Raw genomic sequence first — 57,671 nt, 5'->3', positions numbered from 1 at the left:
TGTCAGCACTAGTGAAGTCTGGATCACCAGGATTCCAATCATTAACATGAGTAGGGTAGCGGTGAATGCCATCTTGCAAACCGCTCGTCCCTGCACCCCCAGGCTGGTTTTCGGTATTATCAAAGCCAATATAACCTAGAAAGTTTTCAGGGCTATCAACACCGCCTTTAATCCAATAATCACCATCTTTAAACTTTAAATAGTGATTATTAACGTATTCTAAGCGGCCCCATTTTAAAAAACCAGGTGCATTTCTATCTAGGGCAGCTACATTAAATGAGCCCGAAGCGCCACTTAAACTTTCTGCACTACCGGCATTATCGCTTAAATCAACTGCAACATTATCGCCCTTTCTTAAAGATGCATTATAGCTCCATGCACCTTCTTGATCAGGAGAAAATCGTACGCGCCACACATTGCCACTACCATCCCCGTTGCCATTACCGTCGAAGAAACCTGGTACAGTATATTTTTGCCCACTTGGTCCGGTAAATACTACCTGTAAGCGATAATCTAAAAATGGATTAGGGCTAGTATCAGTTTCGCTGGCAGTAGGGCCATCAAAACTTACGGTTACCGGATGCCATTTAGTCAAAGTACCTGTTACTTCTCCAGCATTAGCGATGTTCGCACACAAGCCCAGTGAACAAGCAATAATAGCTCGTCGTATATATTTCATAGGCATAGGAATTCCTATTACTTGTTGCTTTGTTTTCATTACAAATAACCTTTAATCATTGATAGTGTGGGAGTATTTACTAGGATTTGTTAACACTAATTTAATTACTCCTGTCGCACCTACAACACACCATTTGTCGTTGTTCGTCGCTTATTTTTCCAGTACTCTGCGTTGCTGCTTGACCTTTTGGAATAACCAAATATCACTCACAGCGCCTAAAATACAAAAAAAACACACCAGCAGATGCTATTAAATTAGTGTTAACAGGCCCTAGGTAAGTGATGTTTTTAATAAACCAGAATATTTTTAATATTTGTTTTTTAATTTACTAAAGCAAGGCTGCTAAGATAGTTGATAGAAAAATTGCAATCCCAGAACAAAATCACAAATATTCAGAGGTCGAGATAAAGTTTTCGTTAAAATTTCTAGTTAACAATAAGAAGGCACACTTAAAAATGAATAATACGATAATAATTTATTTTCTCTATTCTCATTTTATCTGATTCGGCTTATTGAAAATTAATTTCGTATTTCACTTTTATTAACTTTAGATTAATGAAACACTTTTAAATTATCAAAGATATTACAAATACAATTTAAAGCGCTAACAGTAACTTTATTACCAATTATATTCTTGTAACAAAAATAGTGTCGCTCAACATCTTTTTATTAAGCGCTTTAAATAAAGTTGTGATCATAGAAAAGCCATTTTTATTTTTATAGCAAAAGAAAAGTGTAAGTATCTAGGATTAATGCAAAACATTAAAAATAACATGAATAAATGATTGAACGGCATTTAAGAAAGCAGAATTTCAGTAAAAAAGTTTTATCAGCCTACAGCATTCAAATTTGAATCGATTATTCCATAAAGGTTTTAAAATAATATTTCGAAGCCGATTTCCAAAAATAGTAAAATTCCGAATAGTGACATTAGACTTAAAGGTAGAGAAGGTACTAACCAAATACACAAGAAGGCCACTTTTTTAAATCGAGAGTACGATGTTATACTCAATGCATGAACACTCTTGTAACCAAGAAAGCATATTATTGGCAAAAACCAGAAAACAACAGCTGTTGATCTCGCGGCACCATCCATCCCGACGCTATTAATACTAGCTAGCGCAAGAATGGCCATAAATTGAGCCCCAATTGGAGATAGTATCCATCCCCACGAGATCTCATCTTGTCGCTCGGGATCATTGTTCATTATGCTTCGCCTCAATATTCACTTATAACAAAGAATAGATAAGATTTTGGCTGCCAGTCATTTTTCCTCGCTATTAGGCTCACCCATTAAAATCTGAGCCTTCTAAATAAACCCCAAATACTTTGCTGCCTAGCGTTATCATTTATATCTTGACATTTAGCCACACAACTAATACAGTAATTTCTGTAAAAACAGAAATTACTGAAAAATACAGATATGCAACTAACACCATTAATGCAACGCTACGTCCTACATTGGGGCGAAATGGGTACTCGTTGGGGAGTCAATCGAACAGTCGCTCAGATACATGCACTATTGTATTTAGCGCCCGAGCCGCTGACAGCTGAAACTATCGCCAATACCTTGAATGTCGCACGTTCCAACGTAAGTACGAGTATACGTGAATTGCAAAGTTGGAGCTTGATACGAACCGAACACATCCTGGGTGACAGGCGAGATCATTTTACCGTGCAAGGCGACACTTGGGATATGCTACTGACCATTGTTGAGGAACGCAAAAAGCGCGAAATTGAGCCGACACTAACTCTACTCAGGCAGTGTGTATTAGAGATGGAAGAGGGTAGCGATGCAACCCCGGGCGAAGTTAAAGAGAAAATAAGTACCATGCTCGCCTTTGTCACCAACCTTTCGGACTGGTTCGATCAAGTAAAACAGCTACCTAAAGGTAAATTAGCTAAATTGATGAAAATGGGCGCGACAATCGCTAAGTTGATTCCACAAAAGAAAAAGAAAGACTAAAAATTTTAACTCTAAATTTCTGTATTAACAGAAATATCTGAAATTAAAGGAATAATACGATGATAGGTAAGCTAAATCGAGTCGATAAAGACGTAGCAAGTGGGCAGACAACTCAGGATCTACCCGCGCATAAACTCCCCAACAAAATACAACCGCTACATTACGCAGACTTGCTAGGAAAAGGTGCCTGGCTGCGCCTTCATCCAGCTATTCGCCGACGTTTTTCTCAAGACCAAAACGCCACTTACTATGGCAATATGAAGAAGGTCTACCTATCTTCTATAGGGAAAATACTAGCACAGCTATGCCGTTTACTTGGAACCCCTCTGGCCCTCTATAGCGCTAACAACGTTCCAACAGTAGTTAACGTTTTTCATAATCCTAAACTCGGTGGCTATACTTGGGAACGACTATACAAATTTCCCAATAAGGTTAATCGGGTGACTTCCACCAAGTGCCTGACAAACGACCCAGGCCTAATAGAAGTACTGGGCCGAGGCGTTGGTATGACTCTCAAAACAACGGAAGATAAGGGCCGTATATATTTTAGTAGCGTAGGATTTTTCTGGCGTATCCTAAATAGGCATATCCCATTACCACATGTATTTTCCGCTGTAGTCTGCCAAACAGCTTTGGACGATAAACACTTTACTTTCGAGCTTAATATTACACACCCAATTTTCGGCGTTATTGCCTATCAGTATGGAGAATTTTCAGAACAGGAATAGCGTCATAATAATCAAATGTATTGAAGTTAAATCATTCTCAATTTAACGTGTTTGCTTGTGATCATCATTGTCGACTTTTGCCTCCCGCAATCGGTCACGATACTTAGCACGTGCTAGCGCTTGCATATCCTCAACAGTGTCACGCTCATCGACTATTTCACGGCCCAGTATAGTTTCAATTGCGTCTTCAAGAGTAACGACACCGGCGGCCTGCCCGAATTCGTCTTCCACTAAGAATAGATGCGCTCTTTGTTTAATAAATAAATCTAATAACTTTTGCACAGGCAATTTTTCTGAGACACGAAAAACAGGTTTGGCTAAATCACCAATTGGCATATCACCCTTACCATCGCGCTCGGCCTCAAATAATTCGGCGAGGATGACTTTACCTTTAATATTATCTCTGTCACCTCCGAAGATGGGTATGCGAGTAAATTGCCTTGTTTTTGGCTCATTCAAAGCTTCAGTAATCGTCGTGGATTCGCTCAGCATATGCACCACTGTGCGCGGCGTGAAGATTTTCTCAGTGTTAACATCATGCAAACTCAGTAGATTAGAAAGGTACTCATTTTCTTGCGAGAATAATATTCCATCTCTATGACCGATAGATGCCAATGCAATAATTTCATCACGAGTAATTTCATCTCCCCTGTTTTTACTAAATAGCTTGGTTAATCGTGTCGAAATCCAAACTAGCGGATACACAAGTTTAACTAACCAAGAGATGATATAACCAGATGGAATCGCAAGTTGTCGCCAGAAAGTGGCACCTAAGGTTTTGGGTATAATTTCAGAAAAATAGAGAATGGCTAATGTGAGCAACACGGCAATAAACGTTTCCCACTCCTTACCAAAAACTTGTAATGCTTGCGAACCAACTCCTGCAGCACCCATTGTGTGAGCAAAAGTATTCAAGATAAGGATACTAGAAAGAGATTCATCCAGGCATTCTTTGACTTTGGCTAGTTTTGCCCCAAGCATAGGCCTATTCGCCTGAATTCTCTCCACATAACTAGGTGTAACCGAGAGCAATACCGCTTCGAGAATTGAACAAAGAAATGAGATGCCAATAGCTATCGTCAAATAGAGTAGCAAAAGTGTCATTTGTATTAACCTTAAATACCTGTCTGTAGCACTTTAGCATTTTCAATTTGGTAATTCTTGTGCTTTCTTTAGGTCAATTTGGGTCTGTAATGCAATGTAATACTCCCGCCGGGTTTTAACCAGTAGGATCAGATTTCCGAGATTGAGCATGTTATTTACACCAATCTGACGATGGATCTCACCCTATGATTAGCGATGTACTAACATCTTTAAACGGCGACACTTATGTCTGCACGCATACCTATATCGGCCGACCTTATTGTGAGCCTCTGGATTTTTACAATCATGCAGTAGCACACTACTTCTTGGGCAGCTTGTTCTCCTGCGAGTCGCCAACATCACGTAATCAATGGCAGTTTATTGCTGCCCAATGCAATGACTACAGTGACTGGCACCAGCAAAACCCAAATTTAGAGGCAGATATTTTCATCGCCGACCAGCTTGTTCAAGGCAAGCTTTCTATTTTCAAATTACAGCACCCTAAGACTCTCAGCCCAGAATACAACGAGTTGTTCAGTGTGGAGAGCAGCAGTAGCCGCTGGTATCACTTTCGTGACCCTACGGCCTTATTAGTTAAAACTAATAGTGTTACATGTCAGTTTGCAACAACACGACAAGCGCTTAAGTTACTTGATAAGTTATGCCTATCGACTAGGCAAATAGAAGCGATTACCAGTGAGTTTTTCTTGTATGATAACGATTGCAATGAGATAGACGCCATCTTAACAGCATTGGTTGATCAGAGGATTATCATCCTTACAGATAATCATATGAGAACTCTGCACTCAGCCAAGAGCCATTCACCTATTATTGATATTCCTACGGCGATAGAAACTAGTGAGCAAGAGAAGACGCTATAGGCTGACTCAATGGTAAATACTTCGAAAATACAAAAACCACATAGAAATTTGGTAATTACTTTATTACATGCTCTTTTTTCACGTGTATATGAGAATAACGCTTTTTTGTACATGATTTTAAATACCGCAAGAGATCAAAGGATTTATCCGATGTTGCTCACATCAGGCAGTAACTACTACTGCTTATTTGAGGAAACGAAAAAGGATACAGCGCTATACCTTGTTAGAATAAAACCTACGGACCCATTTTTTCTATGGTGCTGCGATCTAGGTTTGACTCAAGACTGGATGGTTTTTTTTACATCGATAGAAAAAAGCCTAAAATATTTAGGCTTGTATTTTAAAAATAGCTTACTTACCGATGATCCACATAATTGGAAAAGAAACGTTCACTATTACGATGCTCGTGTTCTACCTGCCTACTTACAAACCTGCAATTTCCATGAAAGAAAAACTATATTTAAAGTCATAATAAAATTCTGGGTTCCACAACAAGATAGCATCAACTCTTTTAATATTACCCAGTTTAATGCTGACGGGAGCACTGAGAGTCTACTTGTTGATAAAAAAATATCAAAAAAATTTCCTCTTTAAGATCTTTTTGACCAAGTATCAATACCAGCGTAACAATACAATTAATCACAGACAGAATCCGGCATGAATAAAAAAATTGCAGGTCAAATAAACAGCTATCTACCCTTTTCAAAGTCTCCTATTTGGAAGATGAAAAGACCGTGTTTTAACGACGATAACATAGATTCATGGACACACGCACATATCAGCCATGGAGAAATTGCTCGTCATTATGCTGAGATAGCAATCGCATTTTGGCGAGACTTAAAAAGCAAAAATTTATATACAAAGCAAGCGTTGTATATTATCGATTTATATCCTGGTACAGGCAGATTTACCTATCACTTTCTATTTAATTTTTTTAAACAGTTCGATGCCATCCGCGAGCCGAGTGACCAAGTATGTTATGTGATGACTGATGCAACAGGTGAGAATATTGACAGCTGGCGGCGTCATGAAAAATTTTCAAGCTATATAAAGCAAGGGCGTTTAGATTTTGCAAACTATGATGTAGAAAAAGACCATATACTAGAATTAACGGAAAAAAATATTAGTTTGGAATACGGAAGCTTGACACTCCCACCGATTATCATTGCTAATGATTTTTTAAATATGTTACCTCAAGATTTATTCTATCTTGAGAAAGAAGAAATATATGAAGGTTGGCTATCACTACAACCGAAGGAAAACTATCATCTTTCAGACGCTGAAAACCCTTTCACAAGGCTTACCCTCAGCTACCAAAAGCGATTATTTCAGGAACCGAATAAGTGGTCAAAAAAATGGACCGAACTCGTTCAACATTACGCTAAAACACTACCTGCTTGCAGTATTTTATTCCCAAGTTATGCACTTAATGTCTTCGATTCACTTAAAAAGCTACATGGTGAAGAGATGCTATTGCTCAGCGCTGATCGAGGTTCAAGTCAGTTGCAAGCTTTCAACTTACCCCAAAAGCCACATATCAAAGCGAACGGACGTTTTTCTCAGCCAGTTAATTATCACGCAATGAGTCAAGTTATTCGTATGAGTAATGGTAAAGCATGGCAAAGTCAATGTCAGGAAGGTTTGTCGACAATAGCAGCAATTTATAGTGCTTCGGAGCACTGGCCGCAAACACAAATAACGGCACAGTCGATCTTAGCCCACTTTAACTCCAATGATATTTATCAATTGACTGCTTCTTTAGAAGAGATTGCAGGTAGCCTTACACGAGAACAAATGCTTACATATCTACGATTAAGTCATTGGAATACAAGCATATTTTATGTGTTTTTACCCTATATACAGTTACTGGGTTTATCTAAAGCTGAACACGATAATTGGGAGAAGGCTTTAAATCAGTTGTGGCTAAATCATTTACCTGTCGGCGAACAATATAATTTAGCTTACGACCTTGGTCTTCTAGCTACCAAAATGCACCGCTGGCAGTATGCAATCTCACTCTTACAAGAATCTACTCGCTACCACAACACACATAGCCCGAGCCACTACAACCTCGGGCTTGCCCACTGGCAACTTGGTCAATACCAGCAAGCAGAAAGTGAGTTACGTAAAGCCTTGGCTTATCGCAAAGAGGAACACCGCTTATCTAAGAGCCGAAATATCCCATGGGACAAACAAAACCTCAATATTGAGGAGCAACTAATCAACTTGATGGCGTGGAAGAATCACTGTAACGCTTTGTTAAAATCCGACACATTAATACTTAATACGTTAAGTCATCGTAGATCCAACAAAATATATATAACATTATTGGGCCAACATCATGCTGAGGCCCTCTATGCACAGCAACGGGATACAGTGCTGGCAGAACAGGTGGGTATTGAAGTACTCACGAAACTTAGTCAAGCACGCCAATGGATTGAAGATGTGTATAACAGTCAAAAATTACCTCTGGCTATAATCGATCCCCAATATGGTTTAGTTGGCCTAATAGTACTTGAAAAACCGTTAAAGCCTACCTATAGACAAGAAGTTGAATTACATTCAACAAAAAACCCTACAAATACTGCGCGTTTTTATTACTGGGTTGGATCCCAGTATCAAAATAAGGGATATGCCACGCAAGCCCTAGAAATATTGCATCAGTTTGCTGCTAAGCAGGACATCACTCATCTATTTAGTACCATTGACATAAATAATCATGCCTCTCAACGAGTAGCAAAAAAGTTGGGTTATAAAAAACTTGATTTTGAATTTAAAAGACCTTGGCTAAACAACCAAAACTTGACGTATTACCAAAAAGTTTTATCTACGAATTATGTTGATAGTGAGGCAGAACGTTATCGTACTCTCAGTGTTTATCTGAAGGACTTCTCCATAGATTTAGAGCTAAAGCCTAGAATCGACTCTATAGCTAAAGTGGAGCTAACAGACTCAGAAACTCTAAAAACAAATGTGATAGCTATAAAGGACGCCAGTATTGAGAAAAACAAAAAATAGCAATATGAGAGGCCATATCAGCTTCTACTTTATGTAAGCTTTATTAGTAGTAAAAAATTTAATTATTTATAGAAAAACAAAAATGTATTCACAAGTGTAATAAGCGTTTAGATCAATATAGGCTCATTACCACTATAAAGTCCCCCTTACTTACCAGCGAAACCAAGAGATTCAATGGTTTAGCAGCATATCACGGTACCCAAGCAAAGCCCTTTCTATCTTACCCAGACTTATTGTAATTCGTGTATAGCATAATTTGTGCCGCTTATTTCATAATAATTAATTAGTAAAATTCGCAAGAAAGGCGAAATATATTATCCTATTATTTGTATAGGGTATTAGTACTCAACAAACTTTGAAACAAATAAGTCAGTCAACCTTTCAACGATACTCCAATCTTTATGGAAAACGCATTTACTGAAAAAGTACTTATTGTCGAGGACAGCAAGTCTTTTTCTTCAATATTAAAAAGCCTAATTGTACAAGCACATGGTTTTGAATGTGACATTGCTGAAAGTATGGCGTGTACAAAAGAGATTCTGAAGGATAAATCACAGGAATATTTTGTCGCCATTGTCGACTATCATCTACCGGATGCACCAAATGGGGAAGCCATTGACCAGGTCATTAACTACAATATTCCCTCAATTATTTTTACAGGTTCATCTGACAACAGCTTAAGCCAAACCTTATGGCAAAAGGGCATCGCTGATTATGCACATAAGAACGGTGTTCACAATCTTGAACATGTGGTATGGATGATTAAGCGGATTTATGTCAACCGCAACTCAGAGATATTGGTTATCGATAATAATAAAGAATCATGCGATACCATAGTTTCTCTTTTAAAGAGGCAAAACTTCATCACCCATTGCGTCGATACCGCAAAAAGTGCTTTAGATATTCTTAAGAAAAATGAAAATATTCATCTGGCTATTATAGATGACAACCTAGACGATATGAGTGGCTTGGAGTTGGCAGCTACCGTGAGAGAAGCATGCCCACGGGCCATCATGGAAATAATTGGTATTTCAGATAAAGAAGGCAGAGAATTTTCCGCAAAATTTATTAAATCCGGTGCTAGTGATTTTGTCTCCAAGCCCCTCATTCCTGAGGAGTTCTTATGCCGAGTTAATACTGGTATTGAACGTATCGATGCATATTTTGAACTCGACAAACTGAACAAAGTAAAAAACCAATTCTTAGGAGCAGCGTCGCATGATATTCGCGGCCCCCTTGGCTCAATAAAAACTGCAGCAGAATTCCTATTAAAGCGCTCGCCTTCACCTGAACGTTCTGAAAAACTGTTAAATATGATTCTCAGTAGCAGTAGCGATCTCTTAGAATTATTGGAAACCTTGTTAGATATCACCGTTATTGAAAGCGGCGTCCCTCAACTCAACATACAATGTGTCGATCCAGCCAAAATACTCACTGAGCGACTTGAGCTATATCAAGCGGAAGCTAGCTCAAAAAACATTACTGTTGAGCGAGATATAAGTGACTGTCCAGAAGCAGATCTAGATCCTCTAAAAATAAAACAAGTATTTGATAATATCATTACCAATGCTATTAAGTATTCTCAACAAAACAGCACTATCTTTCTCAAGTTGAGTGATGAGAAAGATTTTTTCAGAGTATCGATGCAAGATGCAGGTCCTGGAATCTCAGAACAAGAACAAAAACAGCTCTTTAAAGCTTTTTCTGTATTAAGTACAAAAGCTACAGGAGGAGAGAAAAAAACCGGCTTAGGCTTAGCCATTACCAAAAGCATTGTGGATGCTCACGATGGCAAAATTTATTATGTCCATAATTCTAAACAGCATTCTACATTTTTTGTTGAAATGCCTTATAAACTTAAAACATAAACATCAAAGGGCTTTTAGGTAAAATAATTATAACACTGCTAGATGCACACAGAACTAGCGCGCCATCCACACGTCGCGACACCACAGCCAAAAATCGTCCCATTTATTTTCCAACATTCCATTAGATGACCAAAACGACACTTTGCCATCTTCGGCAATACATGCATAACCACCGTCATATTCAGCGATAGGAATGTATTCCCGCGGCATTCCCATACTCCATGCTTGAGCAGCCACTTCGGGTAAGTGAGTGTGTGACCTAGGGTCTGCGGCGGTCACAGGTTCAATTGAGCCGTAAATAATATCACTGGCTTCTAACAAAAATACCCTCAATGCGTGGGGTAGGGAGATTAATATTTCTTCTTCAATAAGTACAAGATCATCTTCCGTCGGCAGCTCAAGGGCAACACTGACGTCTTCACTTAACTCACGTAGCTCTTCTAGTATCTCTTCCACAATGATTAATCTCGAAAATTATTAAATTGAAACGGCTGACCAAGCCCAGCTTCTTTTACCAGACTCATAACGGCTTGCAGGTCGTCGCGCTTTTTGCCTGTAACACGGATTTTTTCACCTTGAATTGCTGTTTGTACTTTAAGCTTACTATCTTTGACGAGCTTGATAATTTTTTTAGATAAAGGCTGATCAATACCCTGCTTAAAAGTAACAGTGATGCTAAATGTCTTACCTGAGTGAATGGGGTCGGATGTTTCAAGACAGTTGGCATCCACGTTGCGTTTGACTAGCTTACTGCGCAAAATATCAAGCATCTGCTCAAGCTGAAAATCAGCTTCTGCCGATAGGGTTGTTTCATCTTTCGTCCATTTGAAGCTAGCATCTACACCACGAAAATCGTAGCGAGTGTCTAGCTCTCTTGAGGAGTTCTCAACAGCATTGCGCACTTCTTCATTATTTATTTCAGACACGATATCAAATGAGGGCATGACGTCACCTTGTATATTGATCAAATTTCGAGGTGCATTTTAGTCAATCATTTGACGCTGTCAAAGAATCTGAACCTATTCACACATGGCCGTACTCATTCGTTAACAAAATGACACAAAAAAAACAGATACGCCATTAAAAAATGGTCTATGCTGATATATCTGTATAAGCCTTAATAAGGTAAGGGTATTGATTCATATTTGATTTATACATATAAAAAACTCGTCAATATAGTGGAAAATAATTCATGATGAATCTAAGGTCTAGCTGGATGTGAACTAATTGGTTAGTGGTAAGTGAATATTTACAGGATCAGGATTCATCCTGTTAACAAAGATGATATGTGGTAAAAATAGTCATGGCAAAATCTGAAGAAACAGCTCCATTTATTATTAAACAACTTGAAGAAGCACTTGAAGAAAGACAAACACCAGATAGGAGAAAAGGAGACATACCATTTGAAGGGGATATTGCTCAAGATAGAAGAAAAAGTGATCGACGAAGCTCATCACAAGCCTCGCACTAGTTACAATAAGTATTACAATACAATCAACTAACCGCTGCAGGATGCGCTGGCAACTTACTCATAATTCATCATATTTGAAAGAAAAATAGATTGCAGCACCTGTTCACACTTTACATATACAACTTCAGCCAGCTGAGGCTGAGATTGTATATGTATCATTTTTAGATCGTTGAGGAAGGGAAAAGAGTCGAACGCTACGACTTGTTGACTACACCTTGTTATAGGTGTCGATGTCTAATTTATCTTCACTTTTAGCAACAATAATAGAGGCAGCAGAGTCTCCAGTAATATTGACCGCTGTTCTGGCCATATCAAGAATACGATCTACACCAATAATAATAGCGATACCTTCAGCAGGCAGACCAACTTGCGCCAACACCATAGTCAACATAATTAGTCCGACGCCTGGCACACCAGCAGTTCCGATAGATGCCAGTGTCGCAGTTAAAATCACCATCATATAACCAGTAAAACCAATATCAATATTAAAGTACTGAGAAATAAAAACTGTGGCGACACCTTGCATGATAGCAGTGCCATCCATATTAATAGTCGCACCTAGTGGTACAGTAAAAGAGGCAATTTCATTTTTAACCCCTAAATTTTTCTCAGCATTTTCCAAAGTAACAGGTAAGGTCGCATTACTAGAAGCCGTGCTAAAACCAAAGACCCAAACATTTTTCATCTTCTTGAAGAAGGTCACTGGATTCAAGCCTGTGAAAAGCCACAACAATGTACCGTAACTTAAGAACATATGGATAATTAACACCAGCAATACATTGGTGAAATATTTTGCCAACTGTACAATATTCGCTAAGCCACTCTTAGCAAACATGGTAGCAATAAGACAAAAAACACCATAGGGCGCCAGGCGCATCAGCAGTAAAACCATCTGCATAACAACTTTATCAAGCTCAGTGAAAAAGTTTCTTACTTGCCTTGCTCCGTCACCCACCTTAGATAGCCCAATACCAAACAGAATAGCGAATATAATAATCTGTAGCATTTTGCCATCAGCCATGGCACTGACAATATTGGTAGGGACAAGATCTTTTAGGGTCGCCCAAATACTCGGGCTTTCTTTAGGTTCGAAGGCCTTCGCAGGGTCAACATTAATATTACCAACGCCGGGGTCAATAATGTTAGCCAACGCCAACGCCAAACTAATAGCGACAGCAGTAGTGATAAGATAGAAGGCTATTGTCTTGACGGAAATCATGCCGATCCGGCTGTTGCCGCCAATGGAACATACGCCACAAACCAGGGAGACAAAGACAAGTGGCACTACCAGCATTTTTAAGCTGGCAATAAAAACAGAACCGACTAGATCAAATACTCCACCTAGTAAAAAGCTATTAATATTTCCTAACAAACCCTCATTAGGTAGATTGAAAAAGATCAGCCCCACTACGGCACCCAAACCCATAGCAATTAGAATTCTTTTTGTCAGTCCCTGGGAAACATCGTTGTGATCGGTCATTAATCAAACCTCGAATTTCGCTTGTCGCGTATCTTATTATTTGCTTGTGGTGTGCAAGTGTATCGTGTGCGTTATTTTAAGCAAAGACCTATATCTCCTGCAGTGACAAACCTGTGAGAGACTTATGTCTATTAAAAGGCTCTAGCAATAAAAAAGCTCGCCGAAGCGAGCTTAATGTCAGGTATTTTTGAGCCACTTAAAACTTATAGCTCATACCTGCATAATAGTAGGCGCCATTGAAACCAAACGGTGCCGCACGGCGGGAAAACCTAAACACACCGTTACTATCAACAATCAAATCGCCATCGGGTCCGTTCTCAATAGCGCCAGAGCGAGAATTACCAATGGTGTTTTCGTCGGGTGTTACATCAAAGATGTTATTACCACCCACGTTGATACTGAAACTTTCGGTGAGATTGTAGTTTAGTCTAAGGTCGGTAACGATCTCAGCGCCATAGGTTTGGCGTCCTCCATCAGTTACACTGTATTCACCAAAGCGATTCAAGGACAACACAGCGTTGAAGCGATCCAAGGTATAGTTACCACTGAAGCTGATTCTATCCTCTGGCTGCCACTCCTCAATAATGGAAATATCCTGTTCACTAAATACATCCGATACAGCCACAGTGGATAAACCGCTGCCGGCTGGGGTAAAGAGCTCGGTCACTTCAGTTTCAGTGAAGTTGCCAGATAGCGTAAGGTCGAGGTCACCAGCACCCAGGCTCAAACCATAGGTTGCTACAATGTCAAAACCATCCGTTTCGGTATCAGCCCCATTAAGGAAAAATTGAGCGGCACCAGCGCCCGATGCCAATAAGGCAGAAGTGAGACTATCAGACAGACCAAAACCTAAGCGATTACTGATAACGATACGATCTTCGATATCAATATTATAGTAATCCAAAGTGATGGTCAGGTTATCCAATGGTGTTAGTACAAAGCCCGCACTGAAGCTCAAAGACTCTTCTTCTTTTAGCTGCGGAATACCAATATCCCCGGCCAACTCACTGTCATTACGGAAGGTGCCCACCTGCACAGCAATTTGAGGCCCGCCAATATTGTTAGGATCATCAACAAACTGGGTACTGATGTTATTGAAAAATAGCTGTTGCATAGAAGGTGCCCGGAAACCTGTACTTGCCGCTGCACGGAATCGCAGACTATCGGTAAGGCCAACACTACCGGCTAACTTATAGTTGGTGGTATCGCCGAAACCCGAGTAGTTATCGTGTCGAATAGCGGCACTAACTAGAGCATTATCACTGATCTCATATTCAGCATCGATGTAAAATGAAAAAACGTCTCGCGTTTCATCCACTTCTGAATCAGGCCCGATGCCGCCGAAACCTTGCAAACCTGCAGCTGCATCTTCATCACCATTAGCTGGATTGCCGTCATCATAAATACTTACCGGATTATTGGTAGCAGGATCTATAGTTGTATCGTAATCGAAGAAACCATAACGCTCACCGGCAGTGATTTTGTATTCATCTGTGCGAATTTCACTACCGATGGCTATTGTGAGGTCACCGTAGTTTTGTACAAAGTCTACATTAAAAGTACTTAATGACAGCTCCAAGCCATAGGCTCGACCAGAACGGGGAATTTGCGCTCGAATATCAGCGTCGCTCAAACCACGACCAAAACGCAACTCATTAGCAAATGATGCATTGATAGTGTCACTGGTAACGTAGTCAATGCTATTTTTACCTGTGGTATAGGAAATATCCAGCGAGGACTCATCATCAAAATTCACGCGATAACCGAAGTTGTAGGAAAAATCATCGATTTGAGAATTGATTTTGGGTAGAAAACCTTCGGGAATCACAGCGTCGCCGTCGGCCAACGGAGGATTGCCGTTACTGTTAGCATTATGGCGGAAGAAAGCTGCCGACTGGTTATCACGGTTGGAGTAGGTCACAAAGCCATAGATTTCTCCAGGGCCCGCGTTATAGGCGGCATTTAGAGTAAAGGCGACCTGTTCAGAATCCGCATCACCTATTCTAAAAGTATTACGATTGGCTGTAACTTCACGGGGATCACCAGGTTCTAAAATACCGTCACCATCGGTATCGACACACCCTGGAAACTGACATGAGCCATGTAAACCAGCGCGATTTGTATTACCACGATCTCGAAAATTTAAACTTGCGTTAAAATAGCCTTCGCTGCCAAGAGCAAAGCCTTTATTAATATTGACATTGGTAGTCTCACCATCGCCCTCAGAAAACTCACCATAGGAAACATCTACCTGACCGTATTCGGCATCCGTTTTCAGAACGATATTGATCACACCAGCAATAGCGTCGGATCCATATTGCGCGGCTGCTCCGTCGCGCAACACTTCTATTCTCTCAATTGCTGCCGCAGGTATTGCATTTAAGTCAGTTCCTGCAGTGCCGCGCCCAACAGAAGTATTAATATGGATAAGCGATGCCTGATGACGACGCTTACCATTAATAAGCACCAGGGTTTGGTCTGGCCCTAAACCTCTAAGTGTCGCAGGCCTTAAAGCATCGGTACCGTCACTAATACTGGAGCTGGAAAAGTTAAAAGAAGGAGCTAGAGCTTGTAACATTCGACCCACTTCCGTTTGGCCTGTGCGTTCTAATGCTTCTGAAGATAAAGTATCTACTGGTACAGGTAAGTCTTCCGCCGAGCGACCTGCAACCCGAGAGCCGACTACTACAAGTTCTTCTAAATTTGCATCGCCTTGTGCGAAAACAGGGGTAACACTCAGGCTCGACAAAATAGCCGTGCTTATAGCTACCACTAACCTTTTTGGTTTGATATTGATATTGCTCATTCATTACTCCTTAATTAGTACATATTTTATTCGCTATTAAATCTTATCCACCAAGCATAAGCTTCGTGGCCAAATTTTTTATTTAGTTTTTAAAATTAGACTTAAAAAGCGGGAAGGGCAGTAGTAGCCGAGAACCGCTATCGACTTACCAGTACGTTTAAAAATTAAAATTTTTGCAGCGCACGCATTTATTAATTATTGAGCAACCATTGTTTTGTTTATTTTTGGGGCACTCAATAAACATCGCGCATTAGATGTTTAAATAGCATTAGAATGCAAGAGTATTTCGCGACAAAATTTATACAAAAGCGATTAATACAAAAAAAGTTTATGATGAGTATAAATAACCAATGCTATGGATCTTTAATGATGGCGTAATTCATTCTCATCGCCATAGTATCTTAATTGCTTGGCTTACTAACAATAGTCATTTATTCACTTCTAACAGACATTATTAAAGATATGCGCGGACAAAGAACAGACGTTGAAATCAAAGAAATAAACTGGCGTGCTTTAGCATCACTTGGCCCATACCTATTTGAATATAAAAGTCGCATACTTTTGGCGATGTTTTGTCTAATAATGGCAAAAGTCGCAAGTGTAGGTTTGCCATTTATCTTAAAATATATTGTCGATGATTTAGAGCAAGCTAATGATTTTGCCGACGCTATCGCGATTCCCATTGCACTATTAGTTGCTTACGGTGCAGCACGCTTTTCAAGTGTTTTATTTGGTGAACTAAGAGATACGATTTTTGGTAGAGTTACAGAGCGTGCGATGCGCAGGATCGGCTTAAAAATATTTCGCCATTTGCATTCATTAGACCTAGACTTTCATCTCAACAGAAGAACAGGAGGCCTATCGCGAGATATAGAACGTGGAACTAATGGCATAAGTTTCCTACTACGTTTTATGGTATTTAATATTGTACCAACGCTGCTTGAAATAGGCTTTATCACTATCGCGCTATTAACTAAATACAATGTATGGTTTGCATTGATCGTACTAATTGCCGTAGCAACATACATAATTTTTTCTATTTTAGTAACAGAACTTAGGACAAAGTTTTTGCGCCAAGTAAATCATGCAGAATCAGAAACAAGTACACGTTCAGTGGATAGTTTATTAAATTACGAGACAGTGAAATATTTTACGAATGAAGAATATGAAGCTGAACGCTATGATCACGATTTAGCCACGTGGGAAAATGCTCGTCAAAAAAATCGGCTCTCTCTTTTCCTTCTCAACGGTGGCCAGGCATTTATCATAGCCGCAGCGGTAAGCAGTGCAATGATACTGGCTGCCTATAATGTGGTCGAACAAAACATGACCCTAGGAGATTTCGTTCTTATTAATGCTTTTATGATCCAGGTATTTATGCCACTAAACTTTTTAGGATTTGTTTATCGGGAGATGAAAGGCTCGATGGCAAATATCGAAAATATGTTTAGTTTGCTAAATCAACAGCCCAAAGTTAAAGACAAAAAAGATGCACAAGAACTCTTTATTAAAGAAGGCAAGGTTGAGTTTAGTCATGTATCTTTTGCCTATTCACCAGAAAGAAAGATTCTACAAGATATAAGTTTTAGTATTAACCCTGGTGAAAAAGTCGCCATTGTCGGCAGCAGCGGAGCAGGCAAGTCTACACTGTTTAAGTTACTGTTTCGTTTTTACGACTGCAATTCCGGTACGATTAGCATTGATGGTCAAAATATCTCTGAGGTTTCACTACACTCATTGCGCAAATCTATTGGCGTTGTGCCACAGGATACGGTTTTATTTAACACAACAATTATGGAAAATATTCGCTACGGGAATGTCACAGCCAGCGATGAAGAAATAGACAGCGCTATTCGTCTGGCGAACTTAGATGATTTCATCCGTCAACTGCCACAAGGCTTACAGACGCTCGTAGGCGAAAGAGGGCTGAAACTTTCAGGGGGAGAAAAACAGCGAGTATCAATCGCTCGCGCAATATTAAAAAATCCACCGCTCATGATATTTGACGAAGCAACTTCTTCTCTGGACAGTAAATCGGAAAAAAGTATTCTGCAATCCATCAATAAAATCAGCCGCGACCAAACGAGTTTAGTTATTGCGCATAGGCTATCTACTATTGTTGATGCTGATAAAATTATTGTCCTACAAAATGGACAAGTAGCAGAACAGGGAGATCATAAAACGCTGATAGGACTTGACGGCAAATATGCCCAGTTATGGAAAATACAACAGGCAGAACAACACTAATATCTGTCTTATCTTCATTTACGTTATTTTTCATTTATTCACGAGGCCTCAAGAATGAAAAAACTAGTGCTATGTCGGCATGCAAAATCTAGTTGGAAGTATGATGTTGACGATATCTATCGGCCGTTGAATAAGAGAGGGCTTGATAATGCGCCAGCAATGGCTCGTCATTACAGAGGCAACCCTCCCGATATTATTCTGTGTTCCCCTGCCGTAAGAACTTACGCCACAGCACTCGCTTACATTAATGAAAATAGCTGGCCGTTATCACTGATATCCCTGCAGCAAGAACTGTATGAAGCAAGCAGTGAAAATCTTTTACAAGCTCTCACGTACCTCGATACGCATGAAAAAAACAATTACGTTTGGTTAATTGGTCACAATCCTGGTCTAGAGTTGCTCGCAGAATACCTTAGCTGTGATGATATTGAGCCGATGGTTACCAGCTCAGTAGTAGAATTTAAGTTGGATATCACCCATTGGAGAGATATTGAGCACAAAAGCGCTCATATTCGTTACCGCTCTTCACCAAAAGAAGTTTTGACTTAACTATTAACCTGGCGAATTAATAATGCGAACAGATTCTTAAAAACGTAAGGAGGTGCCCCCCTTTATTCGCTATTTGTATTTTTCGTTAGCTTTATAAGCTTCAACTTCCAAAGGAGCATTTTTGTAGCCATGGGTAGCGACTTAAGTAAGGTAGCGTGTCAGTATTTTTTGAAATGAACCTTATCTTTCATACTGCATTACATGCATAAGTTCATGGGCGAGTCTAGGTTTTGTTAACTCATACTCCTTCACCGTATAAATAGAGCAACCTCCCCCCTTACGCAGCGTTTTCGAGATTTCGACCTTGCGCTGCTGCCCAAACAATAGCATTCGCAAAAAGTCGTCGGTAGTAAGGATTTCGATAGGCCACTTGGTCATGACCAAATTGCAGATAAGCAATGGATGAATTGAGCGCTTTCTTCGTCCAACCAACAAGATTTGAGCCTTCGGGGTGCTGTTGAAAACCAACACCGCCATAGCGGAATTTGTCAGCAGTAAAAGTAAAATCGCTGCGTAGAAGAGGTTGCACCTCATCTTCAAAAACCGGCATCATGTAAGCTTCATCACAATAGGGGAAGCTCTCACCAAGGCCTTGCACAATGGGGTGCTCAGGGTCTTCTACTGTAATGGTTTGTTGAACTCGAAAACGATAACCAGAACCTGGATACTTCACTCCCCTTAGTTCGCCAGGTAGGAAGTGAAACCGGCCACCAATCCAATCAGCATATTCTGGCCATGTGGGCCAGCTAGCAATAGCGTGATGCATAAATATCATGGGTTTGCCTTGCTCAAGCAGAGTACGGAAATTATTCTTGAAATTTTCCGTTGGCTCAGAGATGGCGAAAGGTGAATTTTGTCTGGTAAAGGTCACGCCAGGCATATCGTAGAAGACCACCACATCATAAATTGCTACTCCCTCTTGTGTCAGCACTGCTTCTGCTGCCGGGTGCTCAACATGAGTCCAATTAATAAAAGTGTTTTCAGTAGGACTCTCTATTGCATCGATGGTCTCGAAGAAAGGTTCACGTTCAAATGGATGACCTTTAGTGACTAAAAGTGCCTCAATTACTTGTGCCATAATGCTCTCCTATTAAAACGTCTCAACTTCGCTCGAATGGAGCCCTTAACTAATAATGTGCTGCTTACTTCATGTGATTTAGCCGATTGGGTTAAGCTTGAGCACTTGGGCGCAGTGCCATACGTGCACGCCAATCTGCAAGACTAGTTAATTCTGACGGCACAGCGATACCCACGAATTCAGCGAAATCAATGGCACACATGGCGGTGATATCCGCGGCAGAAAAACTATCAGATGCAATATATTTAGAACCGGCTAAATGACGATCGAGACGTTTATAAAAAGCTAGTACACGGTCAGTGCCACGTTCAGCTAGTGCAGGAACCTGTGCAGTATTATTAGTGCCAGGAATAGAACGGTTTTCGAAAGCAGGATTAGTATTGCGAAGCACGTCAGCCGTCGGGGTAAAAGCGTCACCTTCGATTTGACGAACCCACGATTCAATTACAGCTTTTGACTTAGCACTTTCACCATAAAGTGGAGGTTCGGGTTTTACTTCTTCAAAGTATCGGCAAATAGCACTCGCCTCATCTACAATAGAGCCATCATCAAGTTGCAAAGTTGGCAATACACCACGTGGATTTATCGCTAAGTAATCGGATTTAAGATTTTCACCATTCATAATATCAATTTGAACTTTTTCAATATCGATATCTTTTTCAGCGAGAAATACACGCACACGTCGCGGGTTAGGCGCACCGGCCATATCAAATAATTTCATTGGTCATTCTCCGGAAAACTGGATGTTAGCGAGACACCATGTTTTTAGTTGACTCAACAGCTTCAGATTCTTCTTCTGGGCTGTTGAAGTTTGTTTGGTGAGGTACAGCAGCGCCGCGGGCCAGTGCTGGCCGGGCTTCTAACTGATCAAGCCAACGCTTAACATGCTCAAATTGGCTAATGTCGACGCCTGCAAAGTTGTGCACACGTACCCAACTCCAATTGGCAATATCCGCAATAGAATAATCACCGGCCAAATATTCATTTTTCTCTAGCTGTGAATTAAGTACGCCATATAGTCGACGAGTCTCATTTTGATAACGTTCAATTGCAGCAGGAATTTTCTCCGGAAAATAACGGTAAAAAACATTGGCTTGTCCTTGCATAGGCCCAACGCCGCCCATTTGAAACATTAACCACTGCATAACATTGAAACGGCCTTTGATATCTGTCGGTATTAATTTTCCGGTTTTTTCCGCGAGATAAACCATGATTGCACCGGACTCAAAAATAGTTAGTCCATCTTCATCATGATCGACAATGGCCGGTATACGACCATTGGGATTAATAGAAACAAACTCCGCTTGTTTTTGAATACCGCTAGTAATATCAATTGGCTTAACGTTGTAATCTAAGCCTAGCTCTTCCAGTGTTGCTGAAACCTTCCAACCATTGGGTGTGACCCATGTATAAAGATCAATATTAGACATTTTCTTAACTCCACTTAATTGAGCAACCCATGCTCGGTATTTGTTGGCTTGGCCCTTTTCCGGTACTTGCAATTTGTTTCATCGCGTTAACAAGTTCCTTGTTCCTATTGGCGGGATTGCCCATGCGAGCATCATCTAAACGACCACGGTATTGCAGTTCACCATCTTTGTTAAAACCGAAGAAATCCGGAGTACATACGGCGTTATAAGCGCGCCCAACTTGCTGAGTTTCATCAATTAAATAGGGAAAACTAAAGTTGTGTTGCTTAGCAAACTTCTTCATAAAAGGAGGGCTGTCTATCTCAACATAACGATAGTCATTAGACATAACTGCCAGAACATTAATACCTTCGGCCTGCAGTTCGCGCACATCTTCAGAAAAGCGTTCAGCAATAGCTTGTACGTAAGGGCAATGGTTGCAAATAAATGCGATTAAAAGACCTTTGTCACCGAGTTGCTCGGACATGGTATAACTATTTCCGTCCGGGTCTCTAAGGGTGAAGTCGGGCGCCTTCCAACCAAAATCACAGGTAGGGGTATCGAGTAACATGATTACTATTTCCTTGGTTATTTTTTAAAAAAACATTACCGGGGCTACCCGACCTAATTCTTTTCTTTAAGAAAATCGCAACAGCAAGAATACAGCCGAGAACCGTTCCACTAATTTTTAAGCAGCAGTGGAATCTTCAGATGACCAGACATTTGCTTTAAATGCATCATCAACATCAGTATGAGTAATGTGGTTGGTGTAGTTAGACATGACCTTAAGGCTTGTGCCTAAAATTACTTCTAAAACTGTTTGACGGCTGTAGCCTGCAGCAATAAGTGCAGAGACTTGCTCATCACTAGGCCAGCCGCGAGTTTCATTTACCGTAACGGCAAAAGTTCGTAAGGCTTCAAGCTTTGGATCGGCGATAGCTGTTCCAGCACGTAAGGCATCAATAACATCTTGTGGTACTTTTTTCATTTGCGAGATTGTAGTATGGGCAGCCATACAATAGGTGCAACCATTTAAACGATTATTAGTCATCAAAATAATCTGACGTTCAGTCTCACTAAGATTAGATTTATCAAAGATATTGGCTAACGTCAGATAACCTTCTAGCAAGGCCGGCGCTTCAGCCATCTTGCCAAACAAATTTGCCTCTAAGCCGAAAGCTTGTTTTGCGCTTTTAAGAAGTGGCTTCGCTTCTTCAGAAGCTGTATCAATTTTATAAGTAGTGAAATCAACCATGGGGACTCTCCGCTATTTTAAGTTGTTAATCAGATTCATATTATTTACCGCAAACAAACTTAAGCATGTCTGTAGCGATCAGTACAAACAGTATATGCCTGTCTGTAGCGATCGGTCAACACTATTGTGGTATTTTTTCACTTATTTTTAATTTATCTAATAAAATCAAATAGTTAGGAGTTCTTCATGGATAGTTAAGAGCATCATCACAGGTAAATATCCTAAAAAGAAGAGACATCCGCTTTAAAGATATAAACCTAGGTTGAATTGCTAAAGACGAGGAGGGGGGGTACAGAGGGGAGTACAGAGAGACGCGAAGGCAGATACAAGATAGTATTCATAGAATCTCAACGCAGTATGAGCTCAGGTAAGGCAAGTGATCAAAAAAAGATGGCACAAGCCTTAATAAATAAATTACTTAATAGGTATAAAGCTGACACTACTCTCCCAGTTTTTATGCTTCCAGTAAATCAAAGGAGTATCATGAATAGAGCAACGTATTGGAGCTTGTACCAAGGGCATCTTATTTGGATGGTATCCATTATTAATATTGGTATTGGTTTCTTAATACCTAACTTCGATGTCTTGGCAAAAAGCATTAGTCATGTGGCACTGGAGGCACCTATCTACTCTGTTACTCATCGAGCCGCAGATATTTTGATTGGAATATCTATGTGTGTTTTTAGTATAGGCATTTACGCATCTAGTAAGTATAGATTTTCTAGTGGAGCACTAACTATCATGCTGCTTGGTTTTAGTATGATAAGTGCAGGTATATGGACGTTGGAAAGCCCTTTGCACCTGTTATATAACTTGTCAATATTTATGATACTTATTCCGGTGTGTGTCGCACTGGAGTTCAAGGGCAGGCTCAGCTCAAATAGATTCGAGGAGCTTTCAATAATACTATCACTTATACATGTTTTTATGTTTTGGTTAATTTACGCTGGTTTTATACCATCTTCATACAACGGTTTAATACAGCGCATGTGGGCAATCCCTACAATGGGATGGTTTGGTTATGCAGCAGTTGTCATAATCAATAACAAACATCGAATTATAATAAACTCAAGCAAAGATATTTCACAAAGCAAAGCTTAAAACCTGTTGACAAAGAGTTTGCTATGTTAACCTTTTTTAGCGGCACTTTTTTCAATATTCAAGAGGCATTAGGAATAATATGAAGGTATTAGTAGCGATATTACTTACTGTACTGTTAACAGCATGCACCCCCAGCCTCATGTCCTTTACAGAAGGTGGTTGGGATATAACCGGCGTTGTTGATAATGTGGAAAGGTTAGCAGGCCCTGAAGCTGTTGATTGTGGATTTCATGACTTACAAGGTGCGAAAGGGCAAGGCAGTGTACTCTATGGCATCGAGTGTGTAAGAAGAGCGATTATACATAAGCGCTCTGTAAAATTCGGAACGAATGAAGCCCTACCAGACTCCACTGTCACAGAAATACTTATACGTACACAAGATAAAAAATATTGGACAGTTCTATACGAGCGCATGCTAGACTCAGACGAATTGCGACTATCTGTACACGCTTGCGAATCAATTAAGATTCACAGAGATAGTAATTCATACGAAAGTAAAAAATGTGTCGAGCAGCCAACCAGTAAGTGGCTCTAGGGAAATATAAATATGAAAATTATTTTAGATGATTTGAGCGATGGTAAAGTCGCTCAACTTTTAAATGAGCACTTACAAAACATGCAGGAATACTCTCCTGCAGAAAGTATCCATGCTTTAGATCAAGAAAAGTTGAAAGATTCGGCAATAACATTTTGGTCTGCCCGAATTAACGGCGAATTGGCAGGCTGTGGTGCATTAAAAGAAATATCACCGACAGCAGGTGAATTGAAGTCGATGAAAACTAATGATGCCTTTTTACGTAAAGGCGCAGCTTCAAAAATATTACAGGCAATTTTGCAAGAAGCCAAAGAAAGAGGTTATAAAACTCTCAGCCTTGAAACTGGTAGCGATCAATTCTTTGGCCCGGCCATTAATTTGTACAAAAAATATGGATTCGTCGAGTGCGGGCCTTTTGGTGATTACAAGCTAGATCCCTATAGTAAATTTTATTCGGTGTGTTTGGAAAACTCTAAAACATTAGATTAAGAAGTCCTTTCAGCTGCAGCTAGACTGTATCAACCCAAAACTCACCTTGATATACTATATAAACTTATTAACAGACTTTAAGAAAATATTTAGGAGATAAAATATGTCTGTGAAAAGCCGCCGGGTACAGGAATACGGCAGGGGAGCTCGCACAAAAAGTTTAGTGCTAAAAAGCCTATTCGAAACATCCACTCCCAACAAGTGGACAATGCCCAAAAGCCGAAAAAGCTCTAAAGATAAAAAAGACGACAGTTCGACTGAAGATAAGCACACCGCCAGCTCAGCTGATTTAAAAGCAGTTCTTCACAAGGACGGTGATTACAAAGGCAATTTCAGCGACTACATAAAGACAGACAACGATAGAAAAGATGTTTATATGACAATCAGTGCTAACGCCAAACATCTCTTTGGAACACACCGCCCATTAATTTTGGAGCTATTTGAGAACTATTTCAAACTAGGCAGTGTAGAATGTAACTTCAACTACAAAGCGGTGCTACAAAAAGCAGATAGTGCAAATGGCAAACGACGCACGGGCGGATGCAGCAAACCCTATAATTGGGAAGCGCATCATCTGATACCCGGCGAAGCATTTACCACAATGGAAACAAAAAAAGGAAGTAAAGAAGAGATTTTTACACCGACACAATATCAACTGCTATTAATGTCTGATTATGATATTAACCATGGTCATAATATAATTGCTTTGCCAGCTAATAATATGGACTTTTTTCAACCAGTTCACGATCTTATTCAGCATCCCAGCAACCATGCCGAATATACCAAATTGGTTATAAAAGAACTAAAAGCGCTAAAACAGGATCTACAAGATGCGGAAGATGAGCTTGGAGAAGATCATCCACAGGTTACTGTTGCGATAACAAATTCACTTAGAGATCGCAATCAGCTTGAAGATAAACTTTGGAAATTATTAATTAAAATAGGAAAGGCATCTGTAACAGCCAAAGTAACAAAAGAAGCAATGGAATTAGAGGCAGAAGAACGGGAGTTACTTAAGTATCAAGCAAAATCGGGAACAAAATATAAATACGGCGCATTGAAATAAAAGAGGGCTATGTAACAATGAAATATTGGTCATTTTTCGCGAACTCGCTCGAAGATGGGGCGGTTTTGTCCACTGTTCCTGCTGATGGCCCCAAGGCAAATAAATATCGCAAAGGTAAATCTCTAAAGGCTGGTTATCCCGGTATTGACGATGCAGTGATGTGCTTTGATCCTAATTATGAAGAGAGGCTAAAGCTTTACGATATTTTAGATTGCCTAGATGGTGTTGTAGTAATACACGAGAAAGTAAAAGAGTTATTCGAAGCTGAAGGCATAAATGAAGAATTTCTTAATGTGAGAATTTGGGATCATCTAAACCGCCCAGTGTCAGATGACTACTATATATTTAACTGCTTAGAGTTAGTGGACTTTATCGACATGGAAAAATCAAAAGTTGCCTTCAATGCTTTTTTCCCGGATCGGATTAAAAATATTTCCAAACTTTCGGTTAAGCAAAATGTATCATCAGACGCCAAGATATTTGCCCCCATTAATATGACAACTCAGCTATTTATTGATGATACTTTAAAAAAAGCATTAGAAGAGGCGAACATTACGGGCTTTAAAACCTTTGCAGCAGATGGTTGGGACGGTCTACCGGTGTAGGCTTTTAAAGCATGTTACATAAAAGCCATATTAACAAATTACCATATAGAAAAACGCCACAGATACTAACAGGTTTAAACAATATAAAATCTAAAAATCAGGATTAAACGAAAACTTCTCTAATTCTTTTTTCAGCGCGCGATAATACATGGGAACACCTACCCAGGAATATACCACCAACAATAGCCATGTGTATGATACAAGCTCGCCCAGGCCAGGCTGTCCTAAGTCGTTTAACACTTGGGAAAGAAGGTTAAATAATAGGTAAGCGCCGATCAGTACCATTACCGCTTTGGTATTACCCAAGGTGGTAATCCAACTGTTAGCTCGCCACCATAAACCGAGAAAAAAGTTTGAGCGCATTTTTATATGGCTAAATAAATTTAAGGCAACGCTAGAGTTGGGGTTTCGCGAAATAACAAATTTTGCATGGTATTCAGCTTCGGGAATGTTACCTTGTGCCAGTTTTATTTTACCCATCAAAATATTAGCATCTTCTGCCTGAGCATCTATCGCTAAGGCATCTTTAGCACAACCCTCTGCTTTTTCATAATCTCCTATAGCAAGATGGTATTCACCATAGGCAACAATTACATCTTCATTATCTGGCTCTAAGCTAGCGGCTTGAACAATATTTTCATAAGCTTGGTCGCGTTTATCGAGCAACATGTACACTTCGCTTTTAAGCAAATATACCGATACTAATTGTGGGGATAACGATAATGCCTCGTCGCAGTATTGCAAAGCTTGTTTGAAACGACGCTGGTGTAAATCAACTTGCGCTCGTACAAAAAAGAGATACGCATCGGTAGGATTTATTTCTAGTGCTGTTTTTACTTCATATTCAGCCGCGTGTAAGCGCGATTGAGCCAACAAACACGATGCCAATAGGCCGTGAGCCCTTGCATGTTGAGGATCTTGGGACAAAAGATCTCGCAGCTGGTCAATGGCGAGGTCATCTTGTCCTTGCTGGTGATAACGCCAAGCTAAGTCCAACTTATAGTTTTCCATTAGCGTTGCCCCTTATCTTTAAAATAACAAAATAACTCATAAGGAATAGATTGCCGAAACACGATGAGATAAAGAGTTAAAAAGAATATGCCATTATTGGCGATACGGAGATAGGGCACAGCAACATTAACAAGTTCATGTTGACCGATTGTCATCAGTATAAACACCATACTGTAAGGAAGAGCAAACCAAAAAATACCCCCTAAAATGGCGATAATAACCTCACTTTTAAAAGTTGGGCTTCCCAATAAATAGCCATTAATGACAATCCATACAAGAGGAATCCACACGCGGCCATAAAATGGTGGTGTCCATACGAGTGGCATCAATATTCCCACCAACAAAATTATAATAGGATTTACAATCAGGTGTTGTTGAGGCTTAACTTTTGGTTCATCGATTATTTGATACTGGCTCATTTTATTTGCCATGCTTCTTTAAAAATGCGAGCACATCATCATAACGCCCACCATCGTTAGCATAACGCGCATAATTGCGGGCGGTAGTCAGCCATTCGGTAGTGGTAGCTCGGCTATCTTGTAATGCTTCTTTAAAGTGGGATAACTGAATATCCACATCTGAACCGGCGACGATGGATTCATCAATTGCCTCGTCAGCGGCCATCTCCACTAAGTTAGCAAGGTCTGCCCCGGAGTAGCCACTGCATTTAGCAGCTAAAGTCGTGTAGTCAATACTGTTGTCGCGTGGGCGCTCCTTCATATGATGTTGCAAAATAGACGCACGTGCAGTTTTATCTGGTGGAGGTACAAAAAACATGCGATCAAACCTGCCCGGACGTAAAAATGCCGGATCAATAGACCATGGAACATTAGTAGAGGCTAGTACTAAAACGCCGCTATTATTTTGCGAAAAGCCATCTAGCTCGGTCAAAAACTGACTAATGACGTTACTGCTGGAGCTATTACGAGTGTGTTCACGTTTACCCGCCAAGGCTTCCAGTTCGTCAAAGAATAAAACACTTGGCGTAGAGGCTCGAGCTTTTTCAAAAATTGCATGAAGTTTTTGTTCTGATTCACCGATGTACATATCCAATACATCGGAGATTTCAATATTAAAAAAAGCCGCGCCACATTCACCTGCCGTGGCTCGGGCAAGTAGCGTCTTACCGCAGCCAGGAGGCCCATATAATAATACGCCACCGCCGATTCGTTTTTTAAAACGTTGAAATAAAGACGGTTTCTGAAAAGGAAGAATAATTTTTTTGTTAATTTGTTTCTTAATTTCATCCAATCCAACTACGTCAGCGAAAGTTGTCGTGGCTTGAACATAGCGTGTCAGGTCTGTGACATCTGCCATATCTACTTTTTCGACCAGGCGTAGTTTTGTAACCTTTTGGTCTGTGTTGCTTTTAGAATTGGATGCTTGCGTATCGGCCTGCTCAGCAACTCCCGTTAAAGCACTTAATTCATCACTGCGAAAGTCAGGCGTATTTTCTATCATCGCTTGATAAAGTTCTGCGGCCTTTTCTTTTTCATCACCGTCAACTAGACCCCTTATAAAACGCACTACATCAGCGGACGCAACATGCCTTAAGAAAGAGACAAGAAGCTGGCTAGTAGCAGAGGTGTTAAGTGCATTCATCCCCTGCACAGCCTCGTCATAACTTAAACCCAAGTCATCTTCAGCCAAATAAATATCCAGCTCTGTATATTCTTCTCGGCTGATAAGAGCCAACAAAATAATTTTCGCTAGCTGCGGGGAAGGCGAAGCCGTATACGCTGCTTTCAGTCCCTCGAGAGTTATGTCATCCAAATTATTGTCTCCTAAAATGACTAAGATGTAGAGATATGCTCTATGGTAAATCATAAACCTATCATGAATACATGAAGCAAACTTGATTTCCCGGTATTTTTTGCCATAGCTTGTTTATACTCAAATAATAAATAGGCTATATGAAAAGTGGTAACGCTAGCTAAAAGATCAAAAATCAATCGATATGTTAGTAAAAATACCAAAGCATCCGCTTTCATATGCAACTTATAGCTGACTATGCCATCAAAAACGCAAGGTTTTCATTTATAGGCATCAATGATGAAACTTATATACACGCATCAAAATTCGATTGTTGTAGGACTCGTTCAAAGTGCCCTTGAAAGTAAAGGCATTAGCGTTGAATTGAGAAACCACATGTTATCTGGCGCAGCAGGAGAACTTGCACCTACGGATTTGTGGCCACAATTATGGGTGGAGACCGAGCGCCAATATCAAAGAGCAAAACCCATCGTTGACCAATTTAATCAGCAGCAGAGTAGGCAGACATGGCGCTGCCATGAATGTAATGAGGATAACGACGCAGCATTTGAGGTATGCTGGCGCTGCCAAAGTATTCCGTTGGTAACTTAGTTATGATGGTAATTATTAACTAAGCCTTATCTTTTACAGCCAACCTTTCTGCGCTGCGATGCGAGCGGCATCTATCCTGTTGGTGGCATTAAGTTTGGCAATCGCTTCAGATAAATAATTGCGCACTGTGCCTTCAGACAAAAACAATATTGCTGCAATTTCTTGAGTTTTCTTACCATTTGACGCCAATTTCAACGCTTTTCGTTCTTTGTCTGAAAGTGGATCTTGATCTCCTAAGGCGGATACTGCAAGTTCAGCATCGATCACCTTCTTGCCCATCATTACTTTTCTCAGCGCGCTGGCTAACTGCTCACTTGGAGCATCTTTTAGCAAAAACCCTAACACGCCTGCAGCCATCGAGCGTTTAATATAGCCTGCCTTGCCAAAGGTTGTGACAATAACCTTTTTAATATGGGGGTATGCTGTGGATAACTTTTCACACAGCTCGATACCATTCATTTCAGGCATTTCGATATCCGTTAGCACGATATCAACTGTAAGCTGTGGTATTAGCTTTAATGCTTGAACACCGTTTTCACAATCGGCGACAACCTCAATGTCTTTTTCTAGTGCCAGCAGTGCTTTAAGGGCACCACGAACCATCGCTTGATCTTCAACAAGTAGAATTTTCATCAAAATATTACGTCTATGCCGAATCCATTTGCCCGCTGGATATTGATATCAGCTCCAATTTCTTGCGCCCGGTCATAAATGCCAGTAATGCCATTACCGGGTCTAAATACGCTCTCAGAACCATTGTCTTTAATACTCAACTTATACTGCGGTTCATTAGAATTTGAGGAGAGGGGACTTAACGAGATAGCTACTTTATTGCCATCACTATGTCGCAGTATATTGGTAATAGCTTCGGTAATAATTAGCATTAGTCCGGATTCCTGCCGAGCATCCAATTTAATATTGATAAGTTCGCGTTGCACACTAAAACCTGCATCGTGCAGTAGCTGAACTAAAGAGCTTAGTTGCTCATAAAACCCCATGCGTTTGTATTGGGAGATCGCCTCTCGAATATCCCCAAGGGCACTACTGGCCAGCTTTGCCACATCCTCTATTTCTTTCAATGCTTTATCAATATCGCCAACACGCCCCGACTTTGCTGCCAACTGCGCCTTTAAGTTAATGGCTGTAAGATTGTGACCGAGAATATCGTGCATATCCCGAGCGAGGCGCTCTCGCTCGGCAATTGCAGCAAGCTGTTTGATCTGGCGATTTTTTTCACTCTTTATACGTTCTTGCCGGAGGATTTTCTGGTTCACATGCCCGTAAACGTAGAGACCAACAAAAGGCAAAATTCTATAGGCTAAAAAATACTCTATAGGTACATCGGAGAGCAGGGCACAGGCCCACAAGCTGCCGCCTAAGTAGAGCATAATTACCAAGCTGCGCTTAACAGTAAACAAATAACCTGCGCAGTAAGCGGCATACCATGTAAAAGTGTAGGCGCCATCGTGGATAACCGACACTGCCATTGCCAGCAGGGAAATCGCAAAGATGTATCCCAAGGCATACTCGTGTTGCAGTCGGCAGCGCAGATACAAAACAACAAACAGAGGATAAGCAAGAAATACAAGAATGTAGTTATAAGGAGAATATGGGGTAAATAGCAGAGGAATAAAATAAAATAACGAGAAAATTAGCGGGAATAAGCAAAGCCAGCTAATCTCCTTTGCATGCATTTTATCTATATAGCTATCCTTAGAGCTTTCATCAAGGTGAAGCGATTGGGAACGCCTTCCAGCCGAGCTAGAACCGAAACCACCAATTTCAATCATATAGCACCCTTTAGTTCACTCTAGGATCTTGAATAATATTCGATGAGGACGGCCTTAACAGCTGACAAATGTCATGAATTAAGCAAGAAATGTCTCTGAAAATATTGTCCAAACACGCTATATTATCCATATTTTTACCTACAGCGATTATTCAATATGCTCATTGTTCTATCCCCAGCCAAAAATCTCGATTATGAATCCGCCTTACCGACCAGGAAACATACCAAAGCTGCGTTACTTGCCGACGCGCAAGAGCTTATAGAACAGCTGAAGCCCCTTGCTCCCCACGAGCTATCGGCACTAATGGGCATAAGCGATAAACTAGGACAACTTAATTTCGATCGCAATCAGCAGTGGCAGCTTCCCTTTAGTATGGCAAATGCAAGGCAAGCACTGTTTGCTTTCAAAGGAGACGTTTATGTTGGCTTAGATGCCTATGATTTTTCCGAAGAGGACATCAGCTTTGCACAAGATCATTTGCGCATCCTCTCAGGGCTTTACGGCTTACTAAAACCTCTTGACTTGATGCAGCCTTACCGTCTGGAAATGGGTACACGTTTTGAAAATAATCGAGGTAAGGATCTCTATCAATTCTGGGGGGATCTGATCACAGAACAACTGAATAAGCAGTTGAAAAAACTTAAGCAAAATCAGCTTGTTAACTTAGCTTCCAACGAATATTTCAAGTCCGTTAATAACGCAGCTCTCAACGCTGAAATCATCACACCAGTATTTAGAGACTGGAAAAATGACAAGTATAAAATCATTAGTTTCTTCGCAAAAAAAGCACGCGGGCTAATGAGCGCCTATATTATTAAGAACAAGATCACCGATGTTGCGCAGATTAAAGGTTTCGATTGGGAAGGCTATAGTTATAGCGAAGAGCTATCGTCTTCCAGCGAATGGGTATTCACTCGTAAACAATAACTCGAATCCCGTTATCTGCCAGTATTAATGCAAGATGTTGGTAGATAACTTATGAAAATACGCGTTTTAGTGGTAGATGAAGCGGCTTTTGTACGAGATTCTTTGAAGCGAGTTTTACGACAATTTCTTAAGAACGTAGAAGTGTTCGACGCTGTCAACGGCAAGCGTGCCATGCCTTTAATGCACGGCAATAAAATGACGCTAATCATTTCCAGTTGGGATATGCCTGAAATGTCCGGTGACGAGTTTTTAGCATGGGTGCGCAGCCAAGAAAACTTTGCCAAGACCCCCTTCATCGTAATGGCTGATGGCGGTGACCGTAAATCAGTAGAGGCTGCTGTTAAAGCAGGTGCCAATGACTTTTTGGCAAAACCATTTACACCAGACGAGGTACAAAAGCGGATTGTCAAACAGCTAACCCGCATCGGCGTAATGAAGAAACCGCCCTCTAATCCGCACGATAGTGGCGGGTCACTCGGTGCCTTAACTGGAGGAAGTGGAGCAGCCGCTAAAGCAAAGACACAAAAAAAACGCGAAGTGAAGAGTGCTGCAGGTTTTGGCCTACCGGCTGCCACCGCCAAACCCAAAGCGAGCAAACCCAGCGATAAGAGCGGCAATTTTGATGGTACTGCTCAGCTTAACTTTGAAAGCTACTCAATAAAATGCAAGATACGTGAGTTATCACTCACTGGCGTTAACGGCCTTATACAAAGGACATCAAAAGAAGAAATGCCTCATATTTTTGATACAGCTGCAGCTGACATTGCCAACAGTGCCGACGAATCAATCGGCAATTTTAATGTCTATGTTCACAGCCTACAGGCGAGTGACCCCAACCCTAATGCGAAAACAATGCGTATTACTCTTAGGTTTGCCAACAACTCGCCAGATCAATTTGAACCGCTTTCAAAAGCGATAGCACGAGGTCGATAACACCCTTAGGTTTGAAGTTGTTGGCCATCTTGATTCATCTTACTAGCGACATTGCCATGGTAAATTTCAAAGACATCCTTTAGGTTGTGAAGTGCTCTTTTAAAAGCTGGGTGTGAGGGGAGATCTTCGTTGGCAATCACGTGAGCAGAAAAACGTTCGCAACTATGTGTGAAGGCTGTTATGGCGCTTTCCATCGCTTCTGTCTCTTCTGGGCTATAGTACTCTCGATTATCTTCTAGCATCGACTTTATCTCTCCAGCAGGATAGCTGTTAACATCGATCTGTTTTCTAAACAATGTGGAGAATTCCTCTGGGTGACTTGAACAAAATTTGATCCAGTCATTCCCATCTGGCGAATTGCTTTCTATCTCTCCATAATTCTTAAAAGCATCGAATTGCAATAGTGGATAATTATAAGAATCATCTCCTATACGTTCCATACGAGGTGCAGAATGACTTTGCTGGAGACCAATATTAACTGCATCACCCAAGCCAAGCCTTACACCCAATGAGGCGTTATCAATTGGCCTAATATAACTGAGCTTGCCGTTAGTAAAAAGTATATCCGTACTTATTGATTTCTCGAAGTTATGGGATTGGTACTGAATAAAAACATCTTTAATCTGAGAGAGCACATCTTGAGGTACTCTATTTGCTAACATCGATAATGTTAGGGAGAGATTTTCAGGATTTACCGATACCAGCCCTTCAAAACGATAGTTAACAGACCTGCCAGCTTTTATTGGGTTAGGATGATTAAAGTATGTATGACTGGCACTTACTTTTGCTCCGGGCCCAAAAATAGAAGACAAATCAATTTGGCCTTGTGTTTGTACTTGTGGAATAGTCACTTTGGCAACAGTACTTAGAACACCTTGGTTATGTTGATTTAGATTAATATTAGGTCTCTCAAACGATGTATGCATGGCTCCTAACGCCTCGGCAAATAGTTTTTCCTGCTGCCACTGTTCACTTCCTTGTCTCGGTTGGGTTATCTCACTGATCATGGTTTGTTGATAGGCCTTAGTGAGAGTGACATGGCGCACAGCCAAAGCTTCTAAATTAGTACCCAGCGCTTTGGGATCTAGTTTTCTAATTGTGTCTCCCATATCGGATGAAGAGCTATCCTTCTTACCCGTAATATGTGAAATAAAATTCTCTAACCAATTTCCCTGACCTTGTGTAATATTTGCTTGTAATCTCATTGATCTTAGGGTTTGCTGAAATTCTGAAAAATTATTCAATATCGATTTTTTTAACTGATGCCGAGTTTCAGGTAGTGCTTCAATATCTCGAATGCTATTAATTTGATGTAACTGCTCAGTTAAATTTTCCAGCTTATCTATTCCATGCTTTGTTTGCATTTGAGATAAGTATTCGGGGTTTGTGTCAAGTTGTGTAATAATTTTACTCCTATTGAGTTCTTCATATAGCTTTCCTTGCATTTGTACACGAGCTTCTGCAAAAACTTTTTCTTGTAAGCCAGAAGCCCAAACACCTAAATGCCCTTCTAAATTATGGCTTCGCCTTGTATGAGTTTGTTTTCTCTCTTTAATTTCAAGCCCTATTTTACCGCCCTCACTCAACACTCCCAAACGCGTAAGTTTTCCTTCTAATCGATCATGTTGATCTATAATTTTATTTTCCTGTTTTGTAAGATCTATCAGCTTTTTAACATCATTTCTCACTTCACTACTTAATTGAGAAAAAAAGGGCTTCTTTAAAAAACTCTCTATGTTTTTATCTAAAAAGTCTTCGACACTTTCATAAACATCTGCGCTTTCTCGGGAGACACCAATACCGGCCCGTCCTTCAGCAGTTTTTAGCAGGCCTGCATTTGTTGAAATATCGATAGAGTATTGGCTGCTATCCCACAATTCACGACTATCATTCATCTTTAACGACTGAGTATGAGAAGCTGTTGATGAGAAAAATAATCCCATAATAGCTTGAGGTAAAAGAAACCCCATGCTTCCTTCAGTGTTTATACTACCGCCAGGTTTGTCGATATTTTTTAAATGAGAGGTGATACTATCGATTAGGTTTTGTTTTTTTTCAGCAAGGATCGGCGAAGCTAAACGCTGGGATAGCAAAGTTAATGTTTCACTAAGCTCTCTTAGCCGTTCTTTATCTTCCCTTTGCTTTATCTCTGAAGTGATGGCCGACAAATGTGACTGCAACTGTAAAACTGTTTTTTCATCTATTCGCGACTGATTTTTGCTACTTATATCGATATCGACGATAAGGTTATTAAGTTCAGCTGTAGCACTTAACTTGACTTTATCTTCAAGAACACTATGTATTTTTTTTAAAATATCGACTACATCTGTTTTATAGTCAAAATTTGTGTCAGCAATTAATGGTTGCTGATGGCTATACTTGACAGCTAATTCATTGAGTAGTTTCTTTAATCTCGTTGTATTAACCTTATCATCGGCATCTAATACAAGTAAGTTTTTACTGCTTAATATTTCAGTTAACTCTTCCGATTCGATAAATTCTCTAGGATAACTTCTGATATCTATACCTGCATTGCGTAAGGCATGGAAGTTTAACTGTTCATCCGTTTGGCTATCTTCTCTGACACGTCGAACAGGCTCAAAATTTTGAGGAGTTCCTGGGCCTGAGACTATTTGACTATTATATCGTTGAATCATATTTGCGCCAGCAAATTATGTAAACTTACTTAGGTAAGTACATTTGTTACTTTATAAATCTATTAGTTCACTTTCAATAACGGTTACTTATAACTCTATTCACGTGAACCTTAAGGCAAGAATGCTCACTAAAATTAAATCAAAGTCTTAGTTTAGATAGCACATTAGTCCTATCTGTATTAGACAGTTTTTTCTTTTAACAATGCATTTTTAAAGTTAGTCAGTTTCTCAAGAACTTTGACTCAAACTAAATGAGATAGCTATTACAATGCTAAACGCTGCCGCTTCGTCTCAATCGGCTTCCCATTTAAATACTCCGTTAGAGAAGCCTAAGTCTACAAAATTAGACTCTTCTATTATTAAAGGCTGTAATATTTCCGATGTTTTTTTCCCTATTGCCAAAAAGAGTCTGTTAGCACACGCAGAAAAAGAAATTGCAAGGCTGGATAAGTTGGATGGTTCAGCAATGCAGCAGCGCTTTCCAATTTTTAATACAGATTGGAGTAGCTTGTACAAGAGTTTACATAAAAAGGCTCCAAATAACGAAATTGAAAAGCAACAGTTAACAAGTCATATTAATCAATTGTTGGATGTTTTCTCAAAGGGATCCCCAGAAATTACTCTGCCAAAGGAATTACAATACATATACGGCAACGAAGGCAAGTTACGCAAAAAATTGGAATCCCAGGTCGAGTCTGATGCAATTTTAATGTTAATAAAAAACATTTCTAGCTTTGCCACATTACTTTCTAGGGAATCAAAAGAAGAACAAGCAAAATACTTAACTATATGGCCAGGCGACCCGATGGGGGATTGCGTACCTGCGCTCAATAAAGATCTCTATGAGCTTCTCGGTCAGATGACATCGAACCGAGATATTATTAATGATAGTGTATCGGAGTATATTAGCAGTAGCATACAGGCACATAAATTGACAAGAGGTGTGTATTCGGGAATCCATACCCACATTCCTGTTGCTCTAGAAAATTCTACTTACCTACCAGACACTCTTGCTAAAGCAAAGGATAGTTTTGCTAAAACCCCAATGAAAAGCTTTCCAGCACATAGTATTTATCAAGTTGTTAGTGGCTTACAGCAGGGCACTGCTAACAAATTAAAGGTTATTGCAGAAAGTGAACTGACTAGTGTCAGCAGAATACTTGAGAAATTTATTGGAGATGGAAAGCGCAATATTAATGAATACGAAGATCTAGAAAAAAGTGCTTATCTGGATGGCAAACCTAAAGAACAGCTAGAGAAAACCTCCGTTTTTAAAGCTCTTATAAAAGACGCTAAAGAATCAGGTAAAGACTTCGATATTCGAAAATATGTATATAATAAACTATGTTCATTTAATGATGAAGACGATCTTATTGGTGCCGATCTTTCCGCTCTAGCTCGAGATTATAAAGAAATTATAGAAAAGCAATATATTCGTAGCGATATTAAAAAAACAAAAGAAGATCAAGCTAAATATAAAGAAATTTTTAATATAGCTTTCGCTAACCCAAACAAAGTCGCTAGCGAAATTAGTAATGATTTAAGAGAAGGTCAACCTACAGAAATACTCGCAGAAAAAGCTAGTGCAGTCGTTGATTTTTTACACTCATTAAGTAATGAATTTAGAGGTGGAAGTATAATCTTACTAGGTAATATACTTCAGCAGCTGGGAGAAAAAAGTGGCATTGTAAAAAACAATGAAAATTCTGAGTACAGAGAAATTATTAAAGGCTTAGATCAACTAGAAAGTTTGCTTTTACAAGATGATAAATTAGCAAGTGAGAAGATAAAAAATATTGAAGATAGTTTGGGTAAATTAGTTAATTTAGAAAGATCAATCGCGAAAGATGGCGTAAACCTTCGCACAGAAAAACCTGCACTAGACCATACTGCCAAAACCCAAGAAAAAGTATTCCGTGCTTTACTAGAGAATAATGCTCCACTAACGGCATTAGCAGGCTTGGAAAGTTTAGAAGGAAAAAGAATAGAAATAGACCCTAGTAACTTACTTTTTCATCCACAGAAAGATGTTATCATGGCTCGTTACGGTAATCGCTTAGCTTTGGATGTATCAAAAACTAATAAGTTTGCAGATAGCTGCGCAGTCATGGACGATGTAGCGATGTTCAAAGCATTTTTACCAAATATTCAAGACCCAAAATCCCTTGGTTTTGAAGAACTTAATGGCGCCACACCAGCACATACAGCAATTGAAAATAATAGTTTGAAAATGCTTGAGCATCTTTCTAATCAAGGATGTGCTAATTTGGACAGTGAACATATCGAATATGGAGATGTCGTAATATCACATGCAATATCTCCAATCTTAAAAGCAACTTATGAAGATAATTTAGCAGCTATGGAAGTGCTACTAAATTCAGAACAAGTGGAATATCCTATCGCTCCCAAGCTCAACCCTCTATATCTAGCAGCACATTTTGGTAATTTTGATATGGTTAAGCAAATTGCCAACTCAGAGAAAGTAGATAAAAAAGAAGGTATTACAGATTATTTAATAGGTATAACCGAAAACTCAGATATTTCTGATAACCATGTAAAAGTGGTTAAAACATTACTGGATTCACCTAATATTAGGAAAATCCCGATGGCAGTAACTGATAACCCAGGATTTTCAGCACCAATCAACTTCAATTTATTTCATTTGCTTGCGGGGAAAAAAAGTAAGGCGCATATTGAAATATTTAAAGATTTATTAGCATCGCCAAAAGTCATAGGTAATATTAATCAACAATATTATGCTGAGAGTCATCAGGAGTCTTTCTCACCTATTAAACTTGCTGTGCGAGCAAATAACGTAGTTATGGTCAAAGAACTATTGGCCGCTAAAGATCTTAAAGTTTCGCCAGATCAATATATGGAGCTATTCCATCTGGCAAAAAAATCGAGTAATAAGGAACTTACCAAGCTATTACTAAACCACTACGATGCTATGACTGCAGAAGATCGTGAACAGATGCTTCGAAATCCGTCACAGCGAAACCTCCTTGCCGATAACTGTGCAATAGTAGATGATGTGGAAAGATTTAAAAAAATATTTCCCAATATCAAGCGGCCACAACTTCTGGGCACAAATGATAAAGGTGAGACACCAGCACACACTGCAGCAGAAAATACTAGCTTAAAAATGCTCAAATACCTTTGTGATCAAGGCTGCGCAGATAACACCAACAAAACTACGAACGTAAATGCAAGGATGACACCAATCACTCACGCTGCGGCGAGAGGAAATAAAGCAGCGGTAGCGCTCTTGTTAAAATCCGATAAGATAAAATACCCTACAGATGATAAGAATAACCCTTTAATTATGGCTGCAAATTCTGGTCATCTTGATATTATTGAGGCGTTAGTACACTCTGAAAAAGCAATGAAGCCAGCAATGCTAACTCAATATGTTAATACTCTTATTACGCAACATAACCCTACAGCTCATCATACCCAAGCATTAAAGGTATTACTTGAATCCCCAGTAGTTGATGTTATTCCAGATCTGCAAAGTAGCTCTGGCGTTACCATATTCCATCGACTGACTGGAAGTAATAACAATGAAAAAAGTAAAATGTTAAAGGTACTTCTAGGTTCGGCAAAAGTACCTGACCCAAATAAAGAATTCTACAATTCTGAAGAAGGCGAGAGTTTTTCTCCCATAAAGTATGCAGTAATTCATAAAAATATTAATATAGCCCGCGAACTTTTAGCATCAGAACGCGTTAAAGTTTATCCAAGTCAGTACCAAGAATTATATGACATAGCCTTCAAAGCCGATGATAAAGGTATGGTGCGTTTGTTAAACGAATATCGAGATCGTATGCAGGAAAGGACAGCTCCTCCTACAATTGGAGATGCTCTAAAATATGTATCTGAGAGCGCCTCTAGAGCTTCTGCTTATATTGGCGAACAACTGCAAGGTAATTCATTTCTTGTACAGACAATTGGCAGGCTATTTAAAAGGTAGCATGCTAAGGCCTGTCAACAAACTAGGAACCTATAGACGACTTTAAAGTCTACAGAAGCATTTAATATAAGGCCTATCGCAAATCTTTATCTTTCCTATAGAAGATCAATACTTATGCAAGAAAAACCGTTTTCAAATGCTTGTGAAAAAAACAAAGAACATATATTAGATCAACTAACGCGCATATTTAATAGTACAAAGCGTGTTTTAGAAATTGGCTCCGGTACAGGCCAGCACAGTGTACACTTTGCCAAGGCGCTTTCTCATTTGGAGTGGCAAGCCAGCGATCGTCAGGAGAATTTGCCAGGTATCCATATGTGGCATCAAGAATTCCCCCTTGAAAACCTATTGCCAGTAATCGAACTAGATGTGCAGCAGGATGGTTGGCCAACAACATGTGACGCAGCATACACCGCGAATACTTTTCACATTATGCCCTGGGAGCTAGTTCAGCTGACAGTACAAAAAGTTGGCCAAATGCTTCCACCACAGGGTCTTTTTGCTGTTTATGGGCCCTTTAATTATGGTGGTGAATACACCAGCGATAGTAATCGGCAATTTGATATTTGGTTGGCTGAAAGAGGTGCTCATCAAGCAATTCGGCACTTCGAAGAAGTGGATGCATTTGCAAGCAAATTTGGCTTAAATTTACTTGAAGATAACACTATGCCGGCAAATAATAGGTTAATTGTTTGGCAAAAAGGTTAAAGGTGGTACAACTATGGCACTTTTCAGCGAAAAGTCTTGGGATGATTGGGTTCACGAATATGCTGAAGGGCATAAGCACCCAATCAATAGAAAGTGCCACACTATCGGCATTCCAATGATAGTTGCATCGATTCTGTTACTTCCTTTTTCTCTTCTAATACCCAGCCTTTGGAAATTTTCACTACTGCTCTTTGTGGTTGGCTGGATCTTTCAGTTTGTCGGCCACTACTACGAAAAGAATGCACCAGAATTCTTTAAAGATTGGCGCTTTTTACTTGTAGGTACACGCTGGTGGCTGCGCAAAACTTTTAACGGCGGTAAATAGTAAGCTTGGCTCAGCTGGCTCAAATGTTAGAAGTTAAGAATCACTTTTAATAACAATACACCTGCGCTAATAGAGAACATAGCACTCAGGAAGTAAGCAAGCATTAACTTTTTATTGTTGTGCTGATGCTTACCATTTAGCTCGGGGTGAAATGCATATATAAAACATAGAAATAAGACACACAAACAAAAACCTAATAGAATAACGTCGCCGAACACCTGTAGAAACAACACGATATTGGATAGTCCATGGCCATCGACCCAAGTGCCGTAGTGATTATGGAGCATGGCAATACCAAAAACCACCAAGGTAAAAATGATATATGCCTTGGCTTCCTGGTAATAGCGGTATAATTTTTCTGCAAGCTTTTCAAGCATACTTAACAAGCTCTACTCGGGGTCAATATAAACAAGTTTTCAGGTAATAAAAGGTTACAGGCACTAAACAAAAAAATCGATGATCCTAAGGGCCTATGATACCCATTGTTAGTCACCCATCTTATAGCTATAGCTTTAGTCATAGACACCGCTTCCCAATGGAGAAGTTCCGACTGTTACATGACTATCTGACAACCAACGGTATAGTAAAAGCCCAGAATACTTACCGACCGGGAACTGCAAAACAAGACATTATTGAGTTGGCTCACTGCCCAGATTATCTCAATCGCTTTATCACCAACAGCCAGACTGAAAAGGAAATTCGCCGTATGGGTCTACCTTGGAGTGAAGGCCTAAAGCGAAGAACGCTCATCTCGCCCAATGGCACACTGGTAAGTGCCTCGCTAGCAATGGAATATGGTATCGCATGTCACTTGGCAGGAGGAACTCACCATGCTCACCATGACTTCGCCTCAGGCTTTTGTGTCCTTAACGACCTTGCAATAGCTTCATTAGCACTGGTAAAAAAGCGTAAGCTTGGCAATATCCTTATTTTCGATTGCGATGTTCACCAAGGCGATGGCACAGCGACAATTTTACAAAACGAGCCACAAGTCTTTACCTGTTCAATACACTGTGAGAAAAATTTCCCGGTGCGTAAGCCCAACAGCGACTTAGATATTGCTCTGCCTAAGCATATGGAAGACCGTGAGTATCTTGACATTGTTGAAGCCACATTACGTAAACTTATTGCTCAACTACAACCGTCTCTTATCATCTACGACGCAGGTGTCGATGTTTATAAGGGTGACCCACTGGGGCTTCTCAACATCAGCTTGGAGGGAATAAAGCAGCGAGAACATACCGTCTTATCTCTATGTCAACAAAACAATATTCCCGTGGCAACAGTGATAGGTGGCGGCTATGACGATGATCGACATGCGCTGGCAAGACGCCATGCTATTGTGGTGGAACAGGCTCACACCGTATTTGGACGCTACTTATAGAGCGCAGGTAAAAATAAATGAAAATCAAGGAGTTAAGTGAAAAGTCAGGGCTCAGTGCTCACACTATCCGTTACTATGAAAAAATTCATTTATTACAAACACCCAGTAAAGATACCAGTGGACACCGAAACTACAATAACGATGATTTAGAACTGATTAACTGGGTGGCATGTTTAAAGAATTCAGGAATGTCCTTACAGAAAATAAAGGACTATACCCATGCCTATCACCAGCAAGAAAATCGTACTTTGATGACAATACTTGAGTTACACCTCTCCAAGCTAAAGCGCCAGGAAACTGATATAAAGCATTACATTGATGTCACAGAACAGAAAATTAAGCGCCTAAAAAACCCTTGACTTAGAGCATACTCTAACTCGTTAAGATCTCTGGCAAAGTACAACAGCGGAGAACTTGGAGAGTACCATGAAAGTCGAGGCAATCATTGTTAATGCATTTACCCATAGTGGCGAAGGTGGCAACCCAGCAGGTATCGTTTTACAAGCCGACCATTTAAACCACGATCAAAAGCTATCTATTGCAAGAACAGTAGGATTATCAGAAACTGCTTTCGTATCCTCATCTTCTAATGCTAGCTACAAACTAGATTTCTATACTCCGACACGTCAAATAGCTCACTGTGGACATGCCACCGTAGCTACCTTCAGTTACCTCTCACAAATAGGTAGTCTCGAAGAAGGGTGGTCGAGTAAAGAAACCATAGAAGGAAATCGTCGGATACTTATTAAAGAAGGGCGCGCTTATATGGAACAATCAGCACCTAAATATTACGATATAGACGATAAGCAAATAAGTATTCTCGACTCACTAGGAGTAAATAAGCAACATATTATGTTTGCTCCGAAGCTAATTAACACGGGCAATTCGTTCGTTGTTTTAGGGCTTAATAGCCAAGCAGATTTGGCGAACATAACACCAAACTTTGATAAAATTCATACTATTTCTGAAACACTGGATCTAGTTGGGTACTATGTGTTTTCTACCGAAACATTTAACAACCACAGCGATGCGACAGCTAGAATGTTCGCACCACGCTACGGTATCCAAGAGGAATCAGCAACTGGAATGGCCGCTGGGCCATTGGCATGTTACTTACATAGTAGCCAAACAGAATGCCAAAAACTGCAGTTTTCTATAGAGCAAGGGTATCTTATGGATAAACCTTCCCCCAGCATAATATATGTCGATGTCGAGGCAAATAGTAACGGTATTATTTCACTACTCGCCGGCGGCAACGCAAAGCTCAATCGAAAAGTTACTATTGAAGTTTAGCTTGTACACTTGTGTAGTATTCGCCTACTACCCGTCGTTAAATTACTTATGTTCTACTTTACCTAACAGGCCCTAGGCAGGAGGATAGAGATGAGCAAAATTTTAATGATTACCGGTGACTATGTCGAAGACTATGAAAACATGGTGCCATATCAAGCACTAATCGCAATGGGGCATACTGTGCACGCTGTTTGCCCTGATAAGAAGGCAGGCCAAACTATTGCGACATCAATTCATGATTTCGAAGGCGACCAAACCTATACTGAAAAGCGTGGTCATAATTTCACACTAAACGCCACGTTTACAGATATAGATCCGGGCAATTACGATGCCTTGTATGTACCTGGTGGGCGGTCACCAGAGTATCTAAGGCTTAACGACAAAGTGATCGCTATGGTGCAACACTTCTTTGATATGAAAAAGCCTGTAGCCTCTATTTGTCATGGTCCCCAGATGTTATCGGCCGCGAATGTGATTGAGGGATTAAAAGTATCGGCGTACCCTGCCTGTGCTCCTGAAATGAGATCTGCGGGCGCCAAATACATTGACCTCGACATGGAGGATGCGATAACAGATGGTTTTCTCGTCACCGCACCTGCGTGGCCAGCTCATCCAGAATTTTTAAAGCAATTTAATATGCTATTAAGTTAGTGTGAACAAGCCTAATAATGGATCGGAGAATACATCAATTATGTGCGGATTATTTGTCGACGCGGATGACAGTTTATGGACATGTTCCACAAAATCTATGCGTATTGATGGTGTAGTAACCTCGATACGCTTAGAGAGTTTTTTCTGGATGACACTTGGAGAAATAGCGGATAGAGATGATTTGTCCGTGTCACAGTTAATTACAAAGTTGTATCTCGAAGCTATGGATGCAAAACATGATCTAGGAAATTTTACTTCTTTTCTTAGAGTTTGCTGTTGCCGCTATCTATCTCTTGTTGCCGACGGACGACTACAACGAGATGACTTAACACCGCTAACAGGTATGGAGTCTGGCCCTTTATTAGAGATGGAAAAAGAAGACACATTGAAAAGGCAAAATGCTATTTCTTCACGAAGAGCTTCGTTATCATAAAAGCAAAAATTAAATCGATTATTTTATACTACTAGAGCTTCTCTATTCGAACTCCTTTAAATTAATTTAACTTAAACACTGAATCTTATGATTTTAAAAAAATTCAAAAAAACTTTATATGCACTCTCAATATTTGCACTTGCACATTCTTTTGCAGAAGCGAGTGCTAAAGACAATAATAAGTCTTACTCCACACTTGAAACTATCCATACATTTTCACAAAATACGCCACCTGCGAATATTGCAATTTCTCCAACAGGCCGAATATTTTTAAGTGTACACGCATTTTATGGTGAACCGAAATATCGCGTACTTGAAGTCTTGAAAGATGGTTCAACAAAACCTTACCCCTCTATTACTTGGTCTTCCGCGCCGAAAGAAAAAGGCCCGGGCTTGGCGGATGTACTCGGAATTGTGGCAGATCAAGAAGGAATATTATGGATGCTCGATGGACAAACAGAAAAAAGAAATGGACGCATAGTCGGCTGGGATATCAAACGAGAGAAACATTTTAAAACTATTATTTTACAAGCGCCCACTACCACGAAAAATAGTTTCTTAAACGATCTCGCTATTGATAGAAAACACAATAAAATATATGTTGCTGATAGCTCTGGCGCATTGATTATTGTTGATATTGAGTCCGGTAAAAGTCGGCGTATATTAGATAATTCACCGTTCACTACACCTGAAAATATCAATATGGTAATCGATGACAAACTTGTAACATTAGGTGGGCAAGCAGCAAAAATTGGTGTTAATCCAATAACAATTGATGCAAAAAATGAGTGGCTATACTTTGCTCCTATGTCGGCAACCAGTATGTACCGTATAAACACCAAAGACTTACTAAATACTAAATTGTCAGAAAAATCGTTGCACAGTAAAGTGGAGCGTTATGGCGACAAAACTATTTCAGACGGTTCAGTCGTCGATAGTGCAGGTAATGTTTATATTACTTCTATTACTGATGATTCCATCGGTGTCACCAACGCAATGGGAAAGTATCAAACCTTATTTCAACATGATGATATTTCTTGGGCTGATGGTTTTGCAATAGGTGCTGACGGTTATATTTACTTTACCGTTAACGAGTTACATCGCTCGCCCGTTCTTAACGAAGGTAAAAGAGCGGATAAAGGCGAATTTAAAATTATGCGCTTTGCACCATTAGCGAAAGCAGAGCAGGGTAGATAAATAGTTAGCTAAACAGTTGCGCAAATAAATAATCATCAGTGGCTTCTTTTTTTATGAAGCCACTACAGAACTACTACAAATTAACTTATTGCTATTCTTGATAAGCTAATTTACGCAACGATTCAAGCTGAGATTTTATGTCATTGTAATCGTCACCATTTATGGTGACATGGCCTAACTTCCTACGTGGACGAACAGTCTTTCCATAGAGTGTCAAAAAGGTAGATTCCGCACTCGCCTGCTCGGCGCTTAAAGTTACTCCTAGTAAATTAAGCATGCCACTAATTCCAATTAACTTAGTTGAACCAAGAGGCAAATCTGTTACTGCACGTATATGGTTTTCGAATTGGCTAGTTAAAGCACCTTTTGCACTCCAGTGTCCGCTGTTATGTACTCGCGGTGCAATTTCATTTACTAGAATCTTGCCATCACAAACAAAACATTCCATGCAAATCAAACCAACATAGTCCAGAGTGTTAACTATGTTTTTCAGATAAGTCTGACCAGTAGACACTTGTTCTTCGCTAACATTTGGCGCAGGCGCCAAGGATGTAATAAGTGTGCCGTTATGGTGAGCATTTTCTACTGGTGGATAAAATACGATATCACCGCTTTTGCTTCGTGCAGCAAGAAAAGAGATTTCACGTTGAAATGGAATAAATGATTCTGCTACCCACTGGCTGGGGAAACTAAGTTTATTCCTAACTTCCTCGGCATTATCATCGGTAATTTTATACTGATTGTAGCCGTCATAGCCTTCTTCTTCACTTTTTAAGAAGATGGGTTTATCCAATGTCGCAATAGCATTTTTTAACTGACCTTCGTCATGCACACTGTAAAAAGGCGCAATTGGAATATTAAGAGATTGTAAAAATAATTTTTCGTCGCGACGATTTTTAAACTTTTCTAAGGCATTCGGGTTGGGGTGAACGGGGCAAAATTTATTAAGGTTTGTTAACAGCTCAATATCCACATGCTCTTTTTCAACCGTAATTACATCCGGTTCACCAAGGCGCGCAAATAAACTTTGTGGGCTTTCATTGTCTTCCAGCACTACGATCTGACCTAAGTTATCAACGCAGCGAGTATCTTCTCCGGGTGCCACTAAAAAACTGAATTCATAGCCTATTGGGATTCCAGCCAGCGCCATCATTTGGGCTAGCTGACCGCTGCCTACCATCGTAATTCTCACGCTCATTCAACCGCCTCAGCAACAGAATCTGTTTGTTTTTTACGCCATGCTATAAGACGATCCCTTAAATCTGTATCCGACAAAGCCAGCATCTGACTAGCAATTAAACCTGCGTTATAAGCGCCAGATTCACCGATAGCCTGCGTAGCAACAGCAACACCTTTCGGCATTTGTACCATCGATAGTAAGCTGTCTACGCCTTTGAGATACTTACTGGGAATTGGCACAGCAATGACTGGCAACCAAGTCATCGCTGCCGCCATTCCAGCTAAGTGGGCAGCACCCCCTGCACCGGCAATAATGACTTTAGTGCCATTATTTTCCGAATCTTTGCAAAATTTGTAGAGACGATCTGGCGTGCGATGTGCTGACACAACCGAAGCTTCATAAGAAACTTGAAGTTCATCTAGCGGCGTAAGGGCCATTTTCAAAATTGGCCAATCAGAGCGTGAGCCCATAATAATCTGAACTGGAGCTTTGGTCATAGCTGAAGCCTTAATGAAAAAACAATAGGTTCTCGCTTTTAGGTCTAGCACAAACAACAAACAAAGAGTCAGAGATCATGTTCTGGCTATTCTAATCACATAGCGCCAATGCAAGTAAAGCGAGTAGGGTCTTTAAGAAGCGCGCCAGTATAGGGGAGTTACTCTGCGTGTTCAATTATTGGACCTCATCAACGGATTTTCAAAACGTCTCATATTTATTTAGACTAGGGCTTAAACTGGGATAACCCTAAATAGTTGTCCGAATAGTTAAAGTTATTGCAGACAATAAGATTAAAAACCAACGAATACAAATATAGATAGGAAGTTATTGTATGTCTCGAGCAAGTATTTCTACTGGCGGTGTGTTATTTGATATGTCAGGAAAAGACACTTCATCTAAAAAAACGGCTGAACCACGCAAAGATGGCAAAGCAATGCACATTGCTTTAATCGGTGACTTCAGTGGCCGTGGTAGCCGATCTATTAAAGAAACGGAAACAATTTGCAAGCGCAAGGCTATAGAAATTGATCGCGATAATTTTGAAGAAGTGTTTTCATCTTTTGGCGTAAAACTGCAATTAGCTATTTGTGACGAACCCATTCACTTTCGCGAATATGACGACTTACATCCCGACTATTTATTCGAACGTGTACCCTTATTTGAAAAGCTCCGAATGCTTCGCCATAAACTGCGTAAACCCGATCAATTCCAACAAGCCGCAGAAGAAATACAACAGTGGGCAAGTTTCAAAGCCCAAAGCTCAAACGCACAAAAAAGTGAAGAAGAGGCAGGCGATGTAAGTGGCATCCCCATGCCTGACAACATGCTAGAAGCTGTGCTTAGCCAAAGCAATCATGCTATTGATTTGGCAAATTCACCGGAGGGTAATATTGATCGTATGATCAAGGATATTGTGGCACCTTACGTAGAGGCCAAAAGTGATCCGCGATTACCTGAAATGGAAGAAGCCCTAGCACAAGCCAATAGTGATACCTTGCGTAAAGTCATGCATGCCAGTGCGTTCCAGGAAATAGAGTCAAACTGGCGCAGTGTCTACATGCTCATTTGTCGACTAAACACGAATCGTAATCTTAAACTATTCATCATTGATATCAGCCGCGATGAAATGCGCCAAGACTTGGCCGAAGCAGACGACATCACAACAACAGGCCTTTATAAAAGACTTGTATCAGCTTATGAAGTGCCCGGCAGCACACCATTTTCCATATTGCAATTTGACGCACAGATTAACGACAAACCTGAAGATATTCGCCTAGCATCAGGTTTTGCACATTTGGCTCAAGCCTGTTCAGGTATTGCTTTAGCAAGCGCTAGCGAACGACTGGCAGGTTGCGAAGGTGTTTATCGCCGTGAAGATACAGAAGACTGGCAACACACACTTGAGGCGACATTTGTAGAGCAGTGGCAAGCTCTCAGGCAACAAGCTAGTAGTCGCCATCTTGCCTTGGCGGCACCTCGCTTTTTACTGCGTCTGCCTTATGGTAAACGCAGCTCTCCCATAGAAAGCTTCGATTTCGAAGAACTATCTATCAGTAACGCCCATAATTATTACTTATGGGGTAATAGTGCCTACTTAGTAACATTACTCCTAGCACAAGCCTACAGCGAAACAGGATGGCAATTGCGACCAGGACAAATACAAGAAGTAGAAGATCTACCTCTGCACATTTATCAAGATGAAGATGGTGAGAGTGTGGCTAAAGCTTGTGCCGAGATATTTATGCGTGATTCTGTTGCTCAAAAGTTGGCGGAGGCGGGCATTTTATCCATCCGTTCCGTAAAGGGCAAAGCAGCCGTCGTCATTCCTAACTTTCGCACAGTAGCACTCTCTGGGGAACAGATATTTGGTTGAGCCTGTCTACATTCTTTGATCAATCAAATAATTGCTTACTAACTAGGAAAGAACATGAAAAAAACATTATTGAAAGTATGGAATGAGAACAAAGGTTTCATCCTTTTTATTGCCCTAATGTTGATATTTCGGAGCGCTTTTGCAGATTTCAACCACGTCCCAACCGGATCAATGAAGCCGACGATATTGGAGGGTGATCGTATTGTGGTGAATAAAATGGCCTACGATATCCGTGTTCCTTTCACTCATATTTCTCTTTATAAACGATCCGATCCAAAACGTGGGGACATCATCATTTTTGACTCAAAAGTCTCCAAGAAGCGACTGGTTAAACGCGTAGTCGGTATTCCTGGAGATACTATTGAGCTGAAGAATAATGTGCTCTTTATAAACGGTGAAAAATTAGCCTATGAGGATATTTCATCAAATTCATACACACAGGATAAATCGGAAAACCTGATGGGTATTGAGCATTTTGTTCGTGTTAAAAAATACGGTTCTCAATTGTCAACATTCGCCCCTGTGGTCGTGCCGGAAGATAGTTATCTAGCACTGGGAGATAACCGAGACAATAGTGCAGACTCAAGGGTAATTGGCTTTGTCCCTAGGAATGAAATTGTCGGTCGCTCAAAAAGTGTTATTTTATCCTTTAACTATGATAACTATTATCTTCCTCGCGCAGATAGGTTTTTCCACACACTATAAGTAGTAGAAGCATCAATAAATGGAATACATACTAAGAAAGGCAAACAACAAGGACTGTGACGCTGTAAAAGCTATGGTTTACAGCGTTTTAATCGAATACGGATTACAGCCAGACCCTGAGGCAACAGATAAAGATTTAGAGGATTTTGATCAGTATTATTTTAATGACCATGGATATTTTGCTGTTGCCACAGACCAGAAGGGTAGTGTTGTCGCATCTGTCGGAGTTATTCGGCTCAGTGACCAAAGCTGTGAACTGAGAAAAATGTTTGCCTACCCCAGTAGTCGCGGTGTTGGGCTCGGCAAGAAATTGCTAACCTTCGCCATCGACAAAGCTCGCGCTCTTGGTTACAAGCGAATGGAATTGCAAACTGCCTCATCCCTTGTTGAGGCAGTAGCACTATATCGTGCCTCGGGTTTTATTGAATATCACGAAGAAAATATAGTGTCTCGCTGCGACTTAGCGTTTGAATATAAACTCTAAGGGCTATCAAACCCTAGTGTATTTCCCTAATTTTGATTTTCTTGGTGTAAAGAGCCAATAGACCGATCACTAAGCCCCAAAAAGCGCTACCAATTCCAGCCAGAGTAATACCTGAAGCGGTAACTAGAAACGTAATTACTGCTGCTTCTTGCTCACTATCATCAGACAGCAAGCTTTTTAGGCTGTTGCTGATGACACCTAGCAACGCTAAGCCCGCAAGCGCTAGTACTAACTCTTTTGGAAACGAGCTAAATAGAGCGCTGACAGTAGCACCGAACACGCCTAATAATAAGTAAAATATCCCTGCCCAAACCGCAGCTAAGTAACGCCTGGCAGGGTTTTCATCTGCTTCTTTCCCCATACAAATCGCGGCAGTGATAGCAGCCAAATTAAAGGCATAACCTCCAAACGGCGCAAGAATAACGCCTAAAAACCCTGTGCTAGCGATAAGAGGTGACGCCGGTGTTTGATAGCCATTTGCTCTTAGTACAGCGATACCCGGAGCATTTTGAGACACCATAGTAATGAGAAATAGCGGTAAACCTACGCTAATTAAAGTTGTAAAGGAAAAATGCGGATATACAAAAACTGGAGCAGATAACGCTAGTTTAACCTCATTAAGGTGCAAAACGCCCGCTATAGAAGTTATCAGCATGCCCACGGCCAAAACCAGCGGAATAGTATATCGGGGTAAAAATCTGTGGGTAAATAGATACGTTAGTAGCATACAGACAACTAGGAATAACTCTGTTTGCATTGCCACAAACACATCCATACCAAACTTCAATAACACTCCCGCCAACATGGCAGCAGCCATGGAACGAGGCAGAAAATTCATAATCTTTTCAAACCAGCCCGTAATGCCTGACAGTGTTATCAAACAAGAAGAAAATATAAAAACCCCGATAGCCTCATTAATAGATAAGCCCTCAAGGCTAGTAATCAGCAGGGCAGCACCAGGTGTGGACCATGCAGTAACGATGGGATGGCGAAAGTAAAGAGATAAGCCGACACATGATAGGCCCATGCCAATACCTAAAGCGAGCAGCCATGAGTTTATTTCTGCTGGAGAAGCTCCTGCTGCCGCTGCCGCTTGAAATACAATGACAGCTGAACTGGTATAACCAACAACAACCGTTACAAAACCTGTTGAAATATGCGCGATGCTAATGGACTTGAGCATTTGATATCACCTGAAGAGAGTCACTCAAAGGTATTACTTGGTAGTATTAAGCTGTACGCTATAGCGCACAAGTGGACAGACTAACATCTGTGCGCTATAACGTACAACCATAATTCACCAGCGCCATTCAAGTCCTTATCCAATGAAAAATTCGAATCAGTATTTAGCTCAGCAGCTCAAAGCCGCTCGTCAGGGAAAAAAATGGAGCTTAGATAAAACTGCTGAAGCAACGGGAGTTAGTAAAGCAATGTTAGGCCAAATAGAGCGAGGGGAATCCAGTCCGACCTTGGCAACACTGTGGAAAATAGCAGGTGGCTTTAATTCATCTATTTCGTCCTTTATAGAACCACCGCCAGTGGAAGCTAGGGGAGTATCCTTTAGGCATGCAGCAGACCTTCAGCAACAACCTGGCGACGATCAAGTACTGGTAGCGCCATTGTTTCCATTTGATCAGCGCTTCGGGTTTGAGATGTTAGAACTTACACTACTACCGCATTATCAGCGTATATCAGAGCCCCATGAACCGGGTGTTACAGAGCATGTCATTGTTGTAGAAGGAGAAATGGAGCTATTGCTAGAAGACAAATGGCAACCACTTGCACAAGGTGAAGCAATTCGATTTGCCGCCGACCAACAGCATGGGTATCGCAATCTCAACAGCCGAGCAGCGGTCTTTCACAACCTTATTCACTACAGTAGGTGAGATTTTAGATATGTAGTTTTATCTGCTGGTTATTGACGTTTCTGCTGATTTTTCAGCCGCCATGAGGCCCATCGAGTATAGAACCAGGATGCACACTGATAGATGATAGGCAGACGCAACAACAACCAAAATTTTTCAAATGGTGTATTGCGCCAAGCTCTAATATTCGCGTCGATTCCTTTAATCCATTTGCCTTCAGCAGTTTTCAGATGAAGGTTTTCCATCAAAGCACTCTTACTAGGGAAAGATGTACTAGGAAGAGAAGCATCACTATCCATAGCATTAATATCCACAAGCACTATATCTTCTTTGCGATATGATGCTAGCTTTTGAATTTCCCTACTACAGAGTGGACATTGCCCATCATAATAGAGAGTATCACATTGAGTTTTGCTTTCTTCTTTCTCATCCATAAATGCATTTATAGCATTTACCTTCCAGAATTAACATGGTCTAAGTTAATGTTCTCAGACTTAAGCACGAGCGACATTGAACGCTCCATCAAGTCTCTCGCCTGAGCAGTTAACTTATATACATCGTTATGTAACCTTGAGTCCTGAGTATTGACTGCTTCACAGTGCTGACAATGACTTTCAAATACTGTTAATGCACGAATCAATTCTGCTATCTGATTTGTATACTCGCAATCGTTTACAGAAGACGCTTGGGTCTGAGAAAGTTTTTCCAACTGACGCCGCGTGTACTTATGCGGTGGAATCTCTTCAACAGATTTTTCAACAGCACTACTTTTAACGCCACTTTGTCTATCTGAACGATATCGTTCTAGTACACGCTCAAATAAATGATCATAGCTTATGGGTGCTCTCAGCAAGAAAAAGCCCATAGCATTCAATTCATCAATCATCTCTCTTTGAGCAAAACTAAATACAAGAAAGTAACGATGGTTTGGTTCACTGTCTTTCAGCTGTCTGAGCATTTTCAATTGCGACTTTTGCACAGTATCAAAAATCATTACAACAGAATAACGCTTCTTACCGGATAAAGTTTCTCTCAATTCTCCGATTTCAGAAGTTTCTAATCTAATATTAATCGACTGTTCGAGAGTATTTTTGAGGTTAAGGCTACCAAGAGGCCGCTCTCCATACATGCAAACATCTACTGCCTGCACCGACTCAACTTTCGCTACATGGTTTTCCGACTTATCCTCAAGGTCAAACATCTTTTCGAGTTGTTCATCATTAAGGGGTGCGATATTACCTATGCTATGGCCTGATACTGTTAGGCGCTTTAATAAGCGCAGGCGGTAGACGTCATCTGGATGATATAGCCGACGACCTGTTGTTGACCTCACCACGCTAACAACGCTATGACGCTTTTCCCATGCTCGCAATGTGTGTACCGAGATACCTGTGAGCTTAGAAACAGTACCAATGCTTAAGTTACCCGAAGATGAATATTTCGCTACTTCAATTATCCTCTGCTCCACAAAAAAACCGCCGTATAATGAGTTTTCAAAAAATCCCACCTCTTGTGAGTATGACATGAGAATGGGCATGTAGATTTATGTCTTAAGCAAACTGCTATGCAGCTTAAAAAAATATACTATTCAAACTAACTAAAACATTCCAATTGCAGGTAGAAACTAAACGAGTAATTCTTGCTTGACATCAATCGAGCAACAATCTTAGCGCATTTTATTATTTAATAAGCCTTTAAAGTTTTAAGTTTGTAATTTTTTGGATACATTTTGATACAACAGACATTTTAATTTTAAATGGAAACTTCAATGTAATAATTTGGCCGGGAGAACAGCTAAAATTTTATAGTTTTGTGAGATATGACGTTTTAATAGTTAAAAAAAAACATCGTGTTTTTATGGGTATTTTTATTGTTTGTTTGTTAAATAGTTATCGGTATTTTATTTATTTTTAAAATCTAACAAACGCCTCTCCATTATTTTTAATAATGCATCAGGCATGATGTATTTACTACTAGAGACACATACTTCAAAGTGTTTTTTTTATGCCCAGCCTAAGCATGACTTATTTCACACTTTTATTTAAGCATAAATTTAAAGTGCGAATTGATCGAATATTTTTTAAAAAATACCATAGAAAATTATTGAGATAAAAGTTTTTCTATTTGGAAAAATAAGCGTATTTCTCTGCGAAAGGATACTTAAAATGACACCCAGTACTTTTTTTTGTCGCATCAATTTAATACTAATGACGGTTATCCATTAAAATTTAGTTATAGATATCTATAACTATAATTTTGGCATGTAAATATATCGTACCAATTCTAGTACAACACTGGCATTCAGAATTATTTAAGTAAGCTATTTATTAACTCTATAAAAAAGCGCTTACAAAATTTAATCCCTAAAAATATTATTTATCAGTTCTATTAGGAATTTTTATATTACTGCTATAAAGCGTCTTTATTAACAGCGCACCTAAAAAACAAGTCTTTTTTTAGGTACTAAGCCTGAAACAAACGTTTGAAAACCAGGATGATATCTTATTAAAATTTTTTTTAATCATTCACGCGCAAATCACAAAGTCTCGTTACACTCATTGCAACAGTTGAGCTGATTTACCCACATATACTCGAAGCAAATATCGGGTGTTCTTCGCTTATAGGATCTATTACGCATATAATTCAAAAATTTAGGATCTAATAACAGGTTCAGAGATAGATTTATGATTGATTTACCTTTTATGTTATCCCTAATTGCTCTTGGCGGGATTGTTGGCTTTACTGCAGGTTTACTTGGTGTTGGTGGCGGCGGATTAATGGTACCAATACTGACGTCGCTATTTTTATGGCAAAAAATGCCGTTAGAGCAAGTGGTACATCTTGCGCTTGGAACCTCTATGGCTTCTATTGTCGTTACATCTTTTTCAAGCTTAAGGGCTCATCACAAAAACCAGGGCGTAGACTGGGCAGTAGTACAATCAATGGCTCCAGGAATTTTACTTGGAGCATTCGCCGCTACTTTTTTAGCGGCTTTTGCCAACGCACTATTTTTAGCGAGCTTTTTTGCACTATTTATGTTCTGCACTGCAATACAGATGCTTGTAGGTGCAACGCCCAACCCTAGCCGCCAACTTCCAGGGCGAGCACAACTATTTGGTGTAGGCTCAATTATTGGTGGAATATCTGCTCTGGCATCTATTGGTGGAGGCTCCCTGAGTGTTCCATTCCTGCATTGGCACAATGTTCCAATTAAGCGAGCAATAGGCACTTCTGCTGCTCTTGGCTTTCCTATCGCAGTTTCAGGCACCCTGGGTTACATCATTAATGGCTGGCAGCATACCAGCGCCACACCTTTAAGCTTCGGTTTTATATATTTACCCGCTGTGATTATTATTTCAGCATTAAGTGTGTTTACTGCACCCTTAGGCGTAAAGTTTGCGTATTATTTACCCGTTCCGATAATTAAGAGAGTGTTTGCTTTGTTATTATTTTTATTAAGTGCAAAGATGTTATTTTCAGTAGTTAGTTAAAATGCCACAATTATTTTTATCGTCATCACTAAATATAAAAACATACACTTGGAGGAGCTTATAGCTCTCTCAAGCATTCATATCGGGGCTTATTAACGCCAGCTCCTTATTTCGAGTACATCATGAGCGAAACTGAATACGACATAATAATTTTTGGTGCCACAGGCTTTGTCGGTAAAATTATGACGCGATATATGGCGCAACACGTTAATAATGGATTGCGCTGGGCCATTGCTGGCAGATCAAAAGCAAAACTCGAAAAGTTACAAACACATACTTCTGAACTTAACTCTGAGAACAGACCAGATATATTCATAGCCGACGCTAAAGATGATGCGCAATTGAAAAAACTATGTGAGAGAACACGCGTTATCGTATCTACTGTGGGGCCTTTTGCATTATTTGGCGAACCTCTAATTAAAGCTTGTGTTGAAGTAGGTACAGATTATTGTGATATCACGGGTGAGCCTCATTGGATCTTACAAATGATCAGCCGCTATCAACAACAGGCCTTACAAAGTGGGGCTCGCATTGTTAACTGCTGTGGCTTTGACTCAATACCATCGGACCTTGGCGTTTACTTCACGCAAAAACATGCCGAAGAAAAATTTACCGTACCCTGCAATCAAATCAACATGCGGGTAACGCAATTAAAAGGTGCGTTTTCGGGCGGAACATATGCAAGCTTAATTAACGCAATAAAAGAGATATCTAAGACTCCAGCGTTACGCCAAGCGATGTCGACTCCATACGCTTTATGCCCAAGTAACCACACTTTTTCTACACAGCAAACACAACATCGCTATGCGGCATATGATGAGTTGACAGAATCTTGGTTAGCACCTTTTGTTATGGAAGGCATAAATACCAAAATAGTGCACCGTTCCAATGCACTTATGGGAAACAGATACGGTAGAGAGTTTAAATATGATGAAGCAATACTAACTGGTACAGGTCGCAGAGGTCGAAAACGTGCAAGTAGAATGGCAATAGCTTCGGGGGCTTTGGTTGTCGCGGCCGCCATTTCTCCTTTGCGCTGGTTGCTAGAACGCTTTTTCATACCGAAACCGGGCGAAGGTCCTAGTCAGCAACAGCAAGACGAAGGCAAATATTGCCTATCCTTTGTTGGACGCTTACCCGGAAATAAGCGCATCAATTGCACTGTTAGCGGTGATAAAGATCCAGGTTATGGTTCTACTGCTAAAATGCTAGCGCAGGCCGCTACTTGTTTAGCCCTTGATATTCCTAAACAAGAACCTGCAGGCGGCTTTTGGACACCAGCCACAATCTTCGGTGATAAACTTATTGACCGCTTACAAGCACATGCAGGCATCAGTTTTGACATAAAAGACGCGTAAAATCTCGCGTAGGTCAGAAGCTCTGAGCATTTGTTCCTTGATGAAAGCCACGAGCCATAGTAGCTTATGGCGTATAAAAATATGGGTGGAGGTAGTTTTGAAACAGGTATTATTGTTTGGTTTATTCGCTATTGCTCTTAGCGGATGTACATCTATTGATGAGCTAAAATCCACCAAGGCATATACACCTAAAGTACAACGTGAAGGGGCTGTGAACGTCGCCAGTAGGGCTACAGGCTTGTCCTCTAACAAAGTTG

57 protein-coding genes (2 of these 57 cut by a window edge) are annotated in these 57,671 nt (G+C 40.2%); 33 read left to right on the top strand and 24 right to left on the bottom strand.

Features of this window, described 5'->3' with window-relative positions:
* On the bottom strand, nucleotides 1-718 hold the beginning of the coding sequence (locus BVC89_RS00515) for a DUF5060 domain-containing protein (RefSeq protein WP_086929352.1). It extends 1,898 nt beyond the left edge of the window; the window shows 718 of its 2,616 coding nt (coding positions 1-718); it begins with the start codon at nucleotides 716-718; its stop codon lies off the left edge, out of view.
* Between the two features lie 835 nt (nucleotides 719-1,553).
* Complete coding sequence (locus tag BVC89_RS00510) at nucleotides 1,554-1,886, bottom strand: hypothetical protein (RefSeq protein ID WP_086929351.1); 333 nt, start codon at nucleotides 1,884-1,886, stop codon at nucleotides 1,554-1,556.
* A 216-nt stretch (nucleotides 1,887-2,102) separates the two neighbouring features.
* Between BVC89_RS00510 and BVC89_RS00505 the strand changes: the two genes are divergently transcribed.
* Together BVC89_RS00505 and BVC89_RS00500 are read left to right on the top strand one after the other, a co-directional pair.
* Nucleotides 2,103-2,645 (top strand): GbsR/MarR family transcriptional regulator, encoded by a 543-nt coding sequence (locus BVC89_RS00505; RefSeq protein ID WP_086929350.1) that lies wholly within the window; start codon nucleotides 2,103-2,105, stop codon nucleotides 2,643-2,645.
* 59 nt (nucleotides 2,646-2,704) lie between these two features.
* Complete coding sequence (locus tag BVC89_RS00500) at nucleotides 2,705-3,373, top strand: DUF4166 domain-containing protein (protein WP_086929349.1); 669 nt, start codon at nucleotides 2,705-2,707, stop codon at nucleotides 3,371-3,373.
* Nucleotides 3,374-3,415: 42 nt separating this feature from the next.
* Here the strand turns inward: BVC89_RS00500 and BVC89_RS00495 are convergent, their stop codons facing one another.
* Nucleotides 3,416-4,477, bottom strand: a complete 1,062-nt coding sequence (locus BVC89_RS00495; RefSeq protein ID WP_086929348.1) for a CNNM domain-containing protein — start codon at nucleotides 4,475-4,477, stop codon at nucleotides 3,416-3,418.
* 185 nt (nucleotides 4,478-4,662) lie between these two features.
* On the opposite strand from BVC89_RS00495, the gene BVC89_RS00490 reads away from it, so the two are divergent.
* The 4 genes from BVC89_RS00490 (at nucleotide 4,663) to BVC89_RS00475 (ending at nucleotide 10,223) form a co-directional block, all read left to right on the top strand.
* Nucleotides 4,663-5,337 carry a hypothetical protein gene (locus BVC89_RS00490; protein ID WP_086929347.1) on the top strand — a complete coding sequence of 225 codons (675 nt, stop codon included), beginning with the start codon at nucleotides 4,663-4,665 and terminating at the stop codon, nucleotides 5,335-5,337.
* 9 nt (nucleotides 5,338-5,346) lie between these two features.
* On the top strand, nucleotides 5,347-5,931 hold the full coding sequence (locus tag BVC89_RS00485; RefSeq protein WP_086929346.1) for a DUF4123 domain-containing protein: 585 nt from the start codon (nucleotides 5,347-5,349) through the stop codon (nucleotides 5,929-5,931).
* 63 nt (nucleotides 5,932-5,994) lie between these two features.
* Nucleotides 5,995-8,355 carry a GNAT family N-acetyltransferase gene (locus BVC89_RS00480; protein ID WP_086929345.1) on the top strand — a complete coding sequence of 787 codons (2,361 nt, stop codon included), beginning with the start codon at nucleotides 5,995-5,997 and terminating at the stop codon, nucleotides 8,353-8,355.
* A gap of 401 nt (nucleotides 8,356-8,756) precedes the next feature.
* Nucleotides 8,757-10,223, top strand: coding sequence for a response regulator (locus tag BVC89_RS00475; protein ID WP_086929344.1), 1,467 nt, complete (start codon nucleotides 8,757-8,759; stop codon nucleotides 10,221-10,223).
* A 54-nt stretch (nucleotides 10,224-10,277) separates the two neighbouring features.
* Here BVC89_RS00475 and BVC89_RS00470 read toward each other — a convergent pair whose 3' ends face one another.
* Together BVC89_RS00470 and BVC89_RS00465 are read right to left on the bottom strand one after the other, a co-directional pair.
* On the bottom strand, nucleotides 10,278-10,679 hold the full coding sequence (locus BVC89_RS00470; protein WP_086929343.1) for an SMI1/KNR4 family protein: 402 nt from the start codon (nucleotides 10,677-10,679) through the stop codon (nucleotides 10,278-10,280).
* 5 nt (nucleotides 10,680-10,684) lie between these two features.
* Complete coding sequence (locus BVC89_RS00465; protein WP_086929342.1) at nucleotides 10,685-11,167, bottom strand: YajQ family cyclic di-GMP-binding protein; 483 nt, start codon at nucleotides 11,165-11,167, stop codon at nucleotides 10,685-10,687.
* 359 nt (nucleotides 11,168-11,526) lie between these two features.
* On the opposite strand from BVC89_RS00465, the gene BVC89_RS29475 reads away from it, so the two are divergent.
* The gene (locus tag BVC89_RS29475; protein ID WP_158657726.1) at nucleotides 11,527-11,694 is read left to right on the top strand and encodes a hypothetical protein; all 168 of its coding nucleotides are present in this window, start codon (nucleotides 11,527-11,529) and stop codon (nucleotides 11,692-11,694) included.
* A gap of 208 nt (nucleotides 11,695-11,902) precedes the next feature.
* Here BVC89_RS29475 and BVC89_RS00460 read toward each other — a convergent pair whose 3' ends face one another.
* The gene (locus tag BVC89_RS00460; protein ID WP_086929341.1) at nucleotides 11,903-13,174 is read right to left on the bottom strand and encodes a dicarboxylate/amino acid:cation symporter; all 1,272 of its coding nucleotides are present in this window, start codon (nucleotides 13,172-13,174) and stop codon (nucleotides 11,903-11,905) included.
* Between the two features lie 196 nt (nucleotides 13,175-13,370).
* Nucleotides 13,371-15,980, bottom strand: coding sequence for a TonB-dependent receptor plug domain-containing protein (locus BVC89_RS00455; RefSeq protein WP_086929340.1), 2,610 nt, complete (start codon nucleotides 15,978-15,980; stop codon nucleotides 13,371-13,373).
* 462 nt (nucleotides 15,981-16,442) lie between these two features.
* On the opposite strand from BVC89_RS00455, the gene BVC89_RS00450 reads away from it, so the two are divergent.
* On the top strand, nucleotides 16,443-18,227 hold the full coding sequence (locus BVC89_RS00450; RefSeq protein WP_086934449.1) for an ABCB family ABC transporter ATP-binding protein/permease: 1,785 nt from the start codon (nucleotides 16,443-16,445) through the stop codon (nucleotides 18,225-18,227).
* Between the two features lie 54 nt (nucleotides 18,228-18,281).
* Nucleotides 18,282-18,776, top strand: coding sequence for a SixA phosphatase family protein (locus BVC89_RS00445; RefSeq protein WP_086929339.1), 495 nt, complete (start codon nucleotides 18,282-18,284; stop codon nucleotides 18,774-18,776).
* Between the two features lie 277 nt (nucleotides 18,777-19,053).
* Here the strand turns inward: BVC89_RS00445 and BVC89_RS00440 are convergent, their stop codons facing one another.
* The 5 genes from BVC89_RS00440 to BVC89_RS00420 form a co-directional block, all read right to left on the bottom strand.
* A complete protein-coding gene (locus BVC89_RS00440) occupies nucleotides 19,054-19,854 on the bottom strand; it encodes a ThuA domain-containing protein (RefSeq protein WP_086929338.1) in 801 nt (266 codons plus the stop codon).
* Between the two features lie 91 nt (nucleotides 19,855-19,945).
* The gene (locus BVC89_RS00435) at nucleotides 19,946-20,575 is read right to left on the bottom strand and encodes a glutathione S-transferase family protein (RefSeq protein WP_086929337.1); all 630 of its coding nucleotides are present in this window, start codon (nucleotides 20,573-20,575) and stop codon (nucleotides 19,946-19,948) included.
* 25 nt (nucleotides 20,576-20,600) lie between these two features.
* Nucleotides 20,601-21,284 (bottom strand): glutathione S-transferase family protein, encoded by a 684-nt coding sequence (locus tag BVC89_RS00430; RefSeq protein ID WP_086929336.1) that lies wholly within the window; start codon nucleotides 21,282-21,284, stop codon nucleotides 20,601-20,603.
* 4 nt (nucleotides 21,285-21,288) lie between these two features.
* Complete coding sequence (locus tag BVC89_RS00425) at nucleotides 21,289-21,834, bottom strand: thioredoxin family protein (protein WP_086929335.1); 546 nt, start codon at nucleotides 21,832-21,834, stop codon at nucleotides 21,289-21,291.
* 117 nt (nucleotides 21,835-21,951) lie between these two features.
* Complete coding sequence (locus BVC89_RS00420) at nucleotides 21,952-22,518, bottom strand: carboxymuconolactone decarboxylase family protein (RefSeq protein ID WP_086929334.1); 567 nt, start codon at nucleotides 22,516-22,518, stop codon at nucleotides 21,952-21,954.
* Nucleotides 22,519-23,001: 483 nt separating this feature from the next.
* Between BVC89_RS00420 and BVC89_RS00415 the strand changes: the two genes are divergently transcribed.
* From BVC89_RS00415 to BVC89_RS00395, 5 genes are all read left to right on the top strand, one after another.
* On the top strand, nucleotides 23,002-23,619 hold the full coding sequence (locus BVC89_RS00415) for a DUF998 domain-containing protein (protein ID WP_086934448.1): 618 nt from the start codon (nucleotides 23,002-23,004) through the stop codon (nucleotides 23,617-23,619).
* Between the two features lie 79 nt (nucleotides 23,620-23,698).
* A complete protein-coding gene (locus tag BVC89_RS00410; protein ID WP_086929333.1) occupies nucleotides 23,699-24,154 on the top strand; it encodes a hypothetical protein in 456 nt (151 codons plus the stop codon).
* 12 nt (nucleotides 24,155-24,166) lie between these two features.
* On the top strand, nucleotides 24,167-24,643 hold the full coding sequence (locus tag BVC89_RS00405; protein ID WP_086929332.1) for a GNAT family N-acetyltransferase: 477 nt from the start codon (nucleotides 24,167-24,169) through the stop codon (nucleotides 24,641-24,643).
* Nucleotides 24,644-24,746: 103 nt separating this feature from the next.
* On the top strand, nucleotides 24,747-25,709 hold the full coding sequence (locus BVC89_RS00400) for an AHH domain-containing protein (protein ID WP_086929331.1): 963 nt from the start codon (nucleotides 24,747-24,749) through the stop codon (nucleotides 25,707-25,709).
* Nucleotides 25,710-25,726: 17 nt separating this feature from the next.
* Nucleotides 25,727-26,314, top strand: coding sequence for an imm11 family protein (locus BVC89_RS00395; RefSeq protein WP_086929330.1), 588 nt, complete (start codon nucleotides 25,727-25,729; stop codon nucleotides 26,312-26,314).
* Between the two features lie 90 nt (nucleotides 26,315-26,404).
* Here BVC89_RS00395 and BVC89_RS00390 read toward each other — a convergent pair whose 3' ends face one another.
* From BVC89_RS00390 to BVC89_RS00380, 3 genes are read right to left on the bottom strand one after another with little or no spacing between them, the layout of a single operon-like run.
* Nucleotides 26,405-27,325, bottom strand: a complete 921-nt coding sequence (locus BVC89_RS00390; RefSeq protein ID WP_086929329.1) for a tetratricopeptide repeat protein — start codon at nucleotides 27,323-27,325, stop codon at nucleotides 26,405-26,407.
* Entirely contained in the window at nucleotides 27,325-27,744 is a 420-nt protein-coding gene (locus BVC89_RS00385; RefSeq protein ID WP_086929328.1) for a hypothetical protein, read from the bottom strand. Before BVC89_RS00385 ends, BVC89_RS00390 begins: the two co-directional genes overlap by 1 nt.
* A gap of 1 nt (nucleotide 27,745) precedes the next feature.
* Complete coding sequence (locus BVC89_RS00380; protein ID WP_086929327.1) at nucleotides 27,746-29,098, bottom strand: ATP-binding protein; 1,353 nt, start codon at nucleotides 29,096-29,098, stop codon at nucleotides 27,746-27,748.
* A gap of 276 nt (nucleotides 29,099-29,374) precedes the next feature.
* Here BVC89_RS00380 and BVC89_RS00375 point away from each other — a divergent pair, with 276 nt between their 5' ends.
* On the top strand, nucleotides 29,375-29,689 hold the full coding sequence (locus BVC89_RS00375; RefSeq protein ID WP_245929268.1) for a putative signal transducing protein: 315 nt from the start codon (nucleotides 29,375-29,377) through the stop codon (nucleotides 29,687-29,689).
* A gap of 33 nt (nucleotides 29,690-29,722) precedes the next feature.
* Here BVC89_RS00375 and BVC89_RS00370 read toward each other — a convergent pair whose 3' ends face one another.
* Nucleotides 29,723-30,322, bottom strand: a complete 600-nt coding sequence (locus tag BVC89_RS00370; RefSeq protein WP_216825064.1) for a response regulator transcription factor — start codon at nucleotides 30,320-30,322, stop codon at nucleotides 29,723-29,725.
* Nucleotides 30,322-31,479, bottom strand: coding sequence for a sensor histidine kinase (locus BVC89_RS00365; RefSeq protein WP_086929324.1), 1,158 nt, complete (start codon nucleotides 31,477-31,479; stop codon nucleotides 30,322-30,324). The genes BVC89_RS00370 and BVC89_RS00365 overlap by 1 nt, the downstream gene beginning before the upstream one ends.
* Nucleotides 31,480-31,635: 156 nt before the next feature.
* Between BVC89_RS00365 and yaaA the strand changes: the two genes are divergently transcribed.
* A complete protein-coding gene (yaaA, locus tag BVC89_RS00360) occupies nucleotides 31,636-32,406 on the top strand; it encodes a peroxide stress protein YaaA (protein ID WP_086929323.1) in 771 nt (256 codons plus the stop codon).
* Nucleotides 32,407-32,457: 51 nt separating this feature from the next.
* Nucleotides 32,458-33,339, top strand: coding sequence for a response regulator (locus tag BVC89_RS00355; RefSeq protein ID WP_086929322.1), 882 nt, complete (start codon nucleotides 32,458-32,460; stop codon nucleotides 33,337-33,339).
* A gap of 5 nt (nucleotides 33,340-33,344) precedes the next feature.
* Here the strand turns inward: BVC89_RS00355 and BVC89_RS00350 are convergent, their stop codons facing one another.
* Nucleotides 33,345-35,996 (bottom strand): hypothetical protein, encoded by a 2,652-nt coding sequence (locus BVC89_RS00350; RefSeq protein WP_086929321.1) that lies wholly within the window; start codon nucleotides 35,994-35,996, stop codon nucleotides 33,345-33,347.
* A 268-nt stretch (nucleotides 35,997-36,264) separates the two neighbouring features.
* On the opposite strand from BVC89_RS00350, the gene BVC89_RS00345 reads away from it, so the two are divergent.
* The 3 genes from BVC89_RS00345 (at nucleotide 36,265) to BVC89_RS00335 (ending at nucleotide 41,002) form a co-directional block, all read left to right on the top strand.
* A complete protein-coding gene (locus BVC89_RS00345; protein WP_086929320.1) occupies nucleotides 36,265-39,969 on the top strand; it encodes an ankyrin repeat domain-containing protein in 3,705 nt (1,234 codons plus the stop codon).
* Between the two features lie 114 nt (nucleotides 39,970-40,083).
* The gene (locus BVC89_RS00340; protein ID WP_086929319.1) at nucleotides 40,084-40,677 is read left to right on the top strand and encodes a DUF938 domain-containing protein; all 594 of its coding nucleotides are present in this window, start codon (nucleotides 40,084-40,086) and stop codon (nucleotides 40,675-40,677) included.
* Between the two features lie 13 nt (nucleotides 40,678-40,690).
* Complete coding sequence (locus BVC89_RS00335; protein WP_086929318.1) at nucleotides 40,691-41,002, top strand: Mpo1-like protein; 312 nt, start codon at nucleotides 40,691-40,693, stop codon at nucleotides 41,000-41,002.
* A 26-nt stretch (nucleotides 41,003-41,028) separates the two neighbouring features.
* Here the strand turns inward: BVC89_RS00335 and BVC89_RS00330 are convergent, their stop codons facing one another.
* Nucleotides 41,029-41,379 carry a hypothetical protein gene (locus tag BVC89_RS00330; RefSeq protein ID WP_086929317.1) on the bottom strand — a complete coding sequence of 117 codons (351 nt, stop codon included), beginning with the start codon at nucleotides 41,377-41,379 and terminating at the stop codon, nucleotides 41,029-41,031.
* Between the two features lie 158 nt (nucleotides 41,380-41,537).
* On the opposite strand from BVC89_RS00330, the gene BVC89_RS00325 reads away from it, so the two are divergent.
* The 6 genes from BVC89_RS00325 to BVC89_RS00300 all read left to right on the top strand — a co-directional run bounded on the left by BVC89_RS00325 (nucleotide 41,538) and on the right by BVC89_RS00300 (nucleotide 45,960).
* Nucleotides 41,538-42,386 (top strand): histone deacetylase family protein, encoded by an 849-nt coding sequence (locus BVC89_RS00325; protein ID WP_216825063.1) that lies wholly within the window; start codon nucleotides 41,538-41,540, stop codon nucleotides 42,384-42,386.
* Between the two features lie 17 nt (nucleotides 42,387-42,403).
* Complete coding sequence (locus BVC89_RS00320) at nucleotides 42,404-42,745, top strand: MerR family transcriptional regulator (protein WP_086929315.1); 342 nt, start codon at nucleotides 42,404-42,406, stop codon at nucleotides 42,743-42,745.
* Between the two features lie 67 nt (nucleotides 42,746-42,812).
* A complete protein-coding gene (locus tag BVC89_RS00315) occupies nucleotides 42,813-43,679 on the top strand; it encodes a PhzF family phenazine biosynthesis protein (RefSeq protein WP_086929314.1) in 867 nt (288 codons plus the stop codon).
* 90 nt (nucleotides 43,680-43,769) lie between these two features.
* Nucleotides 43,770-44,330: a DJ-1/PfpI family protein gene (locus tag BVC89_RS00310; protein ID WP_086929313.1), complete on the top strand. Its 561-nt coding sequence runs from the start codon at nucleotides 43,770-43,772 to the stop codon at nucleotides 44,328-44,330.
* 40 nt (nucleotides 44,331-44,370) lie between these two features.
* Nucleotides 44,371-44,763 carry a ribbon-helix-helix domain-containing protein gene (locus BVC89_RS00305; RefSeq protein WP_086929312.1) on the top strand — a complete coding sequence of 131 codons (393 nt, stop codon included), beginning with the start codon at nucleotides 44,371-44,373 and terminating at the stop codon, nucleotides 44,761-44,763.
* Between the two features lie 87 nt (nucleotides 44,764-44,850).
* Entirely contained in the window at nucleotides 44,851-45,960 is a 1,110-nt protein-coding gene (locus BVC89_RS00300) for an L-dopachrome tautomerase-related protein (RefSeq protein ID WP_086929311.1), read from the top strand.
* 91 nt (nucleotides 45,961-46,051) lie between these two features.
* On the opposite strand, the gene BVC89_RS00295 is transcribed toward BVC89_RS00300, so the two are convergent.
* Both BVC89_RS00295 and purE read right to left on the bottom strand, forming a co-directional pair.
* The gene (locus tag BVC89_RS00295; protein WP_086929310.1) at nucleotides 46,052-47,158 is read right to left on the bottom strand and encodes a 5-(carboxyamino)imidazole ribonucleotide synthase; all 1,107 of its coding nucleotides are present in this window, start codon (nucleotides 47,156-47,158) and stop codon (nucleotides 46,052-46,054) included.
* Nucleotides 47,155-47,637, bottom strand: a complete 483-nt coding sequence (gene purE / locus BVC89_RS00290) for a 5-(carboxyamino)imidazole ribonucleotide mutase (protein ID WP_086929309.1) — start codon at nucleotides 47,635-47,637, stop codon at nucleotides 47,155-47,157. The genes BVC89_RS00295 and purE overlap by 4 nt, the downstream gene beginning before the upstream one ends.
* A 332-nt stretch (nucleotides 47,638-47,969) precedes the next feature.
* Between purE and BVC89_RS00285 the strand changes: the two genes are divergently transcribed.
* Genes BVC89_RS00285 through BVC89_RS00275 form a run of 3 tightly spaced genes read left to right on the top strand, consistent with a single transcriptional unit; the run spans nucleotide 47,970 to nucleotide 50,700 of the window.
* Nucleotides 47,970-49,511 carry a type VI secretion system contractile sheath domain-containing protein gene (locus BVC89_RS00285; protein ID WP_086929308.1) on the top strand — a complete coding sequence of 514 codons (1,542 nt, stop codon included), beginning with the start codon at nucleotides 47,970-47,972 and terminating at the stop codon, nucleotides 49,509-49,511.
* 54 nt (nucleotides 49,512-49,565) lie between these two features.
* Nucleotides 49,566-50,216: a signal peptidase I gene (gene lepB / locus BVC89_RS00280; RefSeq protein WP_086929307.1), complete on the top strand. Its 651-nt coding sequence runs from the start codon at nucleotides 49,566-49,568 to the stop codon at nucleotides 50,214-50,216.
* 19 nt (nucleotides 50,217-50,235) lie between these two features.
* Nucleotides 50,236-50,700, top strand: a complete 465-nt coding sequence (locus BVC89_RS00275; RefSeq protein ID WP_086929306.1) for a GNAT family N-acetyltransferase — start codon at nucleotides 50,236-50,238, stop codon at nucleotides 50,698-50,700.
* Between the two features lie 13 nt (nucleotides 50,701-50,713).
* Here BVC89_RS00275 and BVC89_RS00270 read toward each other — a convergent pair whose 3' ends face one another.
* Nucleotides 50,714-51,883, bottom strand: a complete 1,170-nt coding sequence (locus BVC89_RS00270) for a benzoate/H(+) symporter BenE family transporter (RefSeq protein WP_086929305.1) — start codon at nucleotides 51,881-51,883, stop codon at nucleotides 50,714-50,716.
* 142 nt (nucleotides 51,884-52,025) lie between these two features.
* Here BVC89_RS00270 and BVC89_RS00265 point away from each other — a divergent pair, with 142 nt between their 5' ends.
* A complete protein-coding gene (locus BVC89_RS00265) occupies nucleotides 52,026-52,586 on the top strand; it encodes a helix-turn-helix domain-containing protein (protein ID WP_086929304.1) in 561 nt (186 codons plus the stop codon).
* Nucleotides 52,587-52,615: 29 nt separating this feature from the next.
* On the opposite strand, the gene BVC89_RS00260 is transcribed toward BVC89_RS00265, so the two are convergent.
* Both BVC89_RS00260 and BVC89_RS00255 read right to left on the bottom strand, forming a co-directional pair.
* Complete coding sequence (locus BVC89_RS00260; RefSeq protein WP_086929303.1) at nucleotides 52,616-52,999, bottom strand: thiol-disulfide oxidoreductase DCC family protein; 384 nt, start codon at nucleotides 52,997-52,999, stop codon at nucleotides 52,616-52,618.
* A gap of 17 nt (nucleotides 53,000-53,016) precedes the next feature.
* On the bottom strand, nucleotides 53,017-54,090 hold the full coding sequence (locus tag BVC89_RS00255) for a MerR family transcriptional regulator (protein ID WP_158657725.1): 1,074 nt from the start codon (nucleotides 54,088-54,090) through the stop codon (nucleotides 53,017-53,019).
* A gap of 1,159 nt (nucleotides 54,091-55,249) precedes the next feature.
* Between BVC89_RS00255 and BVC89_RS00250 the strand changes: the two genes are divergently transcribed.
* The 3 genes from BVC89_RS00250 to BVC89_RS00240 all read left to right on the top strand — a co-directional run.
* Nucleotides 55,250-56,056: a sulfite exporter TauE/SafE family protein gene (locus BVC89_RS00250; protein ID WP_086929301.1), complete on the top strand. Its 807-nt coding sequence runs from the start codon at nucleotides 55,250-55,252 to the stop codon at nucleotides 56,054-56,056.
* A 122-nt stretch (nucleotides 56,057-56,178) separates the two neighbouring features.
* On the top strand, nucleotides 56,179-57,414 hold the full coding sequence (locus BVC89_RS00245; RefSeq protein ID WP_086929300.1) for a saccharopine dehydrogenase family protein: 1,236 nt from the start codon (nucleotides 56,179-56,181) through the stop codon (nucleotides 57,412-57,414).
* A 97-nt stretch (nucleotides 57,415-57,511) separates the two neighbouring features.
* Nucleotides 57,512-57,671, top strand: the beginning of a protein-coding gene (locus tag BVC89_RS00240; RefSeq protein ID WP_158657724.1) for a hypothetical protein. 470 nt of this gene lie beyond the right edge of the window; 160 of the gene's 630 nt are visible here — the first part of the coding sequence; the start codon lies at nucleotides 57,512-57,514; its stop codon lies off the right edge, out of view.

Origin of the sequence: Agarilytica rhodophyticola (assembly GCF_002157225.2) — a bacterium.
Classification (GTDB): domain Bacteria; phylum Pseudomonadota; class Gammaproteobacteria; order Pseudomonadales; family Cellvibrionaceae; genus Agarilytica; species Agarilytica rhodophyticola.
This window is presented reverse-complemented; position numbering and strand designations above follow the sequence as displayed.

Excerpts from the sequence above, each read along its gene's own strand:
- BVC89_RS00510 (WP_086929351.1), bottom strand. The coding sequence starts at position 1,886 with ATGAACAATGATCCCGAGCGACAAGATGAGATCTCGTGGGGATGGATA.
- BVC89_RS00505 (WP_086929350.1), top strand. The coding sequence starts at position 2,103 with ATGCAACTAACACCATTAATGCAACGCTACGTCCTACATTGGGGCGAA.
- BVC89_RS00500 (WP_086929349.1), top strand. The coding sequence starts at position 2,705 with ATGATAGGTAAGCTAAATCGAGTCGATAAAGACGTAGCAAGTGGGCAG.
- BVC89_RS00495 (WP_086929348.1), bottom strand. The coding sequence starts at position 4,477 with ATGACACTTTTGCTACTCTATTTGACGATAGCTATTGGCATCTCATTT.
- BVC89_RS00490 (WP_086929347.1), top strand. The coding sequence starts at position 4,663 with ATGATTAGCGATGTACTAACATCTTTAAACGGCGACACTTATGTCTGC.
- BVC89_RS00485 (WP_086929346.1), top strand. The coding sequence starts at position 5,347 with ATGGTAAATACTTCGAAAATACAAAAACCACATAGAAATTTGGTAATT.
- BVC89_RS00480 (WP_086929345.1), top strand. The coding sequence starts at position 5,995 with ATGAATAAAAAAATTGCAGGTCAAATAAACAGCTATCTACCCTTTTCA.
- BVC89_RS00475 (WP_086929344.1), top strand. The coding sequence starts at position 8,757 with ATGGAAAACGCATTTACTGAAAAAGTACTTATTGTCGAGGACAGCAAG.
- BVC89_RS00465 (WP_086929342.1), bottom strand. The coding sequence starts at position 11,167 with ATGCCCTCATTTGATATCGTGTCTGAAATAAATAATGAAGAAGTGCGC.
- BVC89_RS29475 (WP_158657726.1), top strand. The coding sequence starts at position 11,527 with ATGGCAAAATCTGAAGAAACAGCTCCATTTATTATTAAACAACTTGAA.
- BVC89_RS00460 (WP_086929341.1), bottom strand. The coding sequence starts at position 13,174 with ATGACCGATCACAACGATGTTTCCCAGGGACTGACAAAAAGAATTCTA.
- BVC89_RS00455 (WP_086929340.1), bottom strand. The coding sequence starts at position 15,980 with ATGAGCAATATCAATATCAAACCAAAAAGGTTAGTGGTAGCTATAAGC.
- BVC89_RS00450 (WP_086934449.1), top strand. The coding sequence starts at position 16,443 with ATGCGCGGACAAAGAACAGACGTTGAAATCAAAGAAATAAACTGGCGT.
- BVC89_RS00445 (WP_086929339.1), top strand. The coding sequence starts at position 18,282 with ATGAAAAAACTAGTGCTATGTCGGCATGCAAAATCTAGTTGGAAGTAT.
- BVC89_RS00440 (WP_086929338.1), bottom strand. The coding sequence starts at position 19,854 with ATGGCACAAGTAATTGAGGCACTTTTAGTCACTAAAGGTCATCCATTT.
- BVC89_RS00435 (WP_086929337.1), bottom strand. The coding sequence starts at position 20,575 with ATGAAATTATTTGATATGGCCGGTGCGCCTAACCCGCGACGTGTGCGT.
- BVC89_RS00430 (WP_086929336.1), bottom strand. The coding sequence starts at position 21,284 with ATGTCTAATATTGATCTTTATACATGGGTCACACCCAATGGTTGGAAG.
- BVC89_RS00425 (WP_086929335.1), bottom strand. The coding sequence starts at position 21,834 with ATGTTACTCGATACCCCTACCTGTGATTTTGGTTGGAAGGCGCCCGAC.
- BVC89_RS00420 (WP_086929334.1), bottom strand. The coding sequence starts at position 22,518 with ATGGTTGATTTCACTACTTATAAAATTGATACAGCTTCTGAAGAAGCG.
- BVC89_RS00415 (WP_086934448.1), top strand. The coding sequence starts at position 23,002 with ATGAATAGAGCAACGTATTGGAGCTTGTACCAAGGGCATCTTATTTGG.
- BVC89_RS00410 (WP_086929333.1), top strand. The coding sequence starts at position 23,699 with ATGAAGGTATTAGTAGCGATATTACTTACTGTACTGTTAACAGCATGC.
- BVC89_RS00405 (WP_086929332.1), top strand. The coding sequence starts at position 24,167 with ATGAAAATTATTTTAGATGATTTGAGCGATGGTAAAGTCGCTCAACTT.
- BVC89_RS00400 (WP_086929331.1), top strand. The coding sequence starts at position 24,747 with ATGTCTGTGAAAAGCCGCCGGGTACAGGAATACGGCAGGGGAGCTCGC.
- BVC89_RS00395 (WP_086929330.1), top strand. The coding sequence starts at position 25,727 with ATGAAATATTGGTCATTTTTCGCGAACTCGCTCGAAGATGGGGCGGTT.
- BVC89_RS00390 (WP_086929329.1), bottom strand. The coding sequence starts at position 27,325 with ATGGAAAACTATAAGTTGGACTTAGCTTGGCGTTATCACCAGCAAGGA.
- BVC89_RS00385 (WP_086929328.1), bottom strand. The coding sequence starts at position 27,744 with ATGAGCCAGTATCAAATAATCGATGAACCAAAAGTTAAGCCTCAACAA.
- BVC89_RS00375 (WP_245929268.1), top strand. The coding sequence starts at position 29,375 with ATGATGAAACTTATATACACGCATCAAAATTCGATTGTTGTAGGACTC.
- BVC89_RS00370 (WP_216825064.1), bottom strand. The coding sequence starts at position 30,322 with ATGAAAATTCTACTTGTTGAAGATCAAGCGATGGTTCGTGGTGCCCTT.
- BVC89_RS00365 (WP_086929324.1), bottom strand. The coding sequence starts at position 31,479 with ATGATTGAAATTGGTGGTTTCGGTTCTAGCTCGGCTGGAAGGCGTTCC.
- yaaA (WP_086929323.1), top strand. The coding sequence starts at position 31,636 with ATGCTCATTGTTCTATCCCCAGCCAAAAATCTCGATTATGAATCCGCC.
- BVC89_RS00355 (WP_086929322.1), top strand. The coding sequence starts at position 32,458 with ATGAAAATACGCGTTTTAGTGGTAGATGAAGCGGCTTTTGTACGAGAT.
- BVC89_RS00350 (WP_086929321.1), bottom strand. The coding sequence starts at position 35,996 with ATGATTCAACGATATAATAGTCAAATAGTCTCAGGCCCAGGAACTCCT.
- BVC89_RS00345 (WP_086929320.1), top strand. The coding sequence starts at position 36,265 with ATGCTAAACGCTGCCGCTTCGTCTCAATCGGCTTCCCATTTAAATACT.
- BVC89_RS00340 (WP_086929319.1), top strand. The coding sequence starts at position 40,084 with ATGCAAGAAAAACCGTTTTCAAATGCTTGTGAAAAAAACAAAGAACAT.
- BVC89_RS00335 (WP_086929318.1), top strand. The coding sequence starts at position 40,691 with ATGGCACTTTTCAGCGAAAAGTCTTGGGATGATTGGGTTCACGAATAT.
- BVC89_RS00330 (WP_086929317.1), bottom strand. The coding sequence starts at position 41,379 with ATGCTTGAAAAGCTTGCAGAAAAATTATACCGCTATTACCAGGAAGCC.
- BVC89_RS00325 (WP_216825063.1), top strand. The coding sequence starts at position 41,538 with ATGGAGAAGTTCCGACTGTTACATGACTATCTGACAACCAACGGTATA.
- BVC89_RS00320 (WP_086929315.1), top strand. The coding sequence starts at position 42,404 with ATGAAAATCAAGGAGTTAAGTGAAAAGTCAGGGCTCAGTGCTCACACT.
- BVC89_RS00315 (WP_086929314.1), top strand. The coding sequence starts at position 42,813 with ATGAAAGTCGAGGCAATCATTGTTAATGCATTTACCCATAGTGGCGAA.
- BVC89_RS00310 (WP_086929313.1), top strand. The coding sequence starts at position 43,770 with ATGAGCAAAATTTTAATGATTACCGGTGACTATGTCGAAGACTATGAA.
- BVC89_RS00305 (WP_086929312.1), top strand. The coding sequence starts at position 44,371 with ATGTGCGGATTATTTGTCGACGCGGATGACAGTTTATGGACATGTTCC.
- BVC89_RS00300 (WP_086929311.1), top strand. The coding sequence starts at position 44,851 with ATGATTTTAAAAAAATTCAAAAAAACTTTATATGCACTCTCAATATTT.
- BVC89_RS00295 (WP_086929310.1), bottom strand. The coding sequence starts at position 47,158 with ATGAGCGTGAGAATTACGATGGTAGGCAGCGGTCAGCTAGCCCAAATG.
- purE (WP_086929309.1), bottom strand. The coding sequence starts at position 47,637 with ATGACCAAAGCTCCAGTTCAGATTATTATGGGCTCACGCTCTGATTGG.
- BVC89_RS00285 (WP_086929308.1), top strand. The coding sequence starts at position 47,970 with ATGTCTCGAGCAAGTATTTCTACTGGCGGTGTGTTATTTGATATGTCA.
- lepB (WP_086929307.1), top strand. The coding sequence starts at position 49,566 with ATGAAAAAAACATTATTGAAAGTATGGAATGAGAACAAAGGTTTCATC.
- BVC89_RS00275 (WP_086929306.1), top strand. The coding sequence starts at position 50,236 with ATGGAATACATACTAAGAAAGGCAAACAACAAGGACTGTGACGCTGTA.
- BVC89_RS00270 (WP_086929305.1), bottom strand. The coding sequence starts at position 51,883 with ATGCTCAAGTCCATTAGCATCGCGCATATTTCAACAGGTTTTGTAACG.
- BVC89_RS00265 (WP_086929304.1), top strand. The coding sequence starts at position 52,026 with ATGAAAAATTCGAATCAGTATTTAGCTCAGCAGCTCAAAGCCGCTCGT.
- BVC89_RS00260 (WP_086929303.1), bottom strand. The coding sequence starts at position 52,999 with ATGGATGAGAAAGAAGAAAGCAAAACTCAATGTGATACTCTCTATTAT.
- BVC89_RS00255 (WP_158657725.1), bottom strand. The coding sequence starts at position 54,090 with ATGTCATACTCACAAGAGGTGGGATTTTTTGAAAACTCATTATACGGC.
- BVC89_RS00250 (WP_086929301.1), top strand. The coding sequence starts at position 55,250 with ATGATTGATTTACCTTTTATGTTATCCCTAATTGCTCTTGGCGGGATT.
- BVC89_RS00245 (WP_086929300.1), top strand. The coding sequence starts at position 56,179 with ATGAGCGAAACTGAATACGACATAATAATTTTTGGTGCCACAGGCTTT.